Annotated in this window: 51 protein-coding genes and 3 tRNA genes (1 of these 54 cut by a window edge); 28 read left to right on the plus strand and 26 right to left on the minus strand. The window is 37.5% G+C overall.

The annotated features are described in order from the left end of the window. Window positions 1-933: the 5' end (the start) of a 1-acyl-sn-glycerol-3-phosphate acyltransferase gene (locus ND811_RS11410; protein WP_265352022.1), read on the minus strand. Its footprint begins 1,086 nt before the window's first position; 933 of the gene's 2,019 nt are visible here — the first part of the coding sequence; it begins with the start codon at window positions 931-933; the stop codon falls past the left edge of the window. A gap of 122 nt (window positions 934-1,055) precedes the next feature. Between ND811_RS11410 and ND811_RS11415 the strand changes: the two genes are divergently transcribed. The 4 genes from ND811_RS11415 (at window position 1,056) to ND811_RS11430 (ending at window position 3,630) form a co-directional block, all read left to right on the plus strand. Continuing rightward, on the plus strand, window positions 1,056-2,081 hold the full coding sequence (locus tag ND811_RS11415; RefSeq protein WP_265352021.1) for an ATP phosphoribosyltransferase regulatory subunit: 1,026 nt from the start codon (window positions 1,056-1,058) through the stop codon (window positions 2,079-2,081). Between the two features lie 7 nt (window positions 2,082-2,088). Beyond that, complete coding sequence (locus ND811_RS11420; RefSeq protein WP_265352020.1) at window positions 2,089-3,363, plus strand: adenylosuccinate synthase; 1,275 nt, start codon at window positions 2,089-2,091, stop codon at window positions 3,361-3,363. Window positions 3,364-3,442: 79 nt separating this feature from the next. Then, a tRNA-Lys gene (locus ND811_RS11425) sits at window positions 3,443-3,515 on the plus strand. A gap of 40 nt (window positions 3,516-3,555) precedes the next feature. Further along, window positions 3,556-3,630 (plus strand) — tRNA-Glu (locus ND811_RS11430). Here ND811_RS11430 and ND811_RS11435 read toward each other — a convergent pair. Beyond that, window positions 3,609-4,493: a TIGR02757 family protein gene (locus tag ND811_RS11435; RefSeq protein ID WP_265352019.1), complete on the minus strand. Its 885-nt coding sequence runs from the start codon at window positions 4,491-4,493 to the stop codon at window positions 3,609-3,611. The genes ND811_RS11430 and ND811_RS11435 overlap by 22 nt on opposite strands. Continuing rightward, entirely contained in the window at window positions 4,483-5,382 is a 900-nt protein-coding gene (locus ND811_RS11440; protein WP_265352018.1) for a hydroxymethylglutaryl-CoA lyase, read from the minus strand. Before ND811_RS11440 ends, ND811_RS11435 begins: the two co-directional genes overlap by 11 nt. Window positions 5,383-5,453: 71 nt before the next feature. Here ND811_RS11440 and ND811_RS11445 point away from each other — a divergent pair, with 71 nt between their 5' ends. Next, the gene (locus ND811_RS11445; RefSeq protein ID WP_265352017.1) at window positions 5,454-6,242 is read left to right on the plus strand and encodes an ABC transporter ATP-binding protein; all 789 of its coding nucleotides are present in this window, start codon (window positions 5,454-5,456) and stop codon (window positions 6,240-6,242) included. Here the strand turns inward: ND811_RS11445 and ND811_RS11450 are convergent. Continuing rightward, a complete protein-coding gene (locus ND811_RS11450; protein WP_265352016.1) occupies window positions 6,197-7,213 on the minus strand; it encodes a tetratricopeptide repeat protein in 1,017 nt (338 codons plus the stop codon). The genes ND811_RS11445 and ND811_RS11450 overlap by 46 nt on opposite strands. 8 nt (window positions 7,214-7,221) lie before the next feature. On the opposite strand from ND811_RS11450, the gene ND811_RS11455 reads away from it, so the two are divergent. From ND811_RS11455 to gshAB, 18 genes are all read left to right on the plus strand, one after another. After that, complete coding sequence (locus ND811_RS11455; protein WP_265352015.1) at window positions 7,222-7,842, plus strand: ABC transporter ATP-binding protein; 621 nt, start codon at window positions 7,222-7,224, stop codon at window positions 7,840-7,842. Beyond that, window positions 7,823-8,479, plus strand: coding sequence for a heme exporter protein CcmB (locus ND811_RS11460; protein ID WP_265352014.1), 657 nt, complete (start codon window positions 7,823-7,825; stop codon window positions 8,477-8,479). The genes ND811_RS11455 and ND811_RS11460 overlap by 20 nt, the downstream gene beginning before the upstream one ends. A 51-nt stretch (window positions 8,480-8,530) precedes the next feature. After that, window positions 8,531-9,229 carry a cytochrome c biogenesis protein CcsA gene (gene ccsA / locus ND811_RS11465; protein ID WP_265352013.1) on the plus strand — a complete coding sequence of 233 codons (699 nt, stop codon included), beginning with the start codon at window positions 8,531-8,533 and terminating at the stop codon, window positions 9,227-9,229. 3 nt (window positions 9,230-9,232) lie between these two features. Continuing rightward, complete coding sequence (locus ND811_RS11470; RefSeq protein WP_265352012.1) at window positions 9,233-10,360, plus strand: PP2C family protein-serine/threonine phosphatase; 1,128 nt, start codon at window positions 9,233-9,235, stop codon at window positions 10,358-10,360. Then, window positions 10,357-11,214, plus strand: a complete 858-nt coding sequence (locus ND811_RS11475; RefSeq protein WP_265352011.1) for a phosphoribosylaminoimidazolesuccinocarboxamide synthase — start codon at window positions 10,357-10,359, stop codon at window positions 11,212-11,214. Before ND811_RS11470 ends, ND811_RS11475 begins: the two co-directional genes overlap by 4 nt. Next, window positions 11,196-11,444, plus strand: a complete 249-nt coding sequence (gene purS / locus ND811_RS11480; protein ID WP_265352010.1) for a phosphoribosylformylglycinamidine synthase subunit PurS — start codon at window positions 11,196-11,198, stop codon at window positions 11,442-11,444. Before ND811_RS11475 ends, purS begins: the two co-directional genes overlap by 19 nt. After that, the gene (gene purQ / locus ND811_RS11485) at window positions 11,441-12,088 is read left to right on the plus strand and encodes a phosphoribosylformylglycinamidine synthase subunit PurQ (RefSeq protein ID WP_265352009.1); all 648 of its coding nucleotides are present in this window, start codon (window positions 11,441-11,443) and stop codon (window positions 12,086-12,088) included. Before purS ends, purQ begins: the two co-directional genes overlap by 4 nt. A 54-nt stretch (window positions 12,089-12,142) precedes the next feature. Then, window positions 12,143-13,426, plus strand: a complete 1,284-nt coding sequence (locus ND811_RS11490) for a sugar phosphate nucleotidyltransferase (protein ID WP_265352008.1) — start codon at window positions 12,143-12,145, stop codon at window positions 13,424-13,426. A 115-nt stretch (window positions 13,427-13,541) separates the two neighbouring features. Next, complete coding sequence (locus tag ND811_RS11495; protein ID WP_265352007.1) at window positions 13,542-14,780, plus strand: EAL domain-containing protein; 1,239 nt, start codon at window positions 13,542-13,544, stop codon at window positions 14,778-14,780. Window positions 14,781-14,874: 94 nt separating this feature from the next. Beyond that, on the plus strand, window positions 14,875-15,627 hold the full coding sequence (gene sufC, locus ND811_RS11500) for a Fe-S cluster assembly ATPase SufC (protein WP_265352006.1): 753 nt from the start codon (window positions 14,875-14,877) through the stop codon (window positions 15,625-15,627). Further along, entirely contained in the window at window positions 15,624-16,787 is a 1,164-nt protein-coding gene (locus ND811_RS11505) for a SufB/SufD family protein (RefSeq protein ID WP_265352005.1), read from the plus strand. Before sufC ends, ND811_RS11505 begins: the two co-directional genes overlap by 4 nt. Next, entirely contained in the window at window positions 16,787-17,101 is a 315-nt protein-coding gene (locus ND811_RS11510) for a Rieske (2Fe-2S) protein (RefSeq protein ID WP_265352004.1), read from the plus strand. Before ND811_RS11505 ends, ND811_RS11510 begins: the two co-directional genes overlap by 1 nt. After that, window positions 17,098-18,348 carry a cysteine desulfurase gene (locus tag ND811_RS11515; RefSeq protein WP_265352003.1) on the plus strand — a complete coding sequence of 417 codons (1,251 nt, stop codon included), beginning with the start codon at window positions 17,098-17,100 and terminating at the stop codon, window positions 18,346-18,348. Before ND811_RS11510 ends, ND811_RS11515 begins: the two co-directional genes overlap by 4 nt. Further along, window positions 18,326-18,748: an iron-sulfur cluster assembly scaffold protein gene (locus ND811_RS11520; RefSeq protein WP_265352002.1), complete on the plus strand. Its 423-nt coding sequence runs from the start codon at window positions 18,326-18,328 to the stop codon at window positions 18,746-18,748. Before ND811_RS11515 ends, ND811_RS11520 begins: the two co-directional genes overlap by 23 nt. Then, window positions 18,745-19,068: a metal-sulfur cluster assembly factor gene (locus ND811_RS11525; protein ID WP_265352001.1), complete on the plus strand. Its 324-nt coding sequence runs from the start codon at window positions 18,745-18,747 to the stop codon at window positions 19,066-19,068. Before ND811_RS11520 ends, ND811_RS11525 begins: the two co-directional genes overlap by 4 nt. Beyond that, entirely contained in the window at window positions 19,065-20,825 is a 1,761-nt protein-coding gene (gene ggt / locus ND811_RS11530) for a gamma-glutamyltransferase (RefSeq protein ID WP_265352000.1), read from the plus strand. The genes ND811_RS11525 and ggt overlap by 4 nt, the downstream gene beginning before the upstream one ends. A 3-nt stretch (window positions 20,826-20,828) precedes the next feature. Next, window positions 20,829-22,421 (plus strand): glutamate--cysteine ligase, encoded by a 1,593-nt coding sequence (gshA, locus tag ND811_RS11535; protein WP_265351999.1) that lies wholly within the window; start codon window positions 20,829-20,831, stop codon window positions 22,419-22,421. A 1-nt stretch (window position 22,422) separates the two neighbouring features. Continuing rightward, window positions 22,423-23,430, plus strand: a complete 1,008-nt coding sequence (gshAB, locus tag ND811_RS11540) for a bifunctional glutamate--cysteine ligase GshA/glutathione synthetase GshB (RefSeq protein WP_265351998.1) — start codon at window positions 22,423-22,425, stop codon at window positions 23,428-23,430. Window positions 23,431-23,453: 23 nt separating this feature from the next. Here gshAB and ND811_RS11545 read toward each other — a convergent pair whose 3' ends face one another. From ND811_RS11545 to ND811_RS11600, 12 genes are all read right to left on the minus strand, one after another. Then, window positions 23,454-23,696, minus strand: coding sequence for a glutathione S-transferase N-terminal domain-containing protein (locus ND811_RS11545; protein WP_265351997.1), 243 nt, complete (start codon window positions 23,694-23,696; stop codon window positions 23,454-23,456). Window positions 23,697-23,701: 5 nt separating this feature from the next. Further along, window positions 23,702-24,010 (minus strand): Grx4 family monothiol glutaredoxin, encoded by a 309-nt coding sequence (gene grxD, locus ND811_RS11550; protein WP_265351996.1) that lies wholly within the window; start codon window positions 24,008-24,010, stop codon window positions 23,702-23,704. Window positions 24,011-24,012: 2 nt separating this feature from the next. Continuing rightward, a complete protein-coding gene (locus ND811_RS11555; RefSeq protein ID WP_265351995.1) occupies window positions 24,013-24,237 on the minus strand; it encodes a BolA/IbaG family iron-sulfur metabolism protein in 225 nt (74 codons plus the stop codon). Window position 24,238: 1 nt separating this feature from the next. Continuing rightward, complete coding sequence (locus ND811_RS11560; protein WP_265365526.1) at window positions 24,239-24,910, minus strand: glutathione S-transferase family protein; 672 nt, start codon at window positions 24,908-24,910, stop codon at window positions 24,239-24,241. Between the two features lie 15 nt (window positions 24,911-24,925). After that, on the minus strand, window positions 24,926-25,207 hold the full coding sequence (locus ND811_RS11565; protein ID WP_265351993.1) for a BolA family protein: 282 nt from the start codon (window positions 25,205-25,207) through the stop codon (window positions 24,926-24,928). Then, entirely contained in the window at window positions 25,191-25,961 is a 771-nt protein-coding gene (locus tag ND811_RS11570) for an ABC transporter permease (RefSeq protein ID WP_407658896.1), read from the minus strand. Before ND811_RS11570 ends, ND811_RS11565 begins: the two co-directional genes overlap by 17 nt. Window positions 25,962-25,963: 2 nt before the next feature. After that, window positions 25,964-26,881, minus strand: coding sequence for an ABC transporter ATP-binding protein (locus ND811_RS11575; protein WP_265351992.1), 918 nt, complete (start codon window positions 26,879-26,881; stop codon window positions 25,964-25,966). Then, a complete protein-coding gene (gene trhO, locus ND811_RS11580) occupies window positions 26,882-27,913 on the minus strand; it encodes an oxygen-dependent tRNA uridine(34) hydroxylase TrhO (protein WP_265351991.1) in 1,032 nt (343 codons plus the stop codon). After that, the gene (locus ND811_RS11585; protein ID WP_265351990.1) at window positions 27,910-29,292 is read right to left on the minus strand and encodes a dihydrolipoyl dehydrogenase; all 1,383 of its coding nucleotides are present in this window, start codon (window positions 29,290-29,292) and stop codon (window positions 27,910-27,912) included. Before ND811_RS11585 ends, trhO begins: the two co-directional genes overlap by 4 nt. Before the next feature lie 95 nt (window positions 29,293-29,387). Next, entirely contained in the window at window positions 29,388-30,179 is a 792-nt protein-coding gene (locus ND811_RS11590) for an SDR family NAD(P)-dependent oxidoreductase (RefSeq protein ID WP_265351989.1), read from the minus strand. Beyond that, window positions 30,176-31,186 carry a zinc-binding alcohol dehydrogenase family protein gene (locus ND811_RS11595; protein WP_265351988.1) on the minus strand — a complete coding sequence of 337 codons (1,011 nt, stop codon included), beginning with the start codon at window positions 31,184-31,186 and terminating at the stop codon, window positions 30,176-30,178. Before ND811_RS11595 ends, ND811_RS11590 begins: the two co-directional genes overlap by 4 nt. Further along, on the minus strand, window positions 31,183-31,608 hold the full coding sequence (locus ND811_RS11600; protein ID WP_265351987.1) for a DoxX family membrane protein: 426 nt from the start codon (window positions 31,606-31,608) through the stop codon (window positions 31,183-31,185). The genes ND811_RS11595 and ND811_RS11600 overlap by 4 nt, the downstream gene beginning before the upstream one ends. 97 nt (window positions 31,609-31,705) lie before the next feature. On the opposite strand from ND811_RS11600, the gene ND811_RS11605 reads away from it, so the two are divergent. Continuing rightward, the gene (locus ND811_RS11605) at window positions 31,706-32,608 is read left to right on the plus strand and encodes a LysR family transcriptional regulator (RefSeq protein WP_265351986.1); all 903 of its coding nucleotides are present in this window, start codon (window positions 31,706-31,708) and stop codon (window positions 32,606-32,608) included. Here ND811_RS11605 and ND811_RS11610 read toward each other — a convergent pair. The 4 genes from ND811_RS11610 to serA are packed head-to-tail and all read right to left on the minus strand — an operon-like array spanning window position 32,598 to window position 35,818. Next, window positions 32,598-33,362 (minus strand): endonuclease, encoded by a 765-nt coding sequence (locus ND811_RS11610; RefSeq protein WP_265351985.1) that lies wholly within the window; start codon window positions 33,360-33,362, stop codon window positions 32,598-32,600. The genes ND811_RS11605 and ND811_RS11610 overlap by 11 nt on opposite strands. Next, the gene (locus ND811_RS11615; RefSeq protein WP_265351984.1) at window positions 33,359-33,751 is read right to left on the minus strand and encodes an MAPEG family protein; all 393 of its coding nucleotides are present in this window, start codon (window positions 33,749-33,751) and stop codon (window positions 33,359-33,361) included. Before ND811_RS11615 ends, ND811_RS11610 begins: the two co-directional genes overlap by 4 nt. Window positions 33,752-33,794: 43 nt before the next feature. Continuing rightward, window positions 33,795-34,571: a hydroxyacylglutathione hydrolase gene (locus ND811_RS11620; RefSeq protein ID WP_265351983.1), complete on the minus strand. Its 777-nt coding sequence runs from the start codon at window positions 34,569-34,571 to the stop codon at window positions 33,795-33,797. A gap of 23 nt (window positions 34,572-34,594) precedes the next feature. Next, window positions 34,595-35,818: a phosphoglycerate dehydrogenase gene (gene serA / locus ND811_RS11625; protein WP_265351982.1), complete on the minus strand. Its 1,224-nt coding sequence runs from the start codon at window positions 35,816-35,818 to the stop codon at window positions 34,595-34,597. 57 nt (window positions 35,819-35,875) lie between these two features. Between serA and ND811_RS11630 the strand changes: the two genes are divergently transcribed. Then, window positions 35,876-36,421 carry a hypothetical protein gene (locus ND811_RS11630; RefSeq protein WP_265351981.1) on the plus strand — a complete coding sequence of 182 codons (546 nt, stop codon included), beginning with the start codon at window positions 35,876-35,878 and terminating at the stop codon, window positions 36,419-36,421. Between the two features lie 127 nt (window positions 36,422-36,548). Here the strand turns inward: ND811_RS11630 and lysS are convergent, their stop codons facing one another. Together lysS and ND811_RS11640 are read right to left on the minus strand one after the other, a co-directional pair. Further along, a complete protein-coding gene (lysS, locus tag ND811_RS11635) occupies window positions 36,549-38,033 on the minus strand; it encodes a lysine--tRNA ligase (protein WP_265352207.1) in 1,485 nt (494 codons plus the stop codon). 9 nt (window positions 38,034-38,042) lie between these two features. Further along, entirely contained in the window at window positions 38,043-38,681 is a 639-nt protein-coding gene (locus ND811_RS11640; RefSeq protein ID WP_265351980.1) for a hypothetical protein, read from the minus strand. A 105-nt stretch (window positions 38,682-38,786) separates the two neighbouring features. Here ND811_RS11640 and ND811_RS11645 point away from each other — a divergent pair. Further along, window positions 38,787-38,868: transfer RNA gene (locus tag ND811_RS11645), tRNA-Leu, on the plus strand. Between the two features lie 1,634 nt (window positions 38,869-40,502). Here ND811_RS11645 and ND811_RS11650 read toward each other — a convergent pair. Genes ND811_RS11650 through ND811_RS11665 form a run of 4 tightly spaced genes read right to left on the minus strand, consistent with a single transcriptional unit; the run spans window position 40,503 to window position 44,166 of the window. Further along, a complete protein-coding gene (locus tag ND811_RS11650; protein ID WP_265351979.1) occupies window positions 40,503-41,267 on the minus strand; it encodes a hypothetical protein in 765 nt (254 codons plus the stop codon). Window positions 41,268-41,270: 3 nt separating this feature from the next. Further along, window positions 41,271-42,602 (minus strand): MBL fold metallo-hydrolase, encoded by a 1,332-nt coding sequence (locus ND811_RS11655; protein WP_265351978.1) that lies wholly within the window; start codon window positions 42,600-42,602, stop codon window positions 41,271-41,273. A 2-nt stretch (window positions 42,603-42,604) separates the two neighbouring features. After that, window positions 42,605-43,450 carry an agmatine deiminase family protein gene (locus ND811_RS11660; RefSeq protein ID WP_265351977.1) on the minus strand — a complete coding sequence of 282 codons (846 nt, stop codon included), beginning with the start codon at window positions 43,448-43,450 and terminating at the stop codon, window positions 42,605-42,607. Then, the gene (locus ND811_RS11665) at window positions 43,447-44,166 is read right to left on the minus strand and encodes an ankyrin repeat domain-containing protein (protein WP_265351976.1); all 720 of its coding nucleotides are present in this window, start codon (window positions 44,164-44,166) and stop codon (window positions 43,447-43,449) included. Before ND811_RS11665 ends, ND811_RS11660 begins: the two co-directional genes overlap by 4 nt. 300 nt (window positions 44,167-44,466) lie before the next feature. On the opposite strand from ND811_RS11665, the gene ND811_RS11670 reads away from it, so the two are divergent. Next, a complete protein-coding gene (locus ND811_RS11670) occupies window positions 44,467-45,186 on the plus strand; it encodes a hypothetical protein (protein ID WP_265351975.1) in 720 nt (239 codons plus the stop codon). Window positions 45,187-45,477: 291 nt separating this feature from the next. Then, the gene (locus ND811_RS11675; RefSeq protein WP_265351974.1) at window positions 45,478-45,711 is read left to right on the plus strand and encodes a hypothetical protein; all 234 of its coding nucleotides are present in this window, start codon (window positions 45,478-45,480) and stop codon (window positions 45,709-45,711) included. The last annotated feature ends 1,856 nt before the right edge of the window (window positions 45,712-47,567 follow it).

Consider the following 47,567-nt stretch of genomic DNA (forward strand, 5'->3'; position numbering starts at 1 on the left):
TAAATTGCTACCTACAAGAAGTGCAAGGTTATCAATGATAAATTGTTTTTTGTCACCTGTGCCAGGAAAAGAAATTTGTTCAATATGAGATGGAAAAGACTCCATTTCTTTTTTTGTAAGTTCACCAACAAGCACTGGTTTGCCGATGACAAGTTTTCCGACCGCTTGGTTAAAAAGTAAACCTTCGATAGGAAGAATTTTTTCTGTTCCCTCTAGTGAGATAGGAAGGATAACTTTGTTTGCAACATAATGGTATACAGTATCCACAAAGGGCATTAACCTTCCATCGCGAGACCTAGTTCCCTCTGGAAAAATGGAAATGACCTTTCCATCTGATTGTAATTTTTGTGAATTACGAAAGGCACGCATATTGATCTTGGTCATTACATCGGAAAGTGATGGATTGTCTGCCATGTCCTTTTTGGAACAAACAAGAAGGGTTCCAAACATATAGAGACCGAGGCGGGTAAAGTCTGGTTCGAAAGCAAGTCTTCCTGCGATAAAGACGAGCGATTCAGCTATCTTTCTTCCTTCTGGCCCTGAGTTGTACAAAAGAGTAAAGATGGCAGGTGCATCTAAATGGCTTAGGTGGTTGGAAATTAATGTGACAGGGTATTTGCCGATGACCCCATCCAAAAGTTTCAGATTTTCTGTCCCCTCCACTTTGAATTTCTTCATAATGGGATCGAGAAATTTTAACATAAAATCGCGTGGTTCCGGACGAATGTCGGTATACACTCCGATTTCTTCCAATCGATCTGGTTCTTGGAAGATGTCCATGACCTTAGGTTTCGGAGTGCTTTGCGAAAGAACTAAAAACTCTTCTAAAATGGACTTTGCTTCTGACTCGGTAAGACCCGATTTTACAAATAGGTGGATGTTCTCAAAAAATTCTTTATGCCAGCGTCCCAAAGTGGCTTCTTTTTCTGTCATGTATGCCTCTAAACCGACATTAAATTACTGAAAACTTTCGATTTGTCTATTCGATTTTTACAATTGATTGCGTAAATCCAGGATTTCTCTAAACTGACTTCTTGGGTGATCGAGATCCCGGTATGAATCAAAAGAACAAATCAATTTCCTCGGAACAAAAGTGGATTCCGGATGGATTTCATTTTTTAGGCCCCGAAGAAAGTAAAAACAGGCGGAATTTACTACAAAGATATTCAGAACTCTTCGAAAGAGAAGGTTATTCTGAAATTACTCTTCCTTCCTTTGATTATTCGAATTCCTTTCGATCCCATTTGGATCATGGGTTAGAGAGTCTGCTTGTGACAAAAGATTGGGATGGGAATGAACTGTCGCCTGGCGTGGACTTAACACTCCAAGTTGTAAAAGGAATGGCGGCAAGATCCCATTGGGAAGAGAACCAAAATGTTTTTTATTTTGCGCGTAAGATTCGTGACCACAAAAAACGGAATGCGTCACGACGTGAGATTTTGCAAGTAGGTGTCGAGTCACTGGGAAAAAGTGATACAAACCAACTCATTTCTCATATTCAAATTTTGTTAAGGCTTTGGAAAGCTTCGGTTCCTTCTTTAGCCTTTACGATTGTATTTGGTCACTCTTCTTTTTTTCGTAATGTTTTAGAGATTCTTGGTTGGAATGAGGAACAAACAAAAGTTCTCCGCCAACTGTTATATACAAAAAACTTACCAGAGTTAGTTTCTCTCGCTGCTAGGGAAAATACGTCCGAGTCACATATGGAAATGATCCAGTTGTTACTCAGACCCATTCCTGTAAGTGAGATGCCAAAATTTCAAAACTCATTACAAAAGATTTTAGAACCTAAAGAATGGGAAAAATTAAAAGAGGATTTGGAATCCATTACCTCTTTTTTTGGAGAATGGGCAAAGGCTCTCGGAGAGATTCCTTGTATTTGGGATCCTTCCCTTGTGAGAGATCTGTCTTATTACACTGGATTTATGTTTCAAGGATATGTGGAACGGGATCCTGAGCCGGTTTTTGCCGGTGGAGTTTATAACGAATTGTATGAAAGTTTTACTGGAATTAAGAAGGATGCCTGCGGTTTTGCCCTGCACCTTGATTCCATTGAAGAAATTGTAAATAATGTAAAATGAGGGAATTATGCCTGCAAATTTAGTTGTCGGAGCACAATGGGGTGATGAAGGAAAGGCAAAGGTAATTGATTACCTTTCCAAAGATACAGATATCATTGTTCGGTACCAAGGTGGTGCGAACGCTGGTCATACGGTAGTAGTGGGCGGAAAAAAATATATTTTCCATTTGGTCCCATCAGGCATAATATATGATAATACCACTTGTGTGATTGGAAACGGAGTGGTTTTAGATCCTGAATATTTTTTAAAAGAGTGTGCTGACTTAGAAGCACACGGATTCAAAGTAAAAGAAAAAGTTCTTATCAGTGATTCATGTCACATCCTTCTTCCTTACCATCGTTTGATCGATGAAGCAAGAGAAGCTGGTTCTTCACCGGAAAGAAAAATTGGAACCACAAAAAAAGGGATCGGAATGTGTTATGCAGACAAAATGCTTCGTAACGGAGTTCGTGCTGGTGACCTTCTAGATAAAGAAAATCTAAAAAGAAAACTGACTCATATCTTAGAAGTAAAAAACCAAGAACTTGTGAAATACTATGATCTGGAACCAGTTAATATCACCGAAATGTATGATTTCCTTTTGGACTTTGCTGACAAAATGGGTAAAAACATTGTAAACACAGTGTACTATCTCGATTCGGAATTACAAAAAGGCAAACGAGTCCTTCTGGAAGGGGCACAAGGAACAGGACTTGATATTGATTTTGGAACCTATCCTTATGTGACTAGCTCTAATCCAACAACTGGTGGAGCCCTTGCAGGTTCTGGAGTGAGTTTTAGGTATTTAAAGGATGTGATAGGGATTACCAAAGCCTATGCAACTAGAGTGGGAGAGGGCCCTTTTCCTTCAGAAATTTTAGGCGAAGCAGGCGATATTTTACGTAAGTTAGGTGGTGAGTATGGTTCTACCACGGGAAGACCTAGACGATGTGGTTGGTTTGATGTACAGATGATCAAACATGCGGTGACAGTGAATGGTATCAACTCCCTCGTATTAACTAAAATAGATGTTCTCAGCCATTATGATTCGATTCCTGTTGTTGTTGGTTATGAATACAAAGGTAAAAAATTACACTTTTTTCCATCACAAGGGCTTGAGGACGTTAAACCGTTGTTTGCTGAGTATAAAGGATGGAAGGATGATATCTCTGGGATCAATTCATTTTCAAAGTTACCAACTCTTTGCCAGTCGTATATTAAATCCTTACAAGACCTTGTTAATACAAAGATTGGAATTGTTTCCACCGGGCCTGATCGTGAACACACGATCATCATGGACTAAAAAAAAATGCGAGCTCTTGATCTTTTTTTTAAGTAGTTGTTGACCGAGAAAGGTGGTTCGATATTCTTGGCTACAGAACGAGTCGTTAGCTCAGCTGGTAGAGCAATTCCCTTTTAAGGAATGGGTCCGGGGTTCGAATCCCCGACGACTCAAAAATGAGTTCCATTAACTCAAAGAACACGTTCTTCAAACGGTGCCATCGTCTAATGGTTAGGACACAAGGTTTTCATCCTTGCAATCGGGGTTCAATTCCCCGTGGCACTACCAAATACAAGACACACATCCTTTAAATAACAAACTTCGCAAATTCCTTTCTCATATTTTGCATTACATCTTTCGATGATCCCTACTCTAGTTAGATAGAAGTCGTATAACAAAGGATCTGTGGGACTAATTTCTTTAAAAAATTCTTTGATCAGATATGCCTCTTTCACTCCAAAACTTTTCCGATCTGTAATACCTAAAATTCGAATCAATTTTTGGATATGGACATCCAATGGAAAGGGGATTTGATTAGGCTGTATCTTTTGGTAAAGTCCAAAGTCGGGATAGGATTTTCTTACCATCCAACGTAAAAATAGGGATAAACGTTTTTTGGGAGATTTTGCTTCTGGTTTTCCGATTAAAAATTGTAGACCATAGGATAAACTTCTTTTTCCCAATGTGGTTTTAAGTTCATCTTCCCAAAATTTTTGAAACTGTGAAATTGAGATTTCCTCTTCAAATTTTCCGTGGCAGTCAATGAGTTTGGACTCAAAAAGAGGAGATTTCGTCTCTAAATTTCGGAGGACACGGGCTAAGGTTAAAAAGAAGATTTGGTTGTCTTTTTTGGTTTGGAACCTATAGACTCCTAGATTTTTTAGAAAGGAATCAAATGGTTCACCTTCTTTTCTTAAACTTTGGTAAGGTGAGGGTCCTAAGAATTCAAAGATTGGTTCTAAAAATCTTTGGATACTTTTCACATTTCCATAGGCGTACAAACAGGAGATGAAAGACACCACTTCCATATCAAGAGGGTCCTTATATTTCTTCGGGAAACATATCGGGTCAGTTTCTAGATAATGGAGGTGTTCGTATTTTTTTCTTAAATCTTCTAACTTAGAATGAAAAAGTATTAAATCAATCGGCATTCTTCATTGCGATGTAGGTTCTTGACTCGAGTTTTCTTCCTATTTTTTCTTCCATAAACCGGCTGGCAGATAGGAGAGAATTCAATTCGATTCCTGTTTCAAATCCTTCTCTATGTAGGAAATAAACTAAGTCTTCGGTGGCAACGTTTCCAGCGGCACCTTTGGCATAAGGACATCCACCGAGGCCTCCAGCCGAACTATCAAAACTACGAACTCCCATAAGGAGCGCCTGTTTGGTGTTTGCAATGGCCATCCCATAAGTATCGTGGAAATGTCCTGCAAAGTATGTTTTAGGGATCTTTTTCAAAAGAACTCCTAATAAAGTTTCCACTTCGGAAGGTACGGCAACTCCTATGGTTTCTCCAAGAGAAATTTCGTAGGCTCCTGCATCTAGCAGACGTTCAGCGATCTCAAGAGTTTTTTCCGGTTTAATTTTTCCTTCATAAGGACATGCAATCACGGTAGAGATATAACCGCGAACTTTCTTTCCATCTGATTTTGCCTGTGTGAAGATGGGTTTAAATAAATCCAAACTTTCCAAAACTGTCATATTGATATTTTTTTTGGTGAATGTCTCTGAAGTTGCCGTAAAAACAGCTACTTCAGAAAAACCAGCCAGTTTGGCTCCTTCGTAACCTTTTGCATTGGGTGTAAGAGCGGAAAATTGTATTTGGTTTTGAAACTTCGGAAGGACCAGGTTGGAAAGTTCAATGGCATCTCCCATTTGCGGGATTCGATCTTTCCTTACGAAGGAAGTAAGTTCTATATGTTTCACTCCGCTTTGTACTAGACGTGATACGAATTCGAATTTATCCTGAGTAGAGAGAATGGTTTTCTCGTTTTGCAGACCGTCTCTTGGACCTACTTCTGTGATTTTAATATGTTCCAATTCTCCATTCTCCTTCTCTTTTAAATTTCTATTAAAAATAAGAAACGCAATGATTTTATGGAGTGAATCCGATGTTTACTCTTAAAAATATTTCTGTTCAGGTTCGTGGACGTTCCCTTTTGCAGAATATAAATTTAGTGGCAAAATCAAATGAGATTACGGGACTCATTGGAAAATCAGGATCAGGCAAATCTACATTGTTTCGTTTGGCTTTAGGGCTTCTGGATCCAATGGATGGTTATACTTGGAGTGGATCTCTTTTTTGGAAGGAGGAGAGTTTACCCAATAGAAAAAACCCAAAACTCCAACCGGTCTTTCAAGATCCTTTGGCGAGTTTCTCTCATCTGGGAACAATGAAAGAGTTATTACTTGAGCCGATCCGAATCAAAAAGGGATTTTTTTTATCAGAAGATATTAAAAGAAGGGAATGGATGCGTATCGAAACATTATGCGAACGATTCGAATTGCAGAAGGAACTTTTAAATAAAACCAAACAAGAACTAAGTGGGGGGCAATTGCAAAGGTTTTCCATATTAAGAGCTTTACTGATGGAACCAGAATATTTACTATTAGATGAACCCGTTACAGCCCTTGATGTTCTTGTACAAAAAAAAATTGCAGAAGAACTCAAACAAGTCAACCAAATGGAAAATTTGGGAATGTTTATAGTTTCCCATGACTTAGGTTTTTTATCCTATATGTGCGACCAAATTTTTGTACTGGATGGGAAGGGAATTGTGGAATTTGGCAAACCAAATGAAATTCTTTCTAATCCTAAATCAGAGCTGTTAAAAACTTTATTGGAAACAAGAAATCATTCGTTAGGTGGGGCTGTTTCTTCTTCAGAATCATCCAATTGAGTTCGTTTTGCTTCTGCAAATTTTTTCGCAATATCTCGTCTCCTTGCAATAACCTTTGAAGACACCGTCGCAAAAAAAGGATCATTCGTAAAACTTAACATCTTAGTGTATTCTTCTTCTGCTGTTTCATAATCTGTGACTTTTGAGGCAGTTTCTGCAAAATAATAATGGAACTTTTTATCGTAAGGTTTTGGTTTCCCTTCGGCCGTTGTGAGAGTCGTACGATTAAATATTTTATAAGCGATATGAAAGTTTCCTTTTTCCATCTCAAGCCTTGCAAAACCTAATTTAACATTCGGACTTTCTTCTTCAATCTTCAGTGCTTTGTTTAAGTATAGAAGGGCCCTATTTTTTAAACCTGTGGCCAAATAATGGTCAGCCAAACGAATCAGTGCTTCGGTATCATAGGGATTTTTTTCGACTGCCAGTTTGTAATTCATAATGGCGTAATATACCTGGCGTGTGATTTCAGAAAGAATCGCAATGTGTAGATAGGTTTTAAAGTAATCAGGCATTTCTGCTTTTGCATATTCAAATTCCACAAGAGCCTTTTCGTAATTCATTTCCAAAGAATACAAACGTCCTAAATTATACCGGAAGGGAAAAAATTGCGGATCAAATCGAATCCCAGCTTCCAAACGTTTGATTACGTCTGCCCGCATGTTTGGTTTTCCTGAAAGTAAAAGTTCTATTGTATCGTTATTCCATTTTCCCGAATTGGTTATGGTTTCTGATCCATATATAAAATTTCCGTTGGATTTCGGTGGTTCGCCTTGAAAAAGTTTCCCACGAGCGAGGATAAAGTCATCCTTATGGTAAATAAAAGATCCATTGGGAAAATCGGAGGTATCAAATTCCTGATCTTTGCCCCAAAGGATCTCTGGATATTCCTGGTTCCCAATGAGTTTTTGTCCCCAAATCAGTGTGGGAAATAAAAACAGAAGTGCGAGAGTAAAGCTACGAAAGAACATGGTGTAGAATGAACCAAACCCTTTTGGAAACAAAAGCGCTTACTATTAGTGTCGGCGAAAAAGTCTTACTGAAAGAGATCAATCTTTCTTTTTTTAAGACCGGTCTTGTGGCTGTGCTCGGTGAAAATGGTGCCGGGAAATCAACCCTTTTAAAGGAAATTTATCACCACTCACTATCCTCAGACAAATGGCATTGGAACCAAGGAAAAAGGAAAATTACATATCTTGGACATGAGCTTGGATTTTATTCTTCACTTAATTTGGAAGAAAATTTGGATTATTTTTCCAGGTTAGATGGAATGCTCCCAGATCTACAAAAAAGAAAACAACTCCTTGAACTCTTTCGTTTACAGAAACGAATTTGGGATCCAATCCATACCTTTTCACGAGGTATGAAACAAAAAGTAGCAATCCTAAGGTCTTTGCTTTCTTCTGCTGAAGTTATTTTATTTGATGAACCGTATACGGGACTCGATGCCGATTCTTCTAAAGTATTAAGTGAGATTTTAAATGAGGTATCAAAAACGAAACTCATTTTAATCGTCCTTCACTCTATACCGAAAGAATTGCAGTGCAGTTCCCAAATCCAAATTGAGAAGGGAGCTGTGTTTGTTACTCACCTTACTTAAAAAAGAATTTTATCTAATTGGTCGTTCCCTAGGTGGAATCATCTCTCTTTTTACCCTAAGTGTATCAGTAGTTTTTATTTTTTACACATCCATTGAGGTTAATGAAATTTTGTCTGCAAGGAGTATACGCGGAATCAAGTGGGCAATTATTTTTTTACTTAACTTTGTGATTGTAAGCCAAAGTTTATGGGAAGAACGGGAATCAATGGGCTGGGAAGCCAGTCTATCTTTCGTCAGTCCCATTTCGCTGTATTTGACAAAATCTCTTGCCATCTGGTTTTGTACGATTTTGGTAAATGGAGCTCTGGTGTTAGTTCTTTCTGTTTTTTTTCAAAACATGAGTATCGAAAGGTTTTGGGGAGAATGGCTTTTTGCAAACCTGGGAAGTGGCTCTTTGGTATTCCTCGGAGTTTCTCTTGGGCTCATTGCATTTGAAAGTCGCCTAAAAGAAATCATCATTCCTTTGTTACAACTTCCTTTTTCCATTCCCTTGTTCCTCTTTGGATTAGAAGCAGAACACAGATACTGGCTCGAACCAGGGTTTTACCTACCATCTGTCGGTTTACTTTTGTTTTTTATGTTATTTTATGCTACGCTCGGTTCGGTGATGATAGAGATTCTAAGGAATGAGCATTAAGATTTTGTTTTCTCCTCGAATTTCTTTCCCTATCTGAAAATCTGGAAAAAAATGGAACGTAAGATTCGGATATTTCACCCTGTTTTCGACATAGGTTTTTATCTCGTCGTTTGTACGTCGCTCGTCACTGCTATCATTACTTCGCTTGTGTATCCAAATGTCATTTTGGAACAGGGATTAAGTCATAGAATATTTTATCTACATGTACCTGTCGCCTGGGTGGCGTTATATGGGCCCATCCTTTCTTTTATTTGTTCTCTAATTTTTCTTTTTACGAGGAATTTACTTTGGGATAGGCTCGCATTTACTGCGAACCAACTTTCCTTTCTTTTTGCAGTGGGAGTTTTGTTTTCTGGACCCATTTGGGCTTATAGCGCTTGGGGAGTTCCTTGGGACAAAACGGACGCTAGGTTACAGTCTTTTTTTATTCTTTGTATCTCCTTGGTCAGTTACTTTATTTTTCGGTATTTGGTTCCTTCCAAATCCAAAAAAGCCATTTTATCTGCCTATTTATCCGTTCTTTGTGCAGTCAGTGCCATCCTAACTTGGGGTGCCATCCGTTGGATTGAAAATCCAGGAAATCATCCAAGTAGTGTTTTAGGGAAGGGGGGGATGGATTCAGATATGAAACTGAGTATGTGGCTTGGAGTATTTGCCTTTCATTTTCTATTTCTAATTCTTTTTCTTGTTTCCAATCGCACAGAAAAAATCCAAGATATCAGATCCAAACTGAAAGCGGAATTAGATTGAAACATGGCAAATGAGGAATCTATACATAATATCCTGATTGTGGATGATGTTCCAGAAAATGTGGAACTTTTGAAATACCTTTTGCAACAAGAGGGTTTTAAAACCTATACTGCTTATTCGGCAGAAGAAGCACGTTTGGTTTTGTTGAACACTGCCATCGACACACTTTTGTTAGATGTAAATATGCCCGTGCAAGATGGATTTTCCTTTTGTCGGGAACTTAGGACGATGGATCAGTTTAAACTTCTTCCTATCCTTTTTATCACTTCCATTGAACGTGAAGTTGGTTTTCAAGAAGCGATGAAAAATGGCGGAGACGATTTCATCAATAAACCCTTTAATAAAAGGGAACTCGTTGCAAAAATCCATTCTGTGATTCGTCTAAAAGACTTACAAGACGAGTTATACAGACAGAAAAGTAAATACGAAAAAGAACTTCAAACCGCAAGACGAGTCCAAGACCAACTCATTCCTGAAAAAAGTTTTATTTGGAACGGAATCAAAGCTCAAACTCTATTTCACCCATATTTACAAATTGGCGGTGACTTTGTTGATTCTTGGATCGAAGAAAAAAAACTACATATTGTGATTGCTGATTGTTCTGGTCATGGACCGAGTGCTGCCCTAATTGGAGCAATGTTTAAGATGCAATTGTTTAACTTAGTATCCACTATGGATCTTAGGGAGCGGGTGGCGCATCTGCGAAAAAATATGGAGTTGGTTCTTCCTGAAGATTATGCAATTACCTTTTGTTATGCGATTCTTGATCAGGATTTAAAACTTTCTTATGTCAATGGAGGTCATCCAGCTCCCCTTGTTTATATGGATGGCGAAACGAAGTTTTTAAAAGGTATGAGTCCTATGATTATGGGAATTAATTTCGCTGCTAATGATGAAGTGCAATCGGTGCAGTTAAAAACAGGATCTATGTTTTTTATGTATACCGATGGTGCAAGCGAAGCTATGAACCCAAATTCTGAATACATTACGGAAGAGGGTATGAAATCAATTTTTCATGATTCCGTTACATCTGGAAAAGATATTTTGCAATCAGTTCAAAACAAAATTCTGGATTTTTGTGGATCTTCCACTCCGAGTGATGATATGGCTATGGTGTGTATACAATTATGATACCAAATCCCAGTTATAAGGGTAAAGTTAGAGACGTTTACGACTTAGGAGATTCACTTCTTCTTGTGGCAACCGATCGGATTTCTGCATTTGATGTTGTTTTTAATGAGCCGGTTCTTGATAAGGGTAAAATTCTAACTCGAATTTCCACGGCTTGGTTTCGTCAGTTTCCCAAAATTACGAACCATTTAATCACTGACGATGTTTCTAAATTTCCTCCTCCGTTTCAAAACGAAGATTCTTTAAAAGGAAGATCAGTCCTCGTTAAAAAAGCAAAACGAATTGATTTTGAATGTGTGGTGCGAGGATATTTAACTGGATCGGCTTGGAAGGAATACAAAACAGAAGGGACGATTGCTCATGTTCCCTATCCCAAGGGACTAGAAGAATCTTACCGATTTGAAACTCCCATTTTTACTCCAGCCCGGAAAAACGATTCTGGTCATGATGAAAACGTGAGTGAATCGGTGATGGAAAAGGAAGTTGGCAAGGAACTCTTTTCCGAATTGAAAGAGATCTCTCTTTATCTCTACAACACGGCTCATAGTTTGATGGCCAAACAAGGAATCCTTCTCTGCGATACTAAATTCGAATTTGGACTGGTGGATGGAAAACCTGTTTTAATCGACGAAATCTTAACACCAGATTCCTCCCGGTATTGGGATGCCTCCACTTATGCACTCGGCAAAACTCCGGCTAGTTTTGATAAACAAATCCTCCGAAATTGGTTGGAATCTACTGATTGGGACAAAAATCCACCTGCCCCGGCGTTACCCGAATTCTTGATCCTAGAACTACGTAAAAAATACTTGGAATTGGAAGATAAAATCACGTTATGTTTGTCGCAAAAATAAATGTTACTCTCAAAGAATCGGTTCTTGACCCGCAAGGACAAACGGTTCTCCGCACCCTTCATGACCAAGGGAAAAATTCTGTAGCTGACTTAAGGGTCGGAAAATACATCGAAATGAAAATCGATGTAAAGTCCCAACCAGAAGCAGAGGCACTTGCTAAAGAAATTTGTGAATCGGTTCTTGTGAACCAAGTGATCGAGACATATCGGTTGGTCGTGGAGAAAGTATGAAGGTACGGGTGGTTACCTTTCCTGGTTCTAATTGTGATAAGGATGTGGGATCGGTTCTAGAATCGGAATTTGGTGCTAAAGTAGAATACACTTGGTATAAAGAAACTTTCTCTGATACACCGGATCTTGTTGTATTGCCAGGTGGTTTTTCTTTTGGGGACTACCTACGCTGTGGGGCTATGGCCAAATTTTCAAGCGCTATGGAATCGGTTGTTGCTTACGCCAAAAAAGGTGGAAAGGTTTTGGGTGTTTGTAATGGATTTCAAATCCTGACTGAATCTGGGCTTCTTCCTGGTGCCTTACTCCATAACAGAACCTTAAAATATATTTGTAAAGATGTAGATCTCATTCCTGTATCCGAAAACAAAATCGCCAAAGAAATACAGGGAAACCTTTCCATTCCGATTGCTCACGGAGAGGGAGCATACTTTGCAGATCCTGAAACTTTAGAACGATTAGAAAAAAATGGCCAAGTGGTCTTTCGTTATAAAGAAAACCCGAACGGATCTTTACATGATATTGCAGGGATTTGTAACGAACAAGGAAATGTTCTAGGAATGATGCCTCATCCAGAAAGGGCTGTAAATCCTTATACAGGAAAGATGGATGGAAAACTAATCCTCGAGGCTCTCTTAAAAAAATAACATTCTTTTTAACCTTTTCTTGCTTTTTCGTCCAATTGAATTACAAGGGAAGGTATGCGTTTTCAAGAAGACTCTATTGATTGTGTAGATTTCATTCTAAAAAAGGATGAAGTTCTTACTATTATCTTGGGTGGGGGGAAGGGAACTCGTTTATTACCTCTAACAGAAAAAAGATCTAAACCAGCTGTTAGTTTTGGTGGGAAATATCGGCTTATTGATATTCCTATTTCCAATTCCCTGAATAGTGGTTTCGAAAAGATATTTATCCTCACTCAATTTAATTCCTATTCCTTAAATCGTCATATTAACCGAACTTATGCGACTAATAATATCCACCAAAAAAGTTTTGTGGAGATTATTGCTGCGGAACAAACGGTTTCTAGTGCCAATTGGTTTGAAGGAACTGCCGATGCCGTAAGGAAGGTTCTTCCTTATATCAGAGAACAAAAACCAAAATACGTTCTCATACTTTCTGGTGATCAACTTTATAATATGGACCTTTCCGATTTTATGCAGAGCCATTTAATGGATCCAGAAACAGAAATTTCTGTGGCTACTAACGCAATTCCTGAAGACCAAATTTATGGCCTAGGGATTGTGAAATCAGGAGTTGGTGGGTTCATTCAGGAATTCATAGAAAAACCACAAGAAGTAACTCAGGTGGAATCATGCCGCACGAAACAGGGTAACTTCCTTGCGAATATGGGAATTTATATTTTTAATACATCCACTCTCATTGATGTATTAGAAGATTGTAATATGGCTGATTTTGGAAAAGAAATCCTACCGAAAGCCATTCGAGAAAGGAAAGTAAAAGCTTACACTTACGACGGATACTGGGAAGATATTGGAACCATCAAGGCTTTCTATGAAGCCAATTTGATGTTAACAGATCATATTCCGAAATTTAATTTATATTTGGAAAAAACTCCGATTTATACGAGAGCAAGGGCACTTCCTCCGTCCAAAATCATCCAAGCTGTGGTCAACCAAGCACTCATTTCAGAAGGAACCATCTTAAACCAGTGTGAGGTTCACAGATCCATCATTGGTGTACGGCAACTGATCGCTTCAGGAACCAAGATCTATGATTCGATCATTATGGGACTTGACCATTACGGATATTTTGATCGAAAGTCTGGAAAAATCCCCATTGGAATTGGACCTAACTGTGAAATTCGGCGGACAATTGTCGACAAAGATTGTGCCATTGGTGCCAACGTGCGTCTGTTAAACGAACAAAATCTCCAAGAATATGAAGACGAATACATTCGAATTCGGGAGGGAATCATAGTGGTTCCTAGACATACTGCCATTCCTGACGGCTATTCCATTTAGGTCAAATTGACACATTTAGGTCAAAAATGGGTCAATTTTCCTTGGAGTTGTCTCAAGTTTGGGGATTTTGACTTGTCAGTTTCGAACTTGGTTCTAGCCTGGACGAAAGGGAACCATGTTCATAACGGAATCAACGGAAGGAAACCAGTTTTGGAACGAGACATACTTTGTCCCGCATTTCCAACCCATCGTCAATGCCATCAATCGCTCCATTTCTGCCTATGAAGTGCTCGGACGTCAGTTCAACCCTGAGGAAAACACCTACCATTCTTTAGGGGGATTGTTCCATAACCGGGACCAGGATCCGGTCCCCGTCTATAACATTGACCGAATCCTTAGGGAAAAGGCAGTTCAGACCCTAAAAGAAAGTAATCTTCGCACCAAGCTCTTTTTTAATATGATGCCGAACTTTCTTTCCCGTGTGCATCATACTGATTTATTTGCAGAAAATTTCCATATCATCCAACTGATCGAAAAATATGGAATTGATCGAAACCAAGTAGTGATCGAAATCACAGAGGACGAATTTGATGGGTCGATTGACCGCCTAATCCAAATTGTCCAAATCTTTAGAGATTACGGATTAAAAATAGCCATCGATGATTTAGGGACTGGATTTTCCAATTTAGAAAGAATCGGATACCTACACCCAGATATTATGAAAGTTGATATTCGCATTATGAGGGAAAGTTTGAATAAAAATTCGTTCAAACAAGTTCTCGGTGCGATTTCCGAAATGTCTCAGAAGCTCGGAAGCCAACTTCTCTTTGAAGGGATAGAAACAGAAGAAGAGGTGAACCTTGCGCTTTCGATGGGAGCAAACCTTTTGCAAGGGTTTTATTTCTCTACACCGAATCCCCATTTTCTCAATCGAAATACTTTCTCAGACAAAATGAAAACGGTTTTGGAAAATTTTTCGAGCGTTCGTTCCAAGGAACTGCGAGAAAAGGGACTGAGAGAACAAAGGATCATTGACCAACTGCAAGATCTTTTCTATGAGCTTTCAGACACAAAGGAAGACGACTTTCCTTACCGGTTTGGCCAAATCCTTGGTTCCTTACCACGAGAGATTTTAAAAGTTTTTGTTTGTGACGCGGAAGGGTACCAAATCACTCCCACCTACGACTTGGACCGAATGAACGGGGGTTATTTAGAAAGATCCAGACAAATTGGAAACAATTACGCCTGGAAACCATACTTTTTAAAGCACAAGGAAGAGTCCGAACGGTTTCGTAAAAAATGGGGTGTTACCTATCCACTTTACGACATCACCAACCAAAACCAATATGTGATTTTTACTTTTTCCCTCATGGATGGTAAGATCCTTATCGCCCAGGTAGGTTGGTCGGAATAGAATCTTGTTTTTTTTGAGTGGTGCTTTTTCCTGGTAGAAGGGATTCGTCTAAAATATAGAATCATTCTAAATATATACAAAACAGGATACCACCTTGTCCGCTATTCTCGAAATAAAATCTCTACATGCCACTGTAGGGGACAAAACGATCCTCCGAGGAGTCAACCTCACCATCGGACCCGGTGAGGTTCATGCCATTATGGGACCCAATGGTTCAGGAAAGAGTACTCTATCCAACGTCATTCTAGGTCATCCCAAGTATACGGTCACTTCAGGGGATATTCTCTTTAAGGGAGAATCCATATTAAATAAAACGACTGATGAAAGGGCAAGGCTTGGACTTTTTTTATCTTTCCAATATCCTACTGCCCTTCCTGGTGTGACCATTGGCAATTTTTTAAAATCTATCCTCAAGGCTCACCGAGGGAAAGAAGTTCCTGTTAAGGAATTTAAACAAGAATTAAAACAATCAATGGATCTTTTAGAAGTTCCTCAGTCGTTTATCGGTCGTTATGTGAATGATGGATTTTCTGGTGGTGAAAAAAAACGTGCAGAAATTTTACAAATGAGTTTGTTAAAACCTATTTTATCCATTTTGGATGAAACAGATTCTGGACTGGATATCGACGCCCTTCGCATTGTTTCGGAAGGAATTAATGCCAATAGAAATCCTGATCGTTCCATTCTTCTCATCACCCATTACCAAAGGATGTTAAACTATATTGTTCCTGATTTTGTCCATGTATTTGCAGATGGAAGAATTTTGGAGACTGGAGGAAAGGATCTTTCCTTAAAATTAGAAGAGGTTGGTTATGATTGGATTTTGGAGAGAGAAGGGGTCAAATGAATTCCTCACTCGAAAAAAACCGATTGGTTCTTTCAAAAGAAAAACATATTAGTTTCAAAAATTCTCTTTTGGAGATATGGAATCAGTTAGAGATTCCAAAAGATTCTGAAGAGTCTTGGAGAAAATTTCCTATTGGTTCGGTGGATTGGAAAGAATTACAATTCGATCCGAAAGAAATTTCTACAACCAACACCAGTGCTGCAAAAGAAAATAAAGATTCTACTTTAGATGAAGAAACCATTGAATCCATACTTGCCGATATTCTAAAATATACGCCAAAGGAATATTTTGCCTTCCTTAGTTTGGTTACAGCCCCTAAATACGAGATCTTTCTTTTAGAAGAGGGTGAATCCTTTTTTTCGTTCGCAGAAGAAGGTGATAAACCAAACCATACAGTTAGAATTTTTTATCTACAAAAAGGTAGAACTAATAAAACGCAGATCCAATTACAAAATATCCATGATTCAGAGAACTTACATATGTGTTCTGCCTTGGATTTTTTTATCTCCGAAGATTCATCTTACTTAGAAATTTTAGATATGGAAACTAGCGATTTAGATTTATATCGATTTCGCAATATTTGTATTCTTTCCCATTCTGATTCTCACACTAAATACCATTATTATCCCATTGGTGGTTTTCGTTCGAAATTATTTTTGGACGCTCATTTACTGGGAAAAGGAGCTGAGGTGACTGTGGACGGTGTTTCTGCTCTAGGAGGCAGAAATTTGAAAGATTTAGATATGGAAATGTTTCATCATGCTGATTTTACCACAAGTAAAATCAGCTATAAAGCCATTGTTACTGATAAGTCACATCATATTTTTACTGGAAATCTGATTATTCCACCAAACTTAAAGAAGGTGACAGCTCATCAAGAATCTTTTAATCTTTCTTTAAACAAAAAAGCTAGAGCAGAAGCCAATCCAAAATTAGAAGTATTAGCGGAAGATGTATCTTGTACACACGGAGCTACTGTGGGAGATATTGATGAAGAACAATATTTTTATCTTTTGTCACGAGGCCTAACACCAGAAGAATCAAAGTCGTTACTTGTAACGGCATTTTATGGTGAGACAATCCATTCCATTGGTTTTTCAGAAGAAATAAAATTGTCTTTGGAATCAAGGATAAGAGAGATCCTAGTGGGAGCTAAATAATGGCCTTTAAAAAGTTAATTCCTCTTTCAGAAGTTGGAGAAGGTAAAATGGCAGTGGTAAAAACCCGCCATTTTAACGTGGTTGTGACTAAGGTGGAAGGCGAATATTTTGCTTTTGAAGATTCTTGCACTCATGATGGGGAAGAAATTTCTTGTGGAAAATTGGAAGGTTGTGTCATTACCTGCCCAAGGCATTTTGCTAAGTTCGATGTTCGAACGGGAAAGGTTTTAGCACTTCCTGCCACTGAACCGCTTGTGATTTTCCCAGTGCGTGTGGTTGGTGAGGATTTGGAAGTGGATTTGGAGGCGGTATGAGTTTAGATCCTTACCAAATTCGAAAAGACTTTCCTATACTCTCCCGTATTTTGCCAAACGGAAAACCGCTAGTTTATTTAGATAATGGCGCTTCTTCGCAAAAACCGAAGTCGGTAATTGATGCCACTAACGAGTATTATTCGAATGATAACGCCAATATCCACAGAGGTGTTTATTATCTTTCTCAACATGCAACGGAACTATTTGAACGCGCTAGGATTAAAACCTCTCACTTTTTCCAAGCGCAATGTGCAAAAGCCATTATTTTCACTAGGGGAACAACAGATGCTATTAACTTAGTCGCACAAGCCTGGGGAAGGACCAATATCAGTGAAGGGGATGAAATTGTTTTATCCGTTCAAGAACACCATTCCAATTTAGTCCCTTGGCAAATGTTGGCCTTAGAGAAAAAAGCTTTTTTGAAATTTATTCCCATCAAAGAAGATACTACTTATGACTTATCCAATTTAAATCAAATCATTACAAAACGTACAAAAATAGTAGCGATTAGTCAAATGTCTAACGTTACCGGGACAATTCATGACCTGACTGCCATTATAGAGAGAGTGCGTCAAGTCGGTGCAAAAATTTTAGTAGATGGGGCGCAAGCGGCTTGCCATATGCCCATTCACTTAGTGGATATGGATGTTGATTTTTATGCGTTCTCTGGCCATAAGATGCTTGGGCCTACGGGAGTCGGTGTGCTTTTTGGAAAAGAAGAAATTTTAGAAGCCATGCCACCTTGGTTAGGCGGTGGTGATATGATCGAATCAGTTGACCTAGAAAGTTCGACATATGCAGCTCTACCCGCCAAATTAGAAGCAGGAACACCAAATATCGCAGGTGTGATTGGTTTTAGTCATGCTTTGGATTATTTACAAAAAGTCGGAATGAAGAATGTGAAAGAGCATGAACGGATGTTAACCGAATATGCATTAGAGCGACTGAACCGCATTGGAGGTTTACAAATTTATGGAACTGAAGATTTGGACAAACGTGGTGGCGTTGTTTCTTTCTCTATGGAAGGAATCCATCCTCATGATGTAGGATCAATTTTAGATGAAGAAGGTGTTGCCATTCGTGTTGGCCACCACTGCTGCCAACCTTTGATGAAGCAGTTAGCCATTCCGGGAACTTGTCGTGCCTCTTTTTACCTTTATAATACAAAGGAAGATATTGATGCATTAGTCTATGCAATTGACAAGGTAAAATCAATATTTGGTCGTGTCGCAAGAAAGTCATTTTAAGGATTTCCTTCGTTGGAAAGACTTCGGGGTTTGGGAAAAACCGACTACTCTTCATCAAATGGTGAAGGGGCTTAATCCTCTTTGCGGTGATGAAATCATTATCTATTACTGTATTACTGAAGATAACGCGATCGAAATTTTGGGTTTAGGTGGAGAATCATGTTCCATCTGCAGAGCGGCATCCGGATTACTTTTCAAGAATAAAACAAAAATTCAAAAGGACCATTTCCTTTCTTATCTAACGGAGCGGAAAAATTTTTTGGATGGAGAGGATTCTTTGTTGTTTCAAGATCCAGAAGAGATATCCTTTTATAACATCCTACGTTCTCATCCTGGTCGATACCGTTGTGGGCTTTTGCCCTGGCAAACATTAGCAAAATTGAGTGAGGAAAAGAAATGATTCGAGATCCAGAAACAGAAAAAGAATGGGAAGTATACCATAGTGTGCGTATGGTAGAAGATCCAGAAATCGGAATTTCTCTCATCGAGCTTGGTTTGATTTATGATATCAAAGTGGAAGGGGAAAAGGCGGATATCACAATGACATATACCTCCCTTGCTTGCCCGGCCGGTCCCCAAATGAAACAAGATATTGAAAATCACGCCCTTCGTGTGGATGGGATTAATGAAGTCGTTGTAAATGTGGTTTGGAATCCAAAATGGGAGCCTCGTGTTATGGCAAGTGAAGAGGCTAAAATGCAAATGGGGATTTTCGATTGAGTTTCCAATTCAGACATTGTTATTGGTTTGCTTTTTTATTTATATTTAACGGCTGTGAGTCGATTCCTTTTTTTCAGGATTCTTTTTCACAAAAACCAATACAAAGTGTTTCTCTCCCGCAAATCGAAGGTGCCACCGAAAAAAAAAGTCGGTACGAATTTATTGCTAAGGAAATCATTATATCATCTGACCATCCACTTGCTTCTCAAGCAGGAATGGAAGTGTGGAAACAGGGTGGAAACGTTGTGGATGTATTTACAGCTGCAAGCTTTGCGATCTCTGTCCTTCGTCCTCATTCCACTGGCCTTTTGGGAGGTGGATTTGCAGTGGTATATTTACCTACAAAAGGAAAATGGGCTTACGATTTTCGGGAACGTTCCCCTAAAAAGGGAGTCGCTTCTTTTTACTTAAAGGAAGACGGTGCTGTGATTCTTGGAAAAACTTTAAAGGGTGCTTATAGCGCTGCGGTACCTGGTAATGTCCAAGGGATTTTACAAATCCAAAAACAACATGGAAAATTACCTCTCAGTGTCGTATTGGCACCAGCTCTTCGTTATGCGAAAACAGGTTTTTCTGTTTATGGAGATTTAGCAGGAGCGGTGGCTAAGGTTTGGTCCTCCATGAATCCGCCAATGCAAAACGTATTTGGTATTGACAAACGAGCGATTCGAGAGGGGGAACTTCTCATTCAGGAGGACCTAGCACAAACATTGGAGAGGATCATTCAAAATGATAAACTCGAATTTTTGGAAGGTGAAACCGTTCAAAAAATATCTCAGTATTATGCTGAATATGAAAATTTTATCACTCTAGAGGATTTCAAGAGTTACCAAGTTAAGATAAGTGAACCACTCACAAGTTCCGTTTGGGGACACACCATTTTAACCATGCCACCTCCCAGTTCTGGAGTTCATCTTGTTACAATGATGAATTTATATTCGGAAATGCAAAAGAGGAATACATTTCCTAAAGGAGAGATAGGCGAGATGATTCGTATGATTGAAGCTATGCGAGTCGCTTACAGGGACCGGGCAGAAATCGGAGGAGATCCTTTATATACAAATGTGCCTGTTACTAAACTTTTGTCCCAGAGTTATGCTAAAGAGGAAACGAATGAGATCGAGAAAAAAGTAGTTTCGGGGAGTTGGCCAGCCATTTCGGAAGAGAACAAAAAAACGGAATCTTATAATACCACGCATATTTCTATTTTAGATAAGGATGGAAATGCAGTTTCTACTACACAGTCAGTCAATGGGATTTTTGGTGCGGTTCAGATGGTTCCTGGAACTGGTCTTATACTCAATAACACAATGGACGATTTTTCGGTCGCTCCCGGAATCCCTAATCTTTACGGACTTGTTGGATCCAAAGCCAATGCAATTGAACCAGGTAAAACTCCACTTTCGAGTATGAGTCCATCGATCCTTCTCGATGGTTCTGGAAAAACAAAATTGGTAATTGGTGCTCCGGGTGGTTCTCAAATCCCAACTTCGATTTTTAATACATTGTATCGTTATTTGATTCAAAAAGAAGGTTTGTATGAAAGTGTTTCTTACCCGCGAATCCACCACCAATTTAGTCCTGATCGTATTTTTTTGGATCCTGAAATAAAAGCATCCTATCCCCAGTCGGATTTGCCCTTTTACCAAGTCCAATATATTAGGCATCGTGCTAAAGTATTTGCTGTCGCCAGAGAAGGAGACAGCTTAATCGGCGTGTCAGATCCCAAAGGTGAAGGAGTTCCTTTAGGTTTTTAAACCATGAAACGAAAGTTATTAACATCAACGAAGAAAAATTCAACACGTAGTTTATTATCAGCAGAATATAGATCTTGTTTACTAAGCGCAAAACATGGATTAGAGAGAGAAAGTGTTCGGGTAGATGAAAAAGCAAATTTATCTAATACACCGCATCCCAAAGCATTGGGATCAAGTTTAACTCATCCACTCATAAAAACCGATTTTGCGGAGGCACAAGTCGAATATGCTACCAACATCCATAAATCCATACCTGATGCATTAAATGAACTCACTGAATTACATGCTTTCACTGCTCGTAATTTAGGATCGGAATACCTTTGGCCTTTTAGTATGCCTCCCGTTTTACCATCGGATAATAAAATTGAAGTGGGGAATTACGGAACTTCCGCAGAAGGTAGGAAAAAAACAATTTATCGTAATGGTTTGGGACATCGTTACGGTAAAAAGATGCAAACAATTTCAGGAGTGCATTATAATATTTCTTTTGATACTTGTATGTTATCTGTTGTCTCCGAAAAGAGATTTAAAAAACCTCTTACGCGAGAAACAAAATCACAAATTTATTTTGATACCATTCGAAATTTCTATCGAATTTCACCAGCACTCCTATATTTATTTGGCTCTTCTAGTTTAACAGATATCACCTTTACAGAAGAAAACAAACAGATACGAAAACTTGACTCTAAAACTCTTAGAGCACCTTATGCAACAACTCTTCGACTTTCTAGTATTGGTTATACGAGTAAAGTGCAGGGAAAGTATCCTATTTCCGTTAATTCATTAGAAGAATACGCAAAAGATATGTGCCATGTGGTTTCAAAATCATATTCCGCATATAAACAATATAATGGCAAAGCCACCAACCAATTGAATGATCATATTTTACAATTGGAAAATGAATATTATTCACTTGTCCGTCCAAAACAAGTTCCTAAAGGTGAGGAAAGGGTGGTCGATGCACTTATGGAAAGAGGTGTAGAATATTTAGAAATTCGCCTTCTCGATTTAGATCCATTTTCTGCCATTGGTGTAGAAGAAAACCGACTCTATTTTTTGCATATGGTTTTATTATACTGTATGTTAAATGAATCACCAAAGACCGATTTGGTGGAAATGTCAGATTGGCGAAAGAATCAAGAATTGACTACTTGGCTTGGACGCAAAGAAGATACAAAGATTAAGTTTTTGGGAGAAGAGATCCCTTTGCGTGAGCTTGTTTACCAGCTCTTTGTAGAAATCCAACCCATTGCGGATCTTTTAGATGAAAACGATGCAAATGGTCCATTCAGTAGAGCTTGGGAAACACAATGGGAGAAATGGATCGATCCTAGTCAATTGGGCTCAGGTATGTCTGAATTAGATTTAGAAATTCATAAAGCCAGTTTTCGTGAGTTTGGACTGACCTTAGCCAAATCACATAAGGAAGAATTGTTACGATACCCCCTTTCGCCAAATAAAATTAAATATTTCGAAGATCTAAGCATTCAGTCAATTTACGAACAACAGAAAATTGAGACTTTAGAAGGAAGTCATCTGAAGAAAAATCAAAAGCCCATTCAAATCAAACCTCTGAAACTTTGTAGCGGAGTTTGATGTGGAAAATACAAAACCTTTACCACCAGGCTTTGAAGATTTAGAAATTTCTACCCAGATCATCATAAGAGATGCTCTTTCCCGAGGGATCAAAATTGAAATGGTAGATCGTAAAGAAAATTTTTTACGTTTAACCCAAGGAAATCATTCGGAGTTCGTTAAGGAAGCAAGTAAAACTAGACTCGATAGTTTGATGACCTATCTTGTGATGGAAAACAAAATTGCCTCAAAACTGGTGTTAGATGAGAATGGAATCCGAGTGCCAGTAGGTAGAAATTATTCCAATTTAGAATCTGCCTTAGAAGACTATACATTCTTTTTAGATAAAAAAAAGGTGATTAAACCTGTCACAACCAACTTTGGACTTGGCATTGGAATCTCGGAACCCGGAGATAGTTTAGAAAAATTTAGTTCCTTTGTGAATACTGCTTTGGGACTTTCCAATTCCATCATTATTGAAGAATTTATGGAAGGGCCTGAATATCGATTTTTGGTTTTAGGCGATGAAGTGGTGGCCGTTTGTAACCGAGTTCCCGCCAATGTCATAGGAGATGGAATCAGTTCGATTCGGGAATTGATCCAAAAAAAGAATGATGATCCAAGGCGAGGGGAAGGTCATAAAACGGCTCTGGAGAAAATCCAGATGTCGGAAGTGGAATCACAAATTCTAAAGGACCAAGGCCTTGGTTTTGATTCAGTTCCTAGTTTAGGGGAACAAATTTTCCTCCGAAAAAATTCCAATATCTCCACAGGTGGTGATTCTCTTGATGTGACGGACAAGGTACATCCAGAATTCAAATCCATTGCTGTTTCTTGTGCCAAAGCGGCAGGAGCCGTGATTTGTGGAATCGATATCATTTCCTCTCAAATTGAATCAAAACCAGATCCAAAGACTTATGCTATCTTAGAAATTAATTTTAATCCAGTTCTTTATATCCATGAGTTTCCATATAGCGGCAAACCTAGGTTTGTCGGTGATAAAATTTTAGATTTGTTAGGATTTAAATGAACTCTGTCGAGTTTCTAATTTATTTAAGAATACTTGGATCTTAAATAGGCAATGATGTCAGCAGATTCATACATTTGGACATCGCCATCGACAAGGAAGGGAACTTGAGAAATACCTCCAAGCCGAACCACTTCCGCTCGGCCAGGAGTTCCATAAGAGGCCTCAACAAATTCAATATCTTTGCCTGGAACAAGACCAAGGGATTCCGTAGCTTGGATCACTCGTCTGCAATAAGGGCAAGTATCGTATTGGAAGAGGCGTATCATAGAGATTATCCTGCTTTTTTAGTAAGCTCACCAGACTGAGCCATTTGTACAGTGATGTCATGACCACCTACAAATTCACCTTTGATATAAAGTTGAGGGATAGTCGGCCAGTTCGTGTATTCTTTGATTCCTTCTCGGATTTTCATATCTGAAAGAACATTAAACGATCCAAATGGAATTCCCAGTTGTTTGAGAGTACTCACTACTCCCGCTGAAAATCCACATTGCGGCATTTCCGGTGTTCCTTTCATGAACAGAAATACTTTTTCCGAATTGATTAAGGATTCTATTTTATCCTTTAACTCTTGTTCCATGATTATTCGCTCCTAGTTTCCAATGCTAATGCATGGATTTCTTCTTTTAATTCATCTTTTAAAGTTGCATAGACCATACGGTGTTGTTCAATCAGTCCCTTACCTGCAAAACCAGAGAAGGTAACAACAGCTTTGATATGGACTCCATCCCGGTACGGATCGAGAATTTCCACTTTGCAGCCAGGAAGGCCATCTTCAATTTTCTTTTGGATTTCTGGGATTGTCATCCTATAGTATTCCTCCCATCCAGGAATGGTGGGCTTTGATAAATTCAAGATATTCTTTAGGCACTTCCGGTAAAACAGAATTCTTAACCGAAGGTAGGGAAAGTAAAGTTTCACTCCATTTCTTTATTTTTGGAAAATCCTTTAATAGGTAAAGTTCTGGTTTGTGGTCGGCCAAAAATTGTAACCGCATAAAAAACGGGGCAAAAGCTGTATCCACCAAATGCATTTGAGATCCAGAAAAGAAGTAATTACTGTCAGAAGGAGAAGGAAGGGCTGCTTCTAATATTTTGAATTTAGATAGGAGCTCTTCTTTTTTTTTATCAGAGTCTGATTTTTCCTTTGCCATTGTCCATCCGTATTGGTCGACAAGAAGAGCACTTGCAAATTCAGTCCAAGAGCGGTGTTTTGCTTTTTGGATGGGGTCTTTTGGATGGAGTGCCGGAGGATAGACTTCATCTAAATATTCATTAATGACTGCCGACTCAAAAATGACATCTTCTCCCACTTGTAAGACAGGAACTTTTCCAAAGGGAGAAATCTTTAGAAACCAATCGGGTTTGTTTGCGAGGTCAATGTATTTGATATCATAATCAACTTTTTTTTCCAAAAGGTTGATTACCGAACGTTGCACATAAGGACAGAGTTTAAAACTTACAAGTACCGGTTTAGTCATATTCATTAGACGCCTCTAAGGTGCAGAAAGATTCATTTCTAGAGCATGTAGACCTTTTTTAAATTCGGCACCGAGTTCCGCATAGACCAATCGGTGGTTTTCCACAGTTGACTTTCCCAAAAAAACATCTGACACCATATACAAACGAAAGTGAGTTTCTTTTGAACCTTTTGTCATTCCTGGATGCCCTGCATGTTCTAAAGAAACATCTGTTAGTTCTATTTCTTTCGGGGAAAATTTTTCAGTTAGGATTTTTTCCATTCGAATTAGTCTTGAATCTTTAATTTCTGATTCCATAACCTGTTTTCATTAACCTCACATTGATATAAAAGAGAAGGGAAGATAGCAGGATGATAAATCCAAATGAGAAATATAAGTTCACATCGGTAACACCAATAAAACCATACCGAAACAAATTCACCATATATAGGATCGGATTGCAGTAGGATACGGTTTGCCAAAACACAGGTAAGTTTGATACCGAATAAAAAACTCCACCAAGATATGTGAGTGGAGTTAAAATAAAAGTTGGGATAATTGTGACATCGTCAAATTTTTTTGCAAAGAGTGCATTAAAGAACCCACCTAATGAAAACAAAATCGATGTCATAAGAACGGTAAAGAGAATCACAAAGGGATTATGGAAACGGAGGTTGGTGAAAAATAAAGAAGTGAGGGTCACTAAAGCTCCTACAAAAAGCCCGCGAACAACGCCGCCAAAAGTATATCCGATCACAATGGTATAGGGAGAAGTAGGTGAAACAAGAAGTTCTTCAATATTTTTCTGGAACTTACTGGAAAAGAAAGAGGAAACCACATTGTTGTAGGAATTCGTGATCACACTCATCATAATAAGGCCCGGTACAATGAACTCTATATAAGTAAAATCTCCTATCTTACCGATTTGGCGACCAACAAGTTCCCCAAATATTAGAAAATACAAAGCCATTGTAATCACTGGTGGAATGAGTGTTTGAACCCAGATCCGAATGATTCTAATCCATTCTCTTCTAACGATTGTTTGTAAAGAGGTAAAGTTTTGTTTCCACATAATTAGTGTTTTCCTGTAAGGGACAAAAAGAGTTCTTCTAGTCGATTTGATTTGTTTCTAAGACTTAATACATCTAAATGGAGCTTAGTCAGTTCAGTGAATAGTTGGTTGACGGATGTTTTTTTATTTAATTGTACTTCTAGGGTATGGTCATCTAACCAGTCCCAATGAAATTTTTTGGAAACCGGTTTTGATTGATTCGATTTTTTTAAATCAATGATTAGAGTCTCTTTATCCAATCGTTGCAGGAGCTTTTTCATTGAAGTGTTTTCGACAATTTCTCCCTTATCGATGATGGCAATGTTCTTACAAAGTGATTCCGCTTCTTCCAGATAGTGAGTTGTTAGGATGATGGTTTTTCCGGCTTTGTTCAATTCTTTTAAAAATTCCCACATGGACCGACGGATTTCAATATCCACACCTGCGGTTGGTTCATCCAAAATAAGAAGTTTAGGGTCGTGGACGAGGGCCCGCGCAATCATAAGTCTTCGTTTCATCCCTCCACTGAGTTGGCCCGCAGCAGACTTACGTTTGTCAAATAGCGATAGTTTTTCTAAATAGTATTCCACTTTGTCTTTGGCTTCCTTATAAGGAATCCCGTAGAATCCGGCTTGGTTGATTAAGATTTGTTCGACTGCCTCAAAAATTCCAAAGTTAAATTCTTGGGGAACAATTCCTAGAAACGTTTTTGCTAGGTCAGGACTTGTATCGATGTCGGTTCCAAAGATTTTGACTTTCCCTCCTGTTTTATTGATAAGGGAACTCAAAATTCCAATAGTAGTAGATTTCCCTGCACCATTGGGCCCAAGCAAAGCGAAAAAATCTCCAGATTCCACTTTTAGGTCAATGGAACGAAGGGCTTTCACTCCATTGGCATACGTTTTTTCTAAACCTTCTAATTCGATGGCGTATTTTTGCATCTATTTTCCTACTAGTTTTCTTGTTAGGTGGTGAGTTGGATACTTTTTGTTTTTAATATTTTCTTTTCGTAAGTTTTTTTGCATATCTTCTGGTAGTAAGATGATATTTTTACATTCTTCGGAACAACAACCGAGAAGTTCTTTTCCACAATCTTCACATTGAATGATAAGTACATGGCAACCGAGATTGGCACAGTTAGTATGTCTATCGCTTGGTTTTCCACAAGTATAACAAACGGAAAGAATATCATCTGTCACACGTTCACCCAACCGATCATCAAAAACAAAATTTTTCCCTTTAAACTTAGAAGGAATTCCTGCATCTTGAACTGCCTTTGCATAATTAATGATCCCCCCACGTAATTGGTGGACTTTGGAGAAACCTTTGTATTTTAAATAAGCACTAGCTTTTTCACAACGAATCCCACCAGTACAGTAAAGTAGAATTTTTTTATCTTTGTTATCTTTCAAAAGATCTTCCACAAGAGGAAGTTCTTCTCTAAAGGTTCCTACATCAGGTAAAATGGCATTTTCAAAATGTCCGACTTCAGATTCATAATTATTTCGTAAATCCACCACAACTACACCTGGTTCCGATAGGGCATCATGAAATTCTAATGGTGTTAGGTGGGTTCCCACATCTGAGGGATCGAATTTTGAATCATCGAGTCCGTCTGCTACAATTTTTTTTCTAACCTTTATAGCTAGTTTGATAAAACTTTCTTTTTTATCTTCCACAGCATCATTAAAATAGATTTTGTTTAGTTCGGGAATGGAATCAACTGTTGTTCTAAGTTTCTCATAATTTTCGATTGGTATGGAAAATTGTGCATTGATTCCCTCTTTTGCCAAATAGATTCTGCCAAGGATTCCTAAATCTTCAAAAGCATCATACAGTTTGTCCCGAAATTGAATTGGGTCTTCCAATTTGACATAACGGTAAAAGGAAATGACTCGGCGTTCCCTAGTGTCCATCTCCACTCGTTTTTTTAAGGTTTCTTTGTCATAACGATTGAATAAAAACTTTTTCATTTAGCACCTTTTAGTTTTTCTTCTTTTACTTTTCGAAAAGCATTTCTCGTAATCTCAGAAATGGCAGGATGGATATAGATCATTCCTAAGTAATCGTCTAGTTTAGCATTTAAATACATACCAAGAAGGATTTGGTGGATAAGGTTTGCTGCTTCTTCGCCTATGATATGGGCACCAAGTACCTGTTCGGTTTCTTTGGACACAAGTACCTTTACAAATCCAGAACTGGACATTCTTGCCATCCCTGTGGCACTAGAGGAATAAGGATTTAGACCTTTGTAATAGGGAATTTGTTTTAGGATGAGTTCCTCTTCTGTGAATCCCACACTTGCTATTTGAGGGTGTGTGAATACAGCTTCTGGCATAGGTGGGTAATTGATGGGTTGGTTTTCTTTTTTTCCGTACAAAAGATCAAAAAGATATTCTCCTTCAAAGTTGGCGCTATGGCGAAAGAAATACCTACCTGTCACATCGCCGAAAGCATAAATTCCAGGTTCTGCGGTTTCTAAGTGATCATCCACTTGGATGTATCCATTGGCGTTAGTTTTAATTTTTGTATTTTCTAAACCAAGGTTATCCGTATTCGGTCGAATTCCCGTGGCCACGAGGAGTCTTTCTGCGGAATGGATGGTTTTTTTTCCTAGTTCGTTAATTCCTGTTACGGTAAAAATTCCATCTTTGAAATCAACTTGTTCAATTTGATAATGGGATTCTATCGGGAAGGGTAGATGTTTGTTTAATTCCTTTTTGATTTCTCCATCGGCTGTTCGCAAAACATCCGTTCGTGTCAGTCCTGTTACTTCACAACCGTAGGCCTTGTAAGCTGCTCCCAGTTCCAAAGAAATAAAGCCCGCTCCAATAATGATTAGAGATTTTGGAAATTTGTCTGGGGACAGAGCCTCTCGGGATGTCCAAAAGGGTGTATTTTTTAGTCCAGGAATGTCTGGAATATTGGGTCTTGTTCCAGTAACAACAAATATGTGTTTGGCGGTATATGTATCTTTACCGTCTGAAAGGATACGACTATCAATGAATCTTACTTCTTTAGGATAATAGTCTATATTGGGATTTTTTTCGTAAGCGATGGGAATGGAATCGGAATCTGATTTTACCGTTTCATTCACTCGTTTGAAAATTTGAGTCACATCGGCGACTGGTTTTTCTTTAAAAAAAACGGGAAATTTTTCTGTATCCGCTGCCATACGAATGAGTTCAGAAGGATAGATCACCATTTTGGAAGGGATACAACCCCGATTGAGACAAGTCCCTCCTGGAGTTTCCTTTTCAAATACAGCAACTTTTTTGCCGATTTTGGAAGGTGGGGTCACAAGTTTGGTTCCCGCCCCCGCACCAATGACAATGATGTCATATTCTTTCATACTGGTTCCAGCTTGGAAATTTGCCAGTTTTCTGTAAATGAAGCAAAATTCCTTTTCCTAAATTTAGAAAAACAGATCCTTCCGTAATCCAGGTTTTATATGGATTTATAAACTCCCCCATCAGCTCTAACGGAGGCACCGTTGATCATGGAAGCAAGATCGCTTGCTAGGAAGAGGATGACATTTGCAATTTCCTCTGGCTTTGCGAAACGCCCTGCTAAGGATGAGGGTCTGTTTTCTCGAATGAAGTCCCTTGCCATTTCTTCCTTTGATTTTCCTTTTTCCTTTGCTAGGGACTCGATAAAATCTTCCACCCCTTCTGATAGAGTGGGTCCTGGCAAAACCGAATTGACTGTCACATTTGTTCCCTTACAAACTTCCGCACTTCCTCGAGAAACGGAAAGCTGTGCAGTTTTACTCATCCCGTAGTGCACCATCTCGACAGGAATGTTTAGGGCCGATTCACTTGAAACAAAAACTACACGACCGTAGTTTCTTTCGATCATTCCTTTCAAATAGTGCTGCGTGAGTTCGGCCCCACTTAAGACATTGGTTTCATACATTTTTTTCCAATCCTCTCTCTTTATTTCAAAAAAGGGTTTTGGTTCAAAGTATCCTGCATTGTTTACAAGTACATCAAGGTATGGAATTTCTTTCGTAAGCTTTTGGATACCTTCTTCTAAAGCTAAATCGGCTGAAACACCACCTAACTTTGCATTCGGTACAATTGATTTGATTTCAGAAGTGGCAATTTTCACTGCAGCATCAGATCTACCATGTAGGAAAACTTCGGCACCCTCTTTTGTAAAACTAAGGGCGGTCTGAAATCCAATTCCTTTTGTGGATCCTGTGACTAAAACTTTTTTGTCTTTTAGGCCTGTATTCATTTTTCCATTCCTCCGAGTACAATTTTACCAATTGTTTTTCCTGTTTGTAACAGTTCGTGTGCTTTATTTAGACTTTCGATTGTCATTTCTCCCAAATCTATTCTGTTTGTCGGTGTGATTTTTCCCATATCCACAAGTCCTCCAATTTCCTCTAACAGTTGTTTTTGTTTGATTCGGTCTTCTGTTTGGAACATGGATCTCGTAAACATAAATTCATTTAAATATCCATTACTTTTGGACTTGAGGAGATTCATGTTGAGGGGAGAACCAGATTCGACAATCGAACATATATTTCCAAAGGGATTAATCACTTTGGCTAAGTTTTCAAAATGGTCTTTTGGATCACTAAAAAGAAGGATTTCATCGATACCCGTTAGACCAATGGACTGAATCTGTTCTAAGTAATCTTTTTTGTGATTCAGGACAAAATCAGCACCGAGGGATTTTACCCATGAGATCGATTCTTCTCTAGAAGCGGTCACAATGATTTTTGAATTAGTTTTTTGTTTCAAAATTTGTATCGCAATACTTCCCACACCCCCTGCACCGGCTACTAAGAGGAGAGTTTTATTTTCCAAAGGATTAAGTTTTAATTTTTCAAAAATGGATTCATAAGCAGTAATCGTCGTTAAAGGAAGTGAGGCTGCTTCTTTAAAATTTAAAGTTTTTGGCTTTTTCCCCACAATGAACTCATCCACGACTTGAAATTCAGCATTACTTCCTGGACGTTTGAGGTCCCCCGCATAAAAAACTTCTTCTCCCAATTGTAGAGTCGAAACCTTCTCACCCAGTTCAGTCACCACACCCGCAGCATCCCATCCTAAAACTCTCGGGCCTGGATTTTCCATCGTAATCGAATTTCTGATTTTATAGTCGACTGGATTGACAGAAATTGCCTTTATTTGTACGCGAACATCATGGGGTCCAATTGGCTCGGATGGAACATCTAACGTTCGTAATACTGATTTTTTTTCGTTTGAATCATAAACAGCTGCGATTACTTTCATAAATTCCTCATTTTCAAAAATGAATCGATGGATAGAATTTGGTTTTCTACAGAGTATAAGGCTAAAAAATAACATACCATGTAGATCATTTGAATTCCAACGATTTCCCATTTTTCTAACAAACACATTCCAAAAATAAGGGAACACATTAAAAGACTGGCTAAAAATAAACTCAATTTCGTTTGCCAGCCGACTAGGATTAAAACACCTAATAGAAGTTCCATGAAAGGGATGATGTAACCCATTGTACTAATCAGGGTCGATGGTAATGGGGTATCGGAAAAAAGTGTGTTCATCCATTCTCGAAAAACTCCATACTTATTTCCAATTCGAACCAGGCCGTGTCCTAAAAGGTTTGTTCCGATAGCGATTCGTAACACTAGACTTGCTAGTGAAATTCCGTTGAGTTCCATTGCATTCATAGAACCCGGTCTTTATCGGATCTCTTTTTTGTAAATCAAAAATATTCAATATGATATGTAATTGACAATTTGTATAGTTTTGGTTTACAATGGGCAGATGATTTCTTCCATTCGCGACGTTGACGATCTTAAAACCTTTGTCTTTGTGGTCCAAGATCGAAGTTTTACCCAAACTGCCACTCGAATGGGTGTGACGAAGGCAGCTGTTGCCAAGCGAATCCAGAGTTTGGAGAAGATTTGGAATACACAGCTTTTTTATAGAAATACGAGAAAGGTGATCCCGACAAGAGATGCCGATTTGATTTATCAAAAGGTCGTAGCCATTTTGGAGAGTGTCAAAGAATTAGAAAATTCACTAACCAACAAAGACGAATTAGAGGGAACACTCCGTATTACTTGTGTGAGTTCCATGTCTCATAATTTTGTCGCCGATGTTATTGAGAAGTTCCAAGTCCAAAATCCCAAAATAACCATCCAACTCATTGTTACCGATAGTTTGTTAGATCTAATGGAGGAATCGATTGACATAGGAATTCGTGTTGGTCCGGATATTCCACCTGGTTTAATGGGAGTGGAATTGTTTAAAAATCGAATTGTAGCTGTTGCAAGTCCCGGATATCTCAAAACAAATCGTGAATTGAAAAGTCCAAAAGATTTAGAAACACATAATCTTTTATATTTGGACCTTCATAAAAATCTCCAATTTTCTGGGACAAGTTATACATTAGAATCTTTGAGTAAAAAAAGAAATTTTGTTTCAAACGATGCAGCAAGTCTTGTGCAAATGGGATTAAAGGGGAAAGGGGTCCTTGTTCGTTCATTTTGGGATATTGAGGAAGGGCTCCACGAGGGAAAATTCATTCCTGTTTTAAAAGACTATCCTTTAAAAAATTTTGGAAGTGTTTGGTTGGTTCACCCTTTCAGTAAAACACCATCCCGGAGGATGATGGTGTTTCGGAATTTTTTAGAATCGGAGAGTCGCTTGAAATTCAATCGATAAATGGATTTTTAACTTTCTGGATTTTCTCTATGATTTCATTTTTTCGAATTTCAAACGTATCCGGTGGATCCAGTTGGTTCCAAGACTCATAGAGTTTTCTCCTATTTTCTGGAACAGGGATTCCATATTTCCATTCCATATAAAAATAGGTTCGAGCAATATCCCCGCGAATGTTTGGTTTTGGTTCTGCAGTTTGTTCTTTAAAATTGATTTCAAAATCACAAAGACCATAGTTTCTTTCTTCGCCAGCAATTTCTCCATAGGAAAAGATCCCACGGTCTGCATTGATTTCTCCAGGAACAGGGACAATATTGTGCATATCTGCTTCCATTCGATTGAATTCAGGATCTGTGGCCCGGCAACATTTTCGTCCCCGCACTGGTTTTCCATTGGCCTCACAATGTTTTTCTGTCCAACATTGCCGTTGGCTTCCAAAACTATGAGCAGGCACAATATGTTCCCACTCAATCCATGTTTGGCGATCGTTGTCTTTTCTGCTTGCGAGGCCACAAGATGCTAAATCGATTTTCAACCTTCCGAAGTTTTCTTTATCTTCCGTAAAGGAACAACCACAATAGAAATCAGTTCCCACCTTTTTGTAAAAGCGTTTTAGAACACGTTTCGCTTTCTGAAAATCATACTCCTTTGGGAGTAAATCTTTAGTTTCTTCTTTTTCTTCTGTTTGGGCATAAAGAAAAAAACTGACCAAACAGAAGAGAAAAACAGTGAAGTAGAAATAGTGGACTTTTTTCAAGGCAGAATCGGAAGTAAATACATAAACATTGTACAAAGAAACGCTAAAGTCCAAATGGTTGACCTAGCTTTCGGTAGATCCGCAATGTATAGATAAATATATAAAAAACGCAAAGCCACAAAACTCATCGCAAGAATTTCTAACCAATAAAAATCCACTTCCAAGAGGAGATTGAATAAAATGGCGACAGAAAAAATGGAAAATGCTTCAAACCCGTTTTGATGTGCACCGTTTGCACGAGCGCCCCAACCAGTGAGATTCGCTTGTTGCGTTCTCGGATGATGGTTATCGTAGCCTTTTCCTTCTTTTGCCATCGCAATGGCAACAATTCCCTTTGCTAAATAAATTTGCCCTATAGAAACAAGTAAACAAATAGTAATGATAGTCATTGGTTATAGTATTAACTTTCTTTGCTGTTTGTAAAATATAAAATTACCATTGATCCCTTAGTTTTCGAAGTGTTAAAAATACCGAACGATCATTTGTAAATGTTTCCTTTAGCTCTGTTAGTCGCTCTTTCACTGAATTTGTATTCCTCCGAAAAAAAGGATTTAGTTTTTTCTCTGATCCCATTTCAGAAATTTGAAAAGGTTTTAGAGATTCTTTGAATTGGTAACGAAATGGATTTTCTGGGTCGATATGTTCGGAAAATTTGAGGTTATTTTCCCAATAATCATGGCCAGGATATAGGAAACAAGAATCGGGTAGGGTTTCAAAACGAGACTGAATGGTTTCGTATAAAACACTGGGATCTCCCCCCCGAAAACAGTTTCCTACACCTGCATTAAATAATGTATCACCCGAAAAAATCCCAAGAATGGTTTTTGGGTTTTTCCAAACAAAACTTAGGTGAGAAAAAGTATGACCTGGTGTGTCCCATGCAGTTAGTGATTCTTCTTCCACAGAAAAAACGAGATCACCTTCTTTTAAAATTTGATCTAACCCAGGTATTTTATCTTTTGCATTTTTGTGACCGTAGACAACCGCTTTTGTTTCTTCCTTCAATTCTAAATTGCCTTGAGTATGGTCGCCATGTTCGTGGGTATTCAGGATTCCTTTGATTCTCACACCTAACTTTTGTGAATGGTTTAGGATTTGTTTTGCATCAAAGGGATCAATACAGTAGGCCTCTCCAGTCCGATTGGAATAAACGAGGTAACTATAGTTCCTAAGCGGTGAGTTTGTAAAGATGGGAAGGATTTCTATCATTTGACCTAATCCTTCCCAACGTTTTAATAGAGGATTCGCGTCCGGATCGAATGTTTATGGGCTTTGATTTTATTTTTTAGTTCATCACCCAAATTCTTATCGATTTCCATGCTCAAATAACCAATGTTTGCTGAAGTGCTAAGGTTTTGTGTTAAAATATTTCCCCCTAAATCAGATATGATGGAGTTGATATCTCTTAAAAAACCTGGTTGGTTTTGGTGAATATTGAGAATTCTATGGTAACCTGATTTCAAACTACCTAATTCAATATTTGGAAAGTTTACAGAAAAAGTAGTAGAACCGTTATTCACATATTTTAATAATTTTTCTGCCACTTCGGTTCCTATGTTTTTTTGTGCTTCTTCCGTAGAACCTCCGACATGCGGAGTAAGAATCACATTCGGTAATCCTTGTAATGGACTCACAAAAGGATCATCATTCGATTTAGGTTCTTCAGGAAATACGTCCACACCGGCACCGGCAATTTTACCTGACTTTAATCCTTCTACAAGGGCACCAATTTCTAAAACTTTTCCGCGGGAAAGATTCAAAAGATAGGCGCCATTTTTTAGAAGATTCAAATGTTCTTTGCGGAAGAGGTTTTTTGTTTCTTCTGTTTCTGGGACGTGGAATGTGATAAAATCAGATTGTTTGAGTAAGTCTTCATAAGAAGAAACCGAAGAAGCATTCCCCAATGGAAGTTTGGAAATGATATCAAAAAAGATAACTTTCATCCCCATTGATTCCGCAAGTACAGATACTTGTGACCCAATATGTCCGTAACCAATGATTCCTAATGTTTTTCCTCGGACTTCAAAACAACCTTTTGCAATTTTATTCCATTTGCCGAGGTGAACATCGCGCGACTGGTCGGTTGCTTTTCTTGCAAGCATAATGATTTCAGCTATGACAAGTTCTGCGACTGACCTGGTATTGCTATAAGGAGCGTTGAATACAGGAATCGCTTTTTTTTCTGCATCTTCCAGTTCTACTTGGTTAGTTCCAATACAGAAACATCCAATAGTCATTAATTTTTTAGCATTCTCTAGGGCTTTCTTTGTAACGTTTGTTTTGCTACGAATGCCCAAAACGTGTACATCGGAAATTTTCTCAATGAGTTCCGCCTCTTCCATTGCATCTTTGACGAGGGTAACGTCAAAACCGTCTCGGTGGAAAAGATCGTAAGCATCCTTGTGGATGTTTTCCAGAAGTAGGACTTTTATTTTTCCTTTGGGATAAGATACCATAGGAACAGGATTTTTTCCTTTGCTAAACCTTGCACCTCGAAAAAGGTTGAGCTTATCATGGAAAGAATCTTCTCCTTCACCCGAATTTCCTCCATTTTCCTCGCTTTTGTGGTATTTGTTTCTTGCGGCGGAACCAAGGCCTACGTGGTCACACCAGAACCAACCCTAGAACAACAATCTGCCATCTCCAAAGAAATTTGTTTAAAGAAATTTCTTCTGGTTTTTGCAAAGCGTCCTTGTGTATATTTTAAAGCAGAACGGGACAATAATTCGGGTCTTGTTCAATACTTTTTGTTGTATGAAATTGGAACTTTTGATGTAGATCTTCCCATTGGTGTTTCCCTAAAGCTCGGCGAGACTTGGTACAATCTAAAACGAACCAATACAGATTATTCTGATACGATTGTCATTACTTCTGCCATTTCCTCTGATTTGATTCCAAAAGTGGGTGAGAGCCAAAATATAGGAATTAGTTATACAAATAGAAAAGAAACGACCAACTATACATTGAATTCGAGCCAAACCGCAAGTTTTCAAACCAATTTGTCAAAACTGATTCGCACGATGGAGTCAGAACCAAAACTCAATATCAATAAAAAGTAATCAATTTCTGTTATTTAAAAAAAGCCTTCCAGGAGAACCCGGGAGGCTTTTTGATACCCAAAACCATTGCCGAGATAAACTGTAAAAAAAGTGTAGGGTGATGATTAGATTTCCTTCGAGCCAGATTTTATTCTGGCCTCATCAGTGGGAATAGAATGGTATCGCGAATGGAATGAGAATCGGTGAGTAACATCACGAGTCGGTCAATTCCAATTCCAAGCCCTCCTGTTGGTGGGAGTCCATATTCTAGTGCACGAATATAATCATCGTCCATCATAAAGGCTTCGTCGTCCCCAGCTTCTCTTTGTTTTACTTGTTCTTCAAATCGTTCCCTTTGGTCAAAAGGATCGTTTAACTCAGTAAAGGCGTTACCGATTTCTCGACCTGCCACGTAAGGTTCAAAACGTTCCACATATTTTGGATCATCTTCTCTAGATTTTGCAAGTGGGGAGAGTTCTTTGGGAAAGTCAGTGATAAAGATAGGTTGGATGAGGTGTGGTTCCACTAGGGAGCTAAACACATCATCACAGACCTTCCAAATGGATACTGAATCAGAAGAATCCACACCTTTGGCTTTTGCTTGTGTTATTGCGTCTTTTAAATCTGTGATTTTACTAAAATCAATTCCTGAATAGTCTTTTATGATATCAATATATTTCACACGTTTCCAAGGAGGCGATAAATCAATTTGGTCTTTTCCGTATGCAAATTTTAAGCCTTTCCCAATGGATTGTGCTACAGAAACAATCATACGTTCGGTAAGAGACAACATGGTTTCCATATCACCAAAAGCCATATAGGCTTCCATCATGGTGAATTCTGGATTGTGTTTTGTGGAGATTCCCTCGTTACGAAAGTTGCGATTGAGTTCAAATACTCTATCCATTCCACCAACGATGAGTCGTTTTAGATAAAGTTCTGGAGCAATTCTTAAGAAAAGTTCCATATCTAGAGTGTTGTGGTGAGTGACAAATGGTCTTGCAGCAGCTCCGCCCGCGATTGGTTGCATCATTGGAGTTTCTACTTCTAAAAACCCTTCGTTTGTCAAAAATTTACGAATTTCGGAAATGATGCGGGAACGCATTTTAAATGTTTCTCTAACATTTTCGTTCACAACCAAATCTACATAACGCATGCGATATCTTTGTTCTACATCACTGAATGCATCATATACAACACCGTCTTTTTCTTTGACTACAGGAAGAGGGCGAATACATTTTGCAAGAAGTTGAACGCTTGTTAGATGAAGTGTGGTTTCTCCCTTTTGTGTTTGGAATAACCATCCTTCAATACCAATCCAATCTCCTAAATCCAGTGACTTAAATAGGGAGTAGTTTTCTTCTCCTAAATCATCGCGAGTTGCATACAATTGGATTAGACCTTCTGCATCTTTTAAGTGAGCAAAACTCGCCTTACCCATAACACGTTTTGCATGCAATCGCCCACCCAGTCTGAATGATTTTTTTTCTGTTTGGGCCGGATCAAAGCCGGCAACCAGAGATTTTGAATCTGCATTGGGAAAAAAACGAAGTGGGTAAGGATTGATTCCTTTTGTTTTTAAATCGTTAATTTTTTGAATGCGTTGTTCTATCAGTTCGTTTGAATCTTTAATTTCATCCATTTACAGGATACCTCTAATATAAGAATACAGATAACGTACAAATTCGCCGGTGATTTCTCTTACCCCATCTTCGGATAAAAACCAATTGGAGCTAGAGACCTCAGATGGGAATCCATAAACAGTTACTTTTATGGGTAAACTGGCCAAAGTTTTGCGATAGGTTCCTACAACTCTTTTCGATTCGTACTCCCGAGTGAGGAGTAAAATGGCTCCAACATTGTCAGAAACGGCGATTTTTAATAGGTTTTTGGATGCCTCGTCTGTGTCACCCATTTTGGTCATTGGGATTATGATGGAAGAGACGAGTCCAGGACCCATTCCGAGAGAATTTAAATGCTCTCTGATCTTAAGTTCTTTCTCCCCAGGGGAATATAGATGATTTTGGGTTTTATCCTCTCGGATAACGAGGATTAGTTTTTTAAAGTCCGAACGTACACTTAAGTTTACCACGGCTTTTAACATTTTTTTGGATGGAAGTGGGTCTGTTACTTCTAGTACGGCTACATCTGATTTTTGATAGGTTTCTGTAGATTTTAACCAATACGGTGCCGATAGGATCAGACCAATGAGAACAAGTAAGGGTGAAAGGAAACCTATGAATAGAAGTTTGAGGCGAAAGGTAAGATCTGATACTTGCATACTTGACCCCTACAACCTACCGAATGGTGAGTGGAAGTGACAAGAGAAAATTCATCTCCTTGACGAAAGAACCCGTTTTCCTATCCTGTCCATACATACACACCCGCTCGGATGGTGGAATTGGTAGACACGCTACTTTGAGGTGGTAGTGCCGCAAGGTGTGGGGGTTCGAGTCCCCCTTCGAGCAGTGGAAATCACCAAAGCCAACAGTTTTAGATCCCCCCAAAGTTAGTAATTCCTTCAATTCAGGCACAAACCTTACGTTCCCTAAGAAACTTAACTCACTCAGGGCCAACTGACTCCACTTCGGAGAGATATATCCATACGAACGGAAACTCTGCTTCAATATGTTATTCCTAGCTTCTGCACCATTGCTAGAGACTCCATCCTTACTTACCCAACGTTCACGGCTCATATTGTATCTCGGATCATTTGATTTCTTCGAATGATTCACTGACTTATGGTTGGGTCTATCCCATAGGAAGCCATATCCTTCATCTGTGAATAGGGTTACATTCTTTGGGATGGTTTCTTCTAAGTCTTTCTCTAAGTAGTGTTGGTTATTCAAAGGAATCGATTTGTAGAAAGTCATACCACCGTTTATGCCAATCGTATGGACGAGAGTTCCTATCTGGTGTCCTCCTATGGAATTCGAAGCATAGATGGATGCAGTTCCTCCCTTGAATCGTCTTGATCTATGTTTGTTTGCTCTTAAGGATGAAGAGTATAACACCACTGAGTCAGCGACTGCAACAGGCTGATTTTTAAGAGTTTCCTTGAGGTCACCTTCCTTTGGTAGTCTGAAGTTCTTAGTGGATTCTTCTAGTTCCTTGTATAACTGTTCCCTGAGTGTTTCATTGAGATGTGAGAAGAATACCTGGATACGTTTCTTCAGATAGTAAGCTGTCTTGTATGGAAGTCCTAGTTTTCTTGCAATCTCCTTAGAAGTCATTGTCTTTGGGTATTGTAAGATCTGGTCTTGTATGGTGTAGGAGATATAGGCTAGAGGTAGTTTGATGTTTTGGAAGGGAGTGTTGGCTGTGATGCTGATCTGTTTGTGGCAGTGAGAACATCGTGCAATGGTTTCTTTCCCTTTTAGTCTTAAGAAGTTGAGGGTAGGGTTCTCTAAGGACTTAGGGCAGTTGCATCTTTTGGGATAGATGGTGCTCAGGATTGAGAGAGTTCTAAGAGTGTATTCGCTTTTGACCTGTTCATTCTCTAAGGGAGATAGGTTCTTAGCGGGTTTTGTATAAGTAGTTTTAGTGAACTTAGGGAGAAAGGGAGAATAGAAGTATTTGGAGTTTCTATATGAAGGATTGGGTTCTTTGGTGATACGTCCCTTGGTATTTTTGGGGTTTAACTCAGGTTTTCTGTGGAATTCATGAGAATCTTGTTTTTGACTCTGATTTCTATTTGTTTGGTGGTAAGTCATCGATGGATCTCATTATAACATCTGTGAGTTTCTGTCAAGGAATTGGTAGTCTTAAGGGTAGTTTTTGTAGCTGATTTTTTAGAAAGAGTTTGGCGAGTCCCCGTCGGGGTCGGAGTTCTTCGGGGTTCGCTGTTCGCTCCCGTCCCTCACCTAACGGTTCGTGACCAAGCCCTTCGAGTTCCTCTCGCTGGAAGAGGGTGAAGCCGACTTCGTAAGGGACAACTAACTGTTTAATTAGAGCAGAAATATTCCTTACCGATTGAATAAGATATTAAATCTTTATTCCTAAAGACTCTCTATTTTAAGAACCGATAAAACCTTGGATCTTAATTGCATTCAATCTATCTACTTCTAAAATAAATTTATTGTAGAGCTAATTGTTTCTTTGATTAGAAAAAATCTGATAAACTCGAAGATTTTATTTGAAGATCACTTTCTACTGGATGATAAATAAAATTTATATTCGGAGGTATAATCACTTCCTGACTAGGAATTAAATCGGGTAAAGATCCTGGTGAAATCATTTCAATAACCTTTATATCTGAAAAATATCCATTATATACTACCTTAATATCATTAGAATCTTCTTTTAAGAGTTTAAGTTTTTCTTTTGACAGGTTCTGTCTATCCTTTGGAACAATCAATAATGCGAATGAAATTTCATAATTTCGATTGGATTTTTTTAATATGTAATGTAACAAATGAGAATAGTATAATGCATGTCGTAATCCTTCCCTAGCATTTTGTGATGTTTTTGCTTCGATAATTGTAATTTTAGTAAATGTATTATTGACCTCATTGTTAGCGAGTAATAAATCAATTTTCCCAAATTTATCAATTGGTATCTCCGAATCCCAAAAGAAATTTCTAAATTTCTCTCGATGTAATAAATCTACTACTTTTGTCCAATGTTCCTCATTCCAGTCGCATTTTTCAGAAGCTAATTTGGGATCATTTTTTTCATGCTCATCAATGACATAATTAGATGATGATTCCCGAAATTTAAGTTCTAGAGTATTGAAATTCTTGAAATGAAATTTAAAAGACAAATCAACTTCATTTAGAGATGATTCAATTTTAGTTTTTATCTCTGAAATCTCTGTAGAGTTAACTATAAAATCCTTCGTGAGTCTTGTTTCTTTGTAATCTTTCATTTGTTAAACTATCGTCCTAGTGTTGTCTGTGATAAATTTAATGTTGCTTTCAAATAAGGCTTCATATTTCCTTGGTGAGAGTGTATGTATCGGAACCAAATATCCAGGGTTAATTGCTTTCACAAACCTTTGTAAATCGGTTACATAGGCATGTCCACTCGTATGCACAGTAACAAGCCTTAGTTTGAAATTGTCAATGAATTCTATAAAATTTTCTTGTTGCTTCAAATATCCTTTCCACATCGAGAAAAGATATGCTGATTCGCTCAGATCAATTGCGGAAGTAACCAAATGCTGACTTACTTCTTCCATTACGTATTGTGATAGCCGTAACACGATTTTATGCTGGTTTTTTATGATTTCCTGGATTCCAATTCTTCGGTTTTTGTATTCATCTAATAGGTTTGGTTCTACTTCTTTAAGTTTCCGAGCTTGATTTTTATGAAAAAAAACTCTGATGGTTCGTTCATTTTCAAAGGGAGGCAAACTCGGATTTAATTTTCTTAACTCTACGAGTAAATGATACTGATACAAATCTAAAACTAACAATTTTCCATTGGAAAGACAGGCTTTATAGAGCTGAATCAATCGTGTGATATTACTGCCAGCTTGCATAGAGAAGGTTATTTTTTTTGTTTCCGATAAAATTCGCTTTAATTCTAAAAAAACGCTTTCTTCTGATGAAAATTCTTCCTTCTGGCTTTCTCGGATTGAAGTTCCTTCCATAAGGAGGCAATCAATGTTTTTAGGAGGGTTTTTGATTAGAATATCGAATGTGTATTTTGTAGCTCCGTGACCTCGAAAGTCACCTGAATAGAAGATTCGTTTCCCGCCTACCTCTATTAAAATACAATATGCTCCGTAAGCAGAATGATCGATTGGGTAAGGAGTTATTTCAAAATCACCAACTCTAAATTTTTCTTTGGTAAATGTTTTTACATGGGATAACATCAGATCGATTCGATTCTTGCTTGAAAGGAAGTAGTTGCTAGCTTTCAATATTTGAAACGTATCTTCGCCCATAAAAATAGGTATTTGGGGATCAATATAGTTCATTAAGCCATAGTGATCCATATGAGGGTGTGATAGTATAACAGCTTCGATTCTATTATTAGATTCGTAGAGATCCTTAATGTCTGGAAGGATTCCGTTCTCAATCGAAGGTAATTGCGTTAATTCTTGGTCTATTGGAGAGCCATCAGGATTCATTAAGGGCATCCCTAAATCTAGTATAATACTTTTTGATTTGTATATGATCTCAATACAATTGCCTCCTATGACATTTGAACCTCTGTGTATGATTAAAGCTGGTTTAGAATCAAGCTTGGAGTTCATTGTTATATTGCCTCTCGAATGCGATGATTAGAAGAAAAACAAGACCATGAAATGCAATTTAACAATCCGCCTTCTTTTGCAATCGTGGTAAGTAAAATTGGAATAATAGTTCTATCTGGAAAAATCCTAGAAACGGTAGAAATAGCTTCTTCATTTTCTTTTTCCATGTTATCAAAAATTGGTAAATAAATGAAATTTCCAAACTCTAGGTAATTGATATAGAATCCTTTGGCAGAGATTTCGTCTCGCTCTGGCTTACAAGGTAACTCTAGATAATCTAAGTTATTCGAAATGATAGCCCTTTCGATCAAACGTCGAATACTTCTTGGATATACGTTTAGATCGTTTATCAAAATAGTCGAGTCATCAATAAATCGGAGCATCCCATCCGCATGACCCAAAAAATCATCTTTCTCAGTAGGAAATATAAAAACCTCGGCTTCTAGTAGCCTTTCAATTTCTTTAATTAAGGATTGTGGAGTTCTTTCTGCGTTTTCCTGAAAAATCCGATCAAGTAGGATTACTCGTTTCTTTCCTTTAACGATATTTCCTCCATCGATTTTTATCGAAGAGTAAACAGGATTTATTTCTAGATATTGACATACTTCCTTTTGGTTCGTAATGAGTTCAGGATCGTTTTTGAGATAGGAAGGCAAGTATGAGAAGCTTACAAATCGCTTGTCGTCTATTTGAATCGGCATAAAATCACGAACCCAAATATCATTGGTTTGATCCAAAAGATGAAAATTGAGATTTATTGAATTCCGAATTCTATTCCAATCTTCTTTATGATTTTCAATGATTTTCTTGGAGAAGAATAGGGTATTGGTTTCTTTATCTAAAATCATACGTTTACCTCGACTGAAAATGCATCAATCACATCTTCCCAATCAGTTAAATCCTGATTTTCAAAAGGAGTTAAATTAAAATGATTCTTTAAATATGGATTTGCACCATTTAATAAACAAAAATTTACTATTTCTTTATCCTTGTTTAAAATAGATAAGTGTAGAAGAGAGTTTCCTTCTTCATTTTGAATATTTATATTATCTGAATTAAAATGATCAAAAATCAATAATCTCGAAATTTCTTTAAATTCATCTTCCTCTCTTTTGTATAAATTAAAAATAAAAATTTCATTATTCATATTTCTCGTAAAGATAGAGTAATCATTCCAGTTGTTGATTCCTTTGAGAATTTTTGTAAGGACAGTAAATGAATTAGTTTCCAACAATAAAAATAATATATTTTCATTTAATTCGTTATAAGAGTTGAGGTCTAACTGAACGTTAATATTTTTTTCGAAAATCTTGATGTCATTGTTGAAAGTTATCTTTGAAAATAAATTGGTCATTAATTCAACTTGATTAAAGTTAAGGTTAATTATTTCTTCGATATTTCTGTTTTTAACTGAATCTTCTTTTAGAAAATAATAGAAAATATTTGATATACTGTCCCTTAATAAATATAATGTAGTTTCGATATTTATAGATAATAGTATAAACCTTCGTTCTTCTTTATTTTTTATTGATAAGATTATCTCATCTCTTAGTTTTGAGTTCATTCTTAAGTGTTTCATTCTTTTAATTGTATCATAGCTCTGGGACAAAAAAACTGGATTAGGATTTTTGTCGTTAGTGTTGTTGGTAGAAATTTTATTTTTTATGACGAAGAAATATATTGAAGAGGAGCCTTTTTTGTATTCGGATTATACTTATTATGTAAATATTAAGTTTCGACTTTGTTTCAGGTTTCTGGAAAAGTATTATAGGTTTTGTTATGACCTAATTTTTGGTAGACGGTAAAAATAGCTAAGTTAGATTAGGTTGGTTTTGAGTTATAGATAAATATTGGAGTTTCCTAGATGGCAAATAGTTCAAAAGATGATAAAAATAAAAATGCTGGTCTTGCATTAGGGGCGATAATAATACTTTATTCTATTTATCTAACAGCTCTTAATTTAATAAATATTACGACAATTTGGAATTTCGGGATAATTCAGTATGCTAAGAATATAGTACATATTCATGCTGATAATTACATAAAATTAACTCGAAACTTTGATGTGTATGATGGTCAATTGTCAATTGAAGACACTGAAAATCAAGCTAACATAAAATTTAAATTGAAGAGTGGTCAAATAGTTAAGTATAAGGGTTATTCTGGCACAAGTAATATATCCTACATAGCAATTCAATTTTTTGAAGAGTCAAAGAAAGTTTCTGGCTACATACTTTTACCTAAGCCAAAAAAATGGGATTTTTTTGAGTTGGAGAATGAGGAAAATTTTTGGTATAATATTAAGATAGATAATTTCAAAAATTCATTACGAAATAAGTATTTGCATGAAGTGAAGAGCAAAATTAAATTTCAGACAGAATCAAATTCATTAAAAGCTGAAAAATTAATTCAATCTAAAGAGTTTCAAAGTGAATATAGGGTAATTGATGATCCAGATTATTACACGATTCCTAAAGATGGTATTCTTTACATACCAAACAATGATTATCCATTACTTAAAGAAATTTATGAGAATTATTTTGGAAAAGATATTGAAGTAGATTTTTTACAATTGTCGAAATAATGTCTCCTTATCACTATCTGTTTCGCATGGACAAAAAAGTAAAAAATGTTATACCTTATCATTACTGAACTTGAGAAAAGTCATCTAGGAATATCAGGTTTAGATTCAATAGGATGGTGGTAGAGGAGATTATCCCATCCGCTATTGAATCTAGGTTAGACGATCATCTCCAATACATGAATCTAAAATGCTGAAAATCTAATAACGAAGACTATATTTTAAGTAATAATATATTTTTTAAATAGAATAAAAAAGAATAACATTTCTTAATGTTTGAGAGAAGGTAAAAGTATGGATTTAGATATAGGACGTTACAAAAATATAAACTACACCCTCAATATTCATCAAGTGGAGGGAGGTGCAATGTATTGGTTTGTTGTTGAGAGGTATAATTCTAAAAAGATTTATTACTCTAGGGGAGAGAAAAAAAAAGGAGAGATAATTAGAGAATTAAAAATTGAATGCGAAGAATATATAGATGGAGAATTATTAAAGAAAGTTAATGAAAAATCTAAGGAAGTATAAATTTTTTATCATTTTAAAATAGATTTCGCTTCTACTTCCTATAATCCACAATTGGTCACGTTAAGTCTAATTAGATGGGTTTGACAGTATGGTTAGGTGGGATATAATCATAGGTTTTGAGAGGTAATGAATGCTCTTTAATCATTTCATAACAAAATGTCAGGCAATTTTTCGCTCTGGTTTAATAGGTAAATTAGAGATTTATAATCCACTAACTTCTTCTTTTTTCTTAGGAGGAGGCTTTTTGAATAATGAGTATGGGTTACGGCTTATTAGTGGGTATTTCAATGTTCTAATTAATTTTGATATTCGATTGAGAATTATTTATCAAAATGGAACAGTTATCGATACTATTGAATTCAAATAAGTGGAAATCCATCTAGTTAAAGTCGGCAAAGAGTCACATCTCTTCCAGTTAGTGGAGGAGGGTCGGCTCCAGTCTTACTGCGGACTAGATGACATACCTGATTACTCAAGAAAAAAACTAAAGAATATCTTCTATAATTCCCAAGAACTTATTTATTATATTGATAATGTATCAGGTGTAATTTGCGACATTTGCAAGGCCAAGTTTTACCGACTGTCCTTACAAAAAAAAATTTATCCTAACATTAGACTCCACAAGTTAAGGGGGGTTTCAGTTGTTGTTTAAAACCCTTCTTTAAAAAAAATCGAAAAGTAATTAAAAAATTGATTTAAAAAAATATACCTGCCAAACTGGCAGTAAGAACGGAGCTTATTTATGTCGGATAGTCATAAGTTAGCAAAGCATATTAGTAGGAGGTAAAAAATGGATACAAAGGAAAAAAAAGTTTATGATCATTAAAGGAGAAAAATATGGTTAATAACAAGAAGAAACTGCCTAAACAGGCAAAGAATAAAGTGGCTGTGAAGAGTACCTGGTACAAATCCCTATACAGCTTGTTCGATAAGAGGGATATATTGACTCTAATCACGTTCAGCGTTAAAACTTGGCCTGAAGTTAAGGAGTTTTTGAAGGATTTTCTACAGGGGCTGTTTGACGACTTTTCCCTGTAGAATTCCACTTACCTCGGCGGAGTGGGAAACCACTTCGCTTTTTTTTTAATGACTACAATTTAAATTTTTTTAAATTTATGTCAATCTTTTATGTCATGTATTTTCTAACCATAGAAATCAGGGAATTCCTGAATTAACCTCGAGTATTTCTGAATCAGTTCTCGATGATTGCCTACCTGAAGTAAAGGCAACTCACTCGGTGGGAAGATAGATAAGATGTCATCAATCCCTATTTTACCACAAACATAAACAGAGAGAATCTCATCTATGTTAATTAAATTGCCTTTCTGGATATCATTAGAGAACTGTGTCCAATCCTGTAAAAGAAATTCCTGATTGAACTCGTTCATACTGAATCTCAATCTATTGTCAACTTGGTGTCGCATAATCACTCCTATTTGAGCCAACATTTTAAGAACGAGCCAATCTGTCTGCAAAATAAAAACTAACAGATGTTATGCATTATTTTTCCTTGACACTTTCTAAGAATCTAAGATGCAAAAAATAAATTAAAAGGATCTCTATTGCGTTTCAGTAAGAAATGTCTATTTTACATTATCAAACATCAATTAGCTCAGAGAGATGGCTTGATTTTTTGATTACTTTTAATAAGTTAGTATTCATTTGAATTTTCAAATTTTTAGTTCAATTGAATTTTTTCTATTAAAACGCTTATTATAGAATTTTTAGTCTATGGCAAACTCAATTCTGGGATTTTCCACATAATATTAGATATTGAACCTAATTTGACTTTAACTCTGTTACGTATAGTTTTCTCCGCTTCATGGCTACTCCATTTTGTAGTCGATTGTTGACTC

The organism is Leptospira soteropolitanensis (assembly GCF_026151655.1).
GTDB classification, from domain to species: domain Bacteria; phylum Spirochaetota; class Leptospiria; order Leptospirales; family Leptospiraceae; genus Leptospira_A; species Leptospira_A soteropolitanensis.

Coding starts and splice junctions, on each gene's coding strand:
- serA (WP_265351982.1), bottom strand. CDS start 35,818: ATGGTATCTTATCCCAAAGGAAAAATAAAAGTCCTACTTCTGGAAAAC.
- ND811_RS11660 (WP_265351977.1), bottom strand. CDS start 43,450: ATGATTTTAGATAAAGAAACCAATACCCTATTCTTCTCCAAGAAAATC.
- ND811_RS11570 (WP_407658896.1), bottom strand. CDS start 25,961: ATGTGGAAACAAAACTTTACCTCTTTACAAACAATCGTTAGAAGAGAA.
- ND811_RS11630 (WP_265351981.1), top strand. CDS start 35,876: ATGGAAAGAATCTTCTCCTTCACCCGAATTTCCTCCATTTTCCTCGCT.
- ND811_RS11585 (WP_265351990.1), bottom strand. CDS start 29,292: ATGAAAGAATATGACATCATTGTCATTGGTGCGGGGGCGGGAACCAAA.
- ND811_RS11615 (WP_265351984.1), bottom strand. CDS start 33,751: ATGACTATCATTACTATTTGTTTACTTGTTTCTATAGGGCAAATTTAT.
- grxD (WP_265351996.1), bottom strand. CDS start 24,010: ATGGAACAAGAGTTAAAGGATAAAATAGAATCCTTAATCAATTCGGAA.
- purQ (WP_265352009.1), top strand. CDS start 11,441: ATGAAGGTACGGGTGGTTACCTTTCCTGGTTCTAATTGTGATAAGGAT.
- ND811_RS11435 (WP_265352019.1), bottom strand. CDS start 4,493: ATGCCGATTGATTTAATACTTTTTCATTCTAAGTTAGAAGATTTAAGA.
- ND811_RS11675 (WP_265351974.1), top strand. CDS start 45,478: ATGGATTTAGATATAGGACGTTACAAAAATATAAACTACACCCTCAAT.
- ND811_RS11525 (WP_265352001.1), top strand. CDS start 18,745: ATGATTCGAGATCCAGAAACAGAAAAAGAATGGGAAGTATACCATAGT.
- ND811_RS11640 (WP_265351980.1), bottom strand. CDS start 38,681: ATGCAAGTATCAGATCTTACCTTTCGCCTCAAACTTCTATTCATAGGT.
- ND811_RS11490 (WP_265352008.1), top strand. CDS start 12,143: ATGCGTTTTCAAGAAGACTCTATTGATTGTGTAGATTTCATTCTAAAA.
- ND811_RS11595 (WP_265351988.1), bottom strand. CDS start 31,186: ATGAAAGTAATCGCAGCTGTTTATGATTCAAACGAAAAAAAATCAGTA.
- ND811_RS11505 (WP_265352005.1), top strand. CDS start 15,624: ATGAATTCCTCACTCGAAAAAAACCGATTGGTTCTTTCAAAAGAAAAA.
- ND811_RS11555 (WP_265351995.1), bottom strand. CDS start 24,237: ATGACAATCCCAGAAATCCAAAAGAAAATTGAAGATGGCCTTCCTGGC.
- ND811_RS11665 (WP_265351976.1), bottom strand. CDS start 44,166: ATGAACTCAAAACTAAGAGATGAGATAATCTTATCAATAAAAAATAAA.
- ND811_RS11510 (WP_265352004.1), top strand. CDS start 16,787: ATGGCCTTTAAAAAGTTAATTCCTCTTTCAGAAGTTGGAGAAGGTAAA.
- ND811_RS11515 (WP_265352003.1), top strand. CDS start 17,098: ATGAGTTTAGATCCTTACCAAATTCGAAAAGACTTTCCTATACTCTCC.
- ND811_RS11420 (WP_265352020.1), top strand. CDS start 2,089: ATGCCTGCAAATTTAGTTGTCGGAGCACAATGGGGTGATGAAGGAAAG.
- ND811_RS11575 (WP_265351992.1), bottom strand. CDS start 26,881: ATGCAAAAATACGCCATCGAATTAGAAGGTTTAGAAAAAACGTATGCC.
- ND811_RS11600 (WP_265351987.1), bottom strand. CDS start 31,608: ATGAATGCAATGGAACTCAACGGAATTTCACTAGCAAGTCTAGTGTTA.
- ccsA (WP_265352013.1), top strand. CDS start 8,531: ATGGAACGTAAGATTCGGATATTTCACCCTGTTTTCGACATAGGTTTT.
- ND811_RS11470 (WP_265352012.1), top strand. CDS start 9,233: ATGGCAAATGAGGAATCTATACATAATATCCTGATTGTGGATGATGTT.
- trhO (WP_265351991.1), bottom strand. CDS start 27,913: ATGAAAAAGTTTTTATTCAATCGTTATGACAAAGAAACCTTAAAAAAA.
- ND811_RS11455 (WP_265352015.1), top strand. CDS start 7,222: ATGAACCAAACCCTTTTGGAAACAAAAGCGCTTACTATTAGTGTCGGC.
- ND811_RS11655 (WP_265351978.1), bottom strand. CDS start 42,602: ATGAACTCCAAGCTTGATTCTAAACCAGCTTTAATCATACACAGAGGT.
- gshA (WP_265351999.1), top strand. CDS start 20,829: ATGAAACGAAAGTTATTAACATCAACGAAGAAAAATTCAACACGTAGT.
- ND811_RS11560 (WP_265365526.1), bottom strand. CDS start 24,910: ATGACTAAACCGGTACTTGTAAGTTTTAAACTCTGTCCTTATGTGCAA.
- ND811_RS11495 (WP_265352007.1), top strand. CDS start 13,542: ATGTTCATAACGGAATCAACGGAAGGAAACCAGTTTTGGAACGAGACA.
- ND811_RS11620 (WP_265351983.1), bottom strand. CDS start 34,571: ATGATAGAAATCCTTCCCATCTTTACAAACTCACCGCTTAGGAACTAT.
- ND811_RS11565 (WP_265351993.1), bottom strand. CDS start 25,207: ATGGAATCAGAAATTAAAGATTCAAGACTAATTCGAATGGAAAAAATC.
- ND811_RS11590 (WP_265351989.1), bottom strand. CDS start 30,179: ATGAATACAGGCCTAAAAGACAAAAAAGTTTTAGTCACAGGATCCACA.
- ND811_RS11545 (WP_265351997.1), bottom strand. CDS start 23,696: ATGATACGCCTCTTCCAATACGATACTTGCCCTTATTGCAGACGAGTG.
- ND811_RS11445 (WP_265352017.1), top strand. CDS start 5,454: ATGTTTACTCTTAAAAATATTTCTGTTCAGGTTCGTGGACGTTCCCTT.
- ND811_RS11415 (WP_265352021.1), top strand. CDS start 1,056: ATGAATCAAAAGAACAAATCAATTTCCTCGGAACAAAAGTGGATTCCG.
- ND811_RS11605 (WP_265351986.1), top strand. CDS start 31,706: ATGATTTCTTCCATTCGCGACGTTGACGATCTTAAAACCTTTGTCTTT.
- ND811_RS11450 (WP_265352016.1), bottom strand. CDS start 7,213: ATGTTCTTTCGTAGCTTTACTCTCGCACTTCTGTTTTTATTTCCCACA.
- ND811_RS11475 (WP_265352011.1), top strand. CDS start 10,357: ATGATACCAAATCCCAGTTATAAGGGTAAAGTTAGAGACGTTTACGAC.
- ND811_RS11670 (WP_265351975.1), top strand. CDS start 44,467: ATGGCAAATAGTTCAAAAGATGATAAAAATAAAAATGCTGGTCTTGCA.
- ND811_RS11650 (WP_265351979.1), bottom strand. CDS start 41,267: ATGAAAGATTACAAAGAAACAAGACTCACGAAGGATTTTATAGTTAAC.
- purS (WP_265352010.1), top strand. CDS start 11,196: ATGTTTGTCGCAAAAATAAATGTTACTCTCAAAGAATCGGTTCTTGAC.